Origin of the sequence: Hyphomonas beringensis, from assembly GCF_000682755.1 — a bacterium.
In the GTDB taxonomy this organism is placed as follows: domain Bacteria; phylum Pseudomonadota; class Alphaproteobacteria; order Caulobacterales; family Hyphomonadaceae; genus Hyphomonas; species Hyphomonas beringensis.
This window is the reverse complement of the sequence record NZ_AWFF01000109.1, coordinates 57672-114404: the sequence shown is the minus strand read 5'-3', so window position 1 is coordinate 114404 and position 56733 is coordinate 57672. Positions and strand designations below refer to the sequence as shown.

The 56733-nt window shown below is 60.0% G+C and carries 55 protein-coding genes and 1 tRNA gene (2 of these 56 running past the window's edge); 19 read left to right on the top strand and 37 right to left on the bottom strand.

What is annotated here, in order from left to right:
- From HY29_RS18010 to HY29_RS18000, 3 genes are all read right to left on the bottom strand, one after another.
- Positions 1–84: the beginning of a redoxin domain-containing protein gene (locus tag HY29_RS18010; protein ID WP_241765262.1), read on the bottom strand. The gene continues 558 nt to the left of window position 1, outside the view; 84 of the gene's 642 nt are visible here — the first part of the coding sequence; it begins with the start codon at positions 82–84; its stop codon lies off the left edge, out of view.
- A gap of 54 nt (positions 85–138) precedes the next feature.
- Positions 139–2238 carry a protein-disulfide reductase DsbD family protein gene (locus HY29_RS18005; RefSeq protein ID WP_034799870.1) on the bottom strand — a complete coding sequence of 700 codons (2100 nt, stop codon included), beginning with the start codon at positions 2236–2238 and terminating at the stop codon, positions 139–141.
- Between the two features lie 181 nt (positions 2239–2419).
- Positions 2420–3226, bottom strand: a complete 807-nt coding sequence (locus HY29_RS18000; protein ID WP_034799809.1) for a SapC family protein — start codon at positions 3224–3226, stop codon at positions 2420–2422.
- Between the two features lie 105 nt (positions 3227–3331).
- Between HY29_RS18000 and HY29_RS17995 the strand changes: the two genes are divergently transcribed.
- Positions 3332–5218 carry a DUF885 domain-containing protein gene (locus tag HY29_RS17995; protein WP_034799807.1) on the top strand — a complete coding sequence of 629 codons (1887 nt, stop codon included), beginning with the start codon at positions 3332–3334 and terminating at the stop codon, positions 5216–5218.
- A gap of 100 nt (positions 5219–5318) precedes the next feature.
- Positions 5319–7016: a vWA domain-containing protein gene (locus tag HY29_RS17990; protein ID WP_034799805.1), complete on the top strand. Its 1698-nt coding sequence runs from the start codon at positions 5319–5321 to the stop codon at positions 7014–7016.
- Between the two features lie 2 nt (positions 7017–7018).
- Here the strand turns inward: HY29_RS17990 and HY29_RS17985 are convergent, their stop codons facing one another.
- From HY29_RS17985 to HY29_RS17975, 3 genes are all read right to left on the bottom strand, one after another.
- Positions 7019–7366 (bottom strand): hypothetical protein, encoded by a 348-nt coding sequence (locus HY29_RS17985; protein ID WP_155838422.1) that lies wholly within the window; start codon positions 7364–7366, stop codon positions 7019–7021.
- Positions 7367–7462: 96 nt separating this feature from the next.
- Positions 7463–7798: a DUF2794 domain-containing protein gene (locus HY29_RS17980; protein WP_034799801.1), complete on the bottom strand. Its 336-nt coding sequence runs from the start codon at positions 7796–7798 to the stop codon at positions 7463–7465.
- Positions 7799–8048: 250 nt separating this feature from the next.
- On the bottom strand, positions 8049–8684 hold the full coding sequence (locus HY29_RS17975; RefSeq protein ID WP_051601790.1) for a COQ9 family protein: 636 nt from the start codon (positions 8682–8684) through the stop codon (positions 8049–8051).
- Positions 8685–8811: 127 nt separating this feature from the next.
- On the opposite strand from HY29_RS17975, the gene rpsU reads away from it, so the two are divergent.
- Positions 8812–9021 carry a 30S ribosomal protein S21 gene (rpsU, locus tag HY29_RS19105; protein WP_027836925.1) on the top strand — a complete coding sequence of 70 codons (210 nt, stop codon included), beginning with the start codon at positions 8812–8814 and terminating at the stop codon, positions 9019–9021.
- 25 nt (positions 9022–9046) lie between these two features.
- On the opposite strand, the gene HY29_RS19310 is transcribed toward rpsU, so the two are convergent.
- Entirely contained in the window at positions 9047–9184 is a 138-nt protein-coding gene (locus tag HY29_RS19310) for a hypothetical protein (RefSeq protein ID WP_155838421.1), read from the bottom strand.
- On the opposite strand from HY29_RS19310, the gene HY29_RS17965 reads away from it, so the two are divergent.
- Positions 9174–10049: a MaoC/PaaZ C-terminal domain-containing protein gene (locus tag HY29_RS17965; protein WP_034799798.1), complete on the top strand. Its 876-nt coding sequence runs from the start codon at positions 9174–9176 to the stop codon at positions 10047–10049. The two genes, HY29_RS19310 and HY29_RS17965, sit on opposite strands and share 11 nt — an antisense overlap.
- A gap of 33 nt (positions 10050–10082) precedes the next feature.
- Here HY29_RS17965 and HY29_RS17960 read toward each other — a convergent pair whose 3' ends face one another.
- The 6 genes from HY29_RS17960 to HY29_RS17935 form a co-directional block, all read right to left on the bottom strand.
- Positions 10083–11477 (bottom strand): ABC transporter permease, encoded by a 1395-nt coding sequence (locus HY29_RS17960; protein WP_034799796.1) that lies wholly within the window; start codon positions 11475–11477, stop codon positions 10083–10085.
- Positions 11477–12445 (bottom strand): ABC transporter ATP-binding protein, encoded by a 969-nt coding sequence (locus HY29_RS17955; RefSeq protein ID WP_034799794.1) that lies wholly within the window; start codon positions 12443–12445, stop codon positions 11477–11479. The genes HY29_RS17960 and HY29_RS17955 overlap by 1 nt, the downstream gene beginning before the upstream one ends.
- A 399-nt stretch (positions 12446–12844) precedes the next feature.
- A complete protein-coding gene (locus HY29_RS17950; RefSeq protein WP_034799792.1) occupies positions 12845–13147 on the bottom strand; it encodes an aa3-type cytochrome c oxidase subunit IV in 303 nt (100 codons plus the stop codon).
- Positions 13148–13229: 82 nt separating this feature from the next.
- The gene (locus HY29_RS17945; protein WP_034799790.1) at positions 13230–13673 is read right to left on the bottom strand and encodes a DUF1178 family protein; all 444 of its coding nucleotides are present in this window, start codon (positions 13671–13673) and stop codon (positions 13230–13232) included.
- A 12-nt stretch (positions 13674–13685) separates the two neighbouring features.
- Positions 13686–13943, bottom strand: a complete 258-nt coding sequence (gene grxC / locus HY29_RS17940) for a glutaredoxin 3 (protein ID WP_034799789.1) — start codon at positions 13941–13943, stop codon at positions 13686–13688.
- A gap of 34 nt (positions 13944–13977) precedes the next feature.
- Entirely contained in the window at positions 13978–14748 is a 771-nt protein-coding gene (locus HY29_RS17935) for a ComF family protein (RefSeq protein WP_051601788.1), read from the bottom strand.
- Between HY29_RS17935 and HY29_RS17930 the strand changes: the two genes are divergently transcribed.
- Positions 14747–15661, top strand: a complete 915-nt coding sequence (locus HY29_RS17930; RefSeq protein ID WP_034799788.1) for a methyltransferase domain-containing protein — start codon at positions 14747–14749, stop codon at positions 15659–15661. The two genes, HY29_RS17935 and HY29_RS17930, sit on opposite strands and share 2 nt — an antisense overlap.
- Positions 15662–15671: 10 nt before the next feature.
- Here HY29_RS17930 and HY29_RS19100 read toward each other — a convergent pair whose 3' ends face one another.
- From HY29_RS19100 to HY29_RS17915, 4 genes are read right to left on the bottom strand one after another with little or no spacing between them, the layout of a single operon-like run.
- A complete protein-coding gene (locus tag HY29_RS19100; RefSeq protein WP_081811501.1) occupies positions 15672–15845 on the bottom strand; it encodes a Flp family type IVb pilin in 174 nt (57 codons plus the stop codon).
- Between the two features lie 2 nt (positions 15846–15847).
- Positions 15848–16252, bottom strand: coding sequence for an 8-oxo-dGTP diphosphatase MutT (gene mutT / locus HY29_RS17925; RefSeq protein WP_241765261.1), 405 nt, complete (start codon positions 16250–16252; stop codon positions 15848–15850).
- Between the two features lie 8 nt (positions 16253–16260).
- Entirely contained in the window at positions 16261–17511 is a 1251-nt protein-coding gene (gene argJ, locus HY29_RS17920; RefSeq protein ID WP_034799786.1) for a bifunctional glutamate N-acetyltransferase/amino-acid acetyltransferase ArgJ, read from the bottom strand.
- The gene (locus tag HY29_RS17915; protein WP_162176763.1) at positions 17508–18464 is read right to left on the bottom strand and encodes a peptidylprolyl isomerase; all 957 of its coding nucleotides are present in this window, start codon (positions 18462–18464) and stop codon (positions 17508–17510) included. Before HY29_RS17915 ends, argJ begins: the two co-directional genes overlap by 4 nt.
- 186 nt (positions 18465–18650) lie before the next feature.
- On the opposite strand from HY29_RS17915, the gene secA reads away from it, so the two are divergent.
- The 4 genes from secA (at position 18651) to murB (ending at position 23236) form a co-directional block, all read left to right on the top strand.
- On the top strand, positions 18651–21419 hold the full coding sequence (gene secA / locus HY29_RS17910) for a preprotein translocase subunit SecA (protein ID WP_034799863.1): 2769 nt from the start codon (positions 18651–18653) through the stop codon (positions 21417–21419).
- Between the two features lie 7 nt (positions 21420–21426).
- A complete protein-coding gene (locus HY29_RS17905; RefSeq protein WP_034799785.1) occupies positions 21427–21939 on the top strand; it encodes a P-loop nucleotide/nucleoside kinase family protein in 513 nt (170 codons plus the stop codon).
- Positions 21940–22014: 75 nt separating this feature from the next.
- On the top strand, positions 22015–22239 hold the full coding sequence (locus tag HY29_RS17900; protein WP_034799784.1) for a hypothetical protein: 225 nt from the start codon (positions 22015–22017) through the stop codon (positions 22237–22239).
- Positions 22240–22297: 58 nt separating this feature from the next.
- On the top strand, positions 22298–23236 hold the full coding sequence (murB, locus tag HY29_RS17895) for a UDP-N-acetylmuramate dehydrogenase (protein WP_034799862.1): 939 nt from the start codon (positions 22298–22300) through the stop codon (positions 23234–23236).
- On the opposite strand, the gene HY29_RS17890 is transcribed toward murB, so the two are convergent.
- On the bottom strand, positions 23233–25263 hold the full coding sequence (locus HY29_RS17890) for a TonB-dependent receptor plug domain-containing protein (protein WP_162176762.1): 2031 nt from the start codon (positions 25261–25263) through the stop codon (positions 23233–23235). The two genes, murB and HY29_RS17890, sit on opposite strands and share 4 nt — an antisense overlap.
- Positions 25264–25533: 270 nt before the next feature.
- Here HY29_RS17890 and HY29_RS17885 point away from each other — a divergent pair, with 270 nt between their 5' ends.
- The 6 genes from HY29_RS17885 (at position 25534) to HY29_RS17860 (ending at position 32190) form a co-directional block, all read left to right on the top strand.
- Positions 25534–26442, top strand: coding sequence for a D-alanine--D-alanine ligase (locus HY29_RS17885; RefSeq protein WP_034799782.1), 909 nt, complete (start codon positions 25534–25536; stop codon positions 26440–26442).
- Positions 26430–27299, top strand: a complete 870-nt coding sequence (locus HY29_RS17880) for a cell division protein FtsQ/DivIB (protein WP_034799781.1) — start codon at positions 26430–26432, stop codon at positions 27297–27299. Before HY29_RS17885 ends, HY29_RS17880 begins: the two co-directional genes overlap by 13 nt.
- Positions 27299–28594 (top strand): cell division protein FtsA, encoded by a 1296-nt coding sequence (gene ftsA, locus HY29_RS17875; RefSeq protein ID WP_034799780.1) that lies wholly within the window; start codon positions 27299–27301, stop codon positions 28592–28594. The genes HY29_RS17880 and ftsA overlap by 1 nt, the downstream gene beginning before the upstream one ends.
- Positions 28595–28690: 96 nt before the next feature.
- A complete protein-coding gene (ftsZ, locus tag HY29_RS17870) occupies positions 28691–30142 on the top strand; it encodes a cell division protein FtsZ (protein WP_034799779.1) in 1452 nt (483 codons plus the stop codon).
- Positions 30143–30312: 170 nt separating this feature from the next.
- Complete coding sequence (lpxC, locus tag HY29_RS17865) at positions 30313–31236, top strand: UDP-3-O-acyl-N-acetylglucosamine deacetylase (protein ID WP_034799778.1); 924 nt, start codon at positions 30313–30315, stop codon at positions 31234–31236.
- Positions 31237–31350: 114 nt separating this feature from the next.
- Entirely contained in the window at positions 31351–32190 is an 840-nt protein-coding gene (locus HY29_RS17860; RefSeq protein ID WP_034799777.1) for an outer membrane protein assembly factor BamD, read from the top strand.
- A 26-nt stretch (positions 32191–32216) separates the two neighbouring features.
- Here HY29_RS17860 and ligA read toward each other — a convergent pair whose 3' ends face one another.
- The 3 genes from ligA to HY29_RS17845 form a co-directional block, all read right to left on the bottom strand.
- On the bottom strand, positions 32217–34325 hold the full coding sequence (gene ligA / locus HY29_RS17855; RefSeq protein ID WP_034799776.1) for an NAD-dependent DNA ligase LigA: 2109 nt from the start codon (positions 34323–34325) through the stop codon (positions 32217–32219).
- The gene (locus tag HY29_RS17850) at positions 34322–36013 is read right to left on the bottom strand and encodes a DNA repair protein RecN (RefSeq protein WP_034799775.1); all 1692 of its coding nucleotides are present in this window, start codon (positions 36011–36013) and stop codon (positions 34322–34324) included. The genes ligA and HY29_RS17850 overlap by 4 nt, the downstream gene beginning before the upstream one ends.
- 82 nt (positions 36014–36095) lie before the next feature.
- Positions 36096–37907: an aminopeptidase P family protein gene (locus tag HY29_RS17845; protein WP_034799860.1), complete on the bottom strand. Its 1812-nt coding sequence runs from the start codon at positions 37905–37907 to the stop codon at positions 36096–36098.
- Between the two features lie 177 nt (positions 37908–38084).
- Between HY29_RS17845 and HY29_RS17840 the strand changes: the two genes are divergently transcribed.
- On the top strand, positions 38085–38267 hold the full coding sequence (locus HY29_RS17840; protein WP_034799773.1) for a hypothetical protein: 183 nt from the start codon (positions 38085–38087) through the stop codon (positions 38265–38267).
- An 8-nt stretch (positions 38268–38275) separates the two neighbouring features.
- On the opposite strand, the gene HY29_RS17835 is transcribed toward HY29_RS17840, so the two are convergent.
- Positions 38276–39046: a 50S ribosomal protein L11 methyltransferase gene (locus tag HY29_RS17835; protein WP_241765260.1), complete on the bottom strand. Its 771-nt coding sequence runs from the start codon at positions 39044–39046 to the stop codon at positions 38276–38278.
- 140 nt (positions 39047–39186) lie between these two features.
- On the opposite strand from HY29_RS17835, the gene HY29_RS17830 reads away from it, so the two are divergent.
- The 3 genes from HY29_RS17830 (at position 39187) to HY29_RS17820 (ending at position 41916) form a co-directional block, all read left to right on the top strand.
- Positions 39187–40113 carry a peptidylprolyl isomerase gene (locus HY29_RS17830; protein WP_034799768.1) on the top strand — a complete coding sequence of 309 codons (927 nt, stop codon included), beginning with the start codon at positions 39187–39189 and terminating at the stop codon, positions 40111–40113.
- A 6-nt stretch (positions 40114–40119) separates the two neighbouring features.
- On the top strand, positions 40120–40890 hold the full coding sequence (pgeF, locus tag HY29_RS17825) for a peptidoglycan editing factor PgeF (protein WP_051601784.1): 771 nt from the start codon (positions 40120–40122) through the stop codon (positions 40888–40890).
- 90 nt (positions 40891–40980) lie between these two features.
- A complete protein-coding gene (locus HY29_RS17820) occupies positions 40981–41916 on the top strand; it encodes a ribose-phosphate pyrophosphokinase (protein ID WP_034799766.1) in 936 nt (311 codons plus the stop codon).
- On the opposite strand, the gene HY29_RS17815 is transcribed toward HY29_RS17820, so the two are convergent.
- From HY29_RS17815 to HY29_RS17745, 15 genes are all read right to left on the bottom strand, one after another.
- Positions 41913–42224: a hypothetical protein gene (locus tag HY29_RS17815; RefSeq protein WP_034799764.1), complete on the bottom strand. Its 312-nt coding sequence runs from the start codon at positions 42222–42224 to the stop codon at positions 41913–41915. The two genes, HY29_RS17820 and HY29_RS17815, sit on opposite strands and share 4 nt — an antisense overlap.
- The gene (locus HY29_RS18740; RefSeq protein ID WP_051601782.1) at positions 42221–44059 is read right to left on the bottom strand and encodes a peptidoglycan DD-metalloendopeptidase family protein; all 1839 of its coding nucleotides are present in this window, start codon (positions 44057–44059) and stop codon (positions 42221–42223) included. The genes HY29_RS17815 and HY29_RS18740 overlap by 4 nt, the downstream gene beginning before the upstream one ends.
- Entirely contained in the window at positions 44056–44448 is a 393-nt protein-coding gene (locus tag HY29_RS17805) for a BlaI/MecI/CopY family transcriptional regulator (RefSeq protein WP_034799762.1), read from the bottom strand. The genes HY29_RS18740 and HY29_RS17805 overlap by 4 nt, the downstream gene beginning before the upstream one ends.
- 119 nt (positions 44449–44567) lie before the next feature.
- Positions 44568–44846: a hypothetical protein gene (locus tag HY29_RS17800; protein ID WP_034799760.1), complete on the bottom strand. Its 279-nt coding sequence runs from the start codon at positions 44844–44846 to the stop codon at positions 44568–44570.
- 102 nt (positions 44847–44948) lie between these two features.
- Positions 44949–45656 (bottom strand): molecular chaperone DjiA, encoded by a 708-nt coding sequence (locus HY29_RS17795; RefSeq protein WP_081811500.1) that lies wholly within the window; start codon positions 45654–45656, stop codon positions 44949–44951.
- Positions 45657–45803: 147 nt separating this feature from the next.
- Positions 45804–46688 carry an ion transporter gene (locus tag HY29_RS17790; protein WP_034799756.1) on the bottom strand — a complete coding sequence of 295 codons (885 nt, stop codon included), beginning with the start codon at positions 46686–46688 and terminating at the stop codon, positions 45804–45806.
- Between the two features lie 103 nt (positions 46689–46791).
- Entirely contained in the window at positions 46792–47265 is a 474-nt protein-coding gene (locus tag HY29_RS17785) for a YybH family protein (RefSeq protein ID WP_034799754.1), read from the bottom strand.
- 70 nt (positions 47266–47335) lie between these two features.
- A complete protein-coding gene (locus HY29_RS17780; protein ID WP_034799752.1) occupies positions 47336–49081 on the bottom strand; it encodes an AmpG family muropeptide MFS transporter in 1746 nt (581 codons plus the stop codon).
- The gene (locus HY29_RS17775; protein WP_034799750.1) at positions 49078–50565 is read right to left on the bottom strand and encodes an ATP-binding protein; all 1488 of its coding nucleotides are present in this window, start codon (positions 50563–50565) and stop codon (positions 49078–49080) included. Before HY29_RS17775 ends, HY29_RS17780 begins: the two co-directional genes overlap by 4 nt.
- Before the next feature lie 37 nt (positions 50566–50602).
- Positions 50603–52171 (bottom strand): YifB family Mg chelatase-like AAA ATPase, encoded by a 1569-nt coding sequence (locus HY29_RS17770; protein ID WP_051601780.1) that lies wholly within the window; start codon positions 52169–52171, stop codon positions 50603–50605.
- 86 nt (positions 52172–52257) lie between these two features.
- Positions 52258–53238, bottom strand: coding sequence for a tRNA dihydrouridine(20/20a) synthase DusA (gene dusA / locus HY29_RS17765; protein WP_034799748.1), 981 nt, complete (start codon positions 53236–53238; stop codon positions 52258–52260).
- Positions 53239–53422: 184 nt separating this feature from the next.
- A tRNA-Leu gene (locus HY29_RS17760) sits at positions 53423–53509 on the bottom strand.
- A gap of 189 nt (positions 53510–53698) precedes the next feature.
- Positions 53699–54547, bottom strand: a complete 849-nt coding sequence (locus HY29_RS17755) for an SDR family NAD(P)-dependent oxidoreductase (RefSeq protein ID WP_034799746.1) — start codon at positions 54545–54547, stop codon at positions 53699–53701.
- Positions 54544–56046, bottom strand: a complete 1503-nt coding sequence (locus HY29_RS17750) for a flavin-containing monooxygenase (protein WP_034799744.1) — start codon at positions 56044–56046, stop codon at positions 54544–54546. The genes HY29_RS17755 and HY29_RS17750 overlap by 4 nt, the downstream gene beginning before the upstream one ends.
- Before the next feature lie 65 nt (positions 56047–56111).
- Positions 56112–56733, bottom strand: partial view of a TonB-dependent receptor plug domain-containing protein gene (locus tag HY29_RS17745; protein ID WP_034799742.1) — the final stretch only. Its footprint extends 2039 nt past the window's final position; the window shows 622 of its 2661 coding nt (coding positions 2040–2661); the start codon falls outside the window, past its right edge; the stop codon is at positions 56112–56114.

The window sequence follows — 56733 nt, the reverse complement described above, 5'->3', positions numbered from 1 at the left end:
CACAGTGGACGCGATCAGGGCGCCCGCCGTCAGCGCGACGGCTGCGGCCATGCCAGCAGCGATGGAGACATTGCGTCGGCTCATGAACATAGCGGATCTTCCTGTCACAATGGCGCGGCCAATGAGGGGCATCCTGCCCTAATCCTGGCTGACGAGTCCAATGACAAGACTTTTGGAGAGAATCTCCGGCAGGATCTGCGGCTCGGTGCTGCCCGCCGGATACCAGAGATACATCGGCACACCGGCGCGCTGGCGGCGCTTCAGCTCGTCTGCGATGACCGGGTCCTTGCGGGTAAAGTCCGCAACCAGAAAGGCCACGTCATGTTCCTGGAAGGCAGTCTGTACGGCCGACGTCTTCAGCGTCGTCATCTTGTTGAGCTGGCAAGTGGCGCACCATGTGGCCGTGAAGTCCACAAAGACGGGGCGGCCTTGTGCGGTCAGCTCAGCGACGCGCTCCGGGCTCCAGACTTCGGTTTCATATTTCTCCGCATAGAGACTTGAGCCGCCTGCAGCCTGCCCTGCCGTATCGGCGGCATGCACGGCCGGATAGACGAGGCCTGCAACCAGCGCCACCGCCGCGAGGCCCTTCAGCAGCGGACGCGTGCTGCGCTTGCCCAGCCAGATGCCGAACGCAATCAGAGTTGCGCCCGCCACCGCCCAAGCCACAGCGCCAGGGCCAGAGACCGCGCCCAGCGTCCAGAGCAGCAGCGCGGCGGTCAGGAACATCGGGAAGGCAAAGAATTGCTTCAGCGTCTCCATCCAGCGGCCGGGCTTTGGCAGCAGGCGCGAGAGGCCGGGCACGAAGCTGAGGATCAGGTAAGGCAATGCCAGGCCAAAGCCCATGGCAAGGAACACCGCCATCACCGCAATGGCAGGCTTGTCCAGTACAGCGCCAAGGGCCGCGCCGAGGAACGGACCGACACAAGGCGCGCCGACCACAGCGGCAAGCACGCCGGTAAAGAAGGCCCCCATCGCGCCGCTGCGCGAAGCAAGGCCGCTGCCGGTATTCTGGATGGAGCCGCCAAGTTCAAACATGCCGAGCAGCCATAGTCCGATCACGAACATGACCAAGGCCAGTACGGCCACGGTCGGCCCGTTCTGCAACTGGAAGCCCAGCGTGGCCGTGCCGGTGGCCTGACGGATCAGGATGATCGCGAGTGCCAGCGCGGCGAAAGAGACAAGTACACCGCCCGTATACCAGAGGCCATGGCTGCGCACTTCGCCCTCATGGCCGGACGCGACCGCATGCACCATGCCCATCGCCTTGATGGAGAGGACAGGCAGCACGCAGGGCATCAAATTCAAGATCAGGCCGCCAAGCAATGCCGCAAAGATGAGGCCGACAAGACCGGCTCCGCTGCCACCAGCAGCGCGCGAGCGCTTGGCCGGTGTGCCGGATGTGTTGGCAAAGGCCTCCCCCTGCTCTGCCGAAAACGCATAGCCGGTCCGCTCGCCATTCTCGGTTTCCACAACGATGACGCCATCCAGCGTGCCGTCCAGCGCGTCTGCATCCGGCACCAGTTCCAGCGTCGCGCCGTCACTGCCGAAGCTGAGAGGCTGGTCAGCCGGATGGCTGATCTCGTGACCGAAGGGATAGAAGCGAATATCGGAAGACGGATCAAATCCGGAAGTCGATTTCAGGCTGAGCTTCCAGGGCGCGGCAGAGGTATCGATGCGCGCCGCGCCGTCATATTCCAACGGCGCCTGGGCGACCCATTCGCCGATCAATGTACCGTTTTTCGTATCCGGCTCGCTGACGCCGACCGGCAGTGACAGGCTGACTTCTGCCGTTTCCGGCACGCAAATCTCTTCGCAGATCAGATAATCGGCCAGCAGATTGATGCGCACAGTACGTTCGGCATCAGCCGGTATGGTGACCGGGAATGGCAGGACAAGGCGTTCATCATAGCCATAATCCATGATCTCCCCTTCCACGACAGGCAGGAGGTGCGGGATCGGCCAGACGAAATCTCCGAGCGCACCATCGGGGATCGTGCTGCCTTCCAGAAGATCGATTCGCGGCGGCAGGCCGGCATCGCCCGCATTGCGCCAATAGACGTGCCAGCCATCCTCCAGATCCATTTTGAGGGCGACATAGAAGGTCTCGCCCGGCAGGACGGCATGGCGCTCTGAAATCAGTTCCACCATCGCATGCCCGCCATCGACCGGCTCGGCGCGGGCAGCAGGAAAAACAGACAGCAGGGCCAGCGTCAGGCTGGTCAGGAGGGCACGGAGCATGGAGCGTCCTTCGCGTGGAAACGGCGTTTCTTCAGATTTGACGACCATATGCCCGTTCTGGCCAGCATATTGAAGGGCCTCGCTTATTCGTGATCGCCGCAGGGGGCGCGTACAACCCGCATGAAAAAAGGGCGGCTCAACCGGGCCGCCCTCATCTCAGATCTGTTTATTTCAGGCCGGATCAGGCGTCAGCAGGGGCCGCTGCCGGCTGCGCACGCAGGGCACGCTGGATCACGGTCTGCCAGTTCAGCAGGCCCAGCAGGTGCGCATAGATCGCGCCAATCGCGCCATTATTGCGCAGTTCCAGGTACTTATCCTGCGGCAGGGCGTTCAGCTTCTCTTCGGAGATGGCCCAATAGTCAGCGATCTTCTGAGGGTCGCCCGAAGGATTGCCCTCTGCGTCGCGCGGCTGGAAGGAGATGGTCTTCTGCTCGAAAAGATCTGCGTTGCGGATCAGCTTCACGAACTCACCCGTTGCCTGACGCTGGCGCTCGAATTCCTTGCAGAATTCGATGGCATCATTGGTGAACTTGCTCGGCTGGCCGTTTTCGAAGAACGGAATTTCCGGCTGGTTGGTGACCATCGGGGCTTCGCGGTCAACGCAGAGCACCAGGCGGTCGGATTTTTCGTCTGACGCGAACACGAACGGATAGCGGCGCACGAAGGCCGGGACGTAATACTCGTCTGCGACCATGCCTTCATCCGTGACGAAGAGGTTCTGGCCCTGACGCACACCCATGACAGCCACCGGCGTGCGGTCATCACCTACGAAGATGATCGGGTACGACCCTGCAGCCATTCCGAATTCCGTAACGGTTATCGGCACAGCATGGGCTTCACGAAGGAAAGCGAAAGGCTGATCAATCTTTTTAATGCCAAGTCCGGCATGAGCTTCCGCATTCAGTGCTTGCGGCTGCTTGTAAAACATGACTTGACCCGCAAGCGGGCCTGTCCCGCCAGACTGCGGAGTTGCAGGTGTTGTGTTCACGGTTAAGACTCCCGAAATTGTTGGCAAACCGATACCGGAATTAGGCAGAGGCCACAACAGCCGATAGGTCCAGAACTGCAGTGAGGAAAAGGCGATATTTCAGACATGTTTGCATCCTTGATCAGTAAGTCCGGCAAAACCTTCCGTCCCCTGCTTGCCGGACTCACTGCCCTGCCCCTGCTGGTGATGTGCGCGCCGCCGGTCGATGATGCCGGTACGCCGCGGCGCATTGCCCGGCAGGTAGACCAGATGCTGACCTCTATCGCGCAGACCGAACTGGCCGGAGACCCGGAACTGGCCACGCGGCTCGGCCTGTCAAAAGACACGGCGGGCTATGAGTTCAACGCCTATCTGACTGACCGCTCGCAGGCGGCCTATGAACGGATGCGCGTCACCCGGCTGGAGACGCTGGAGGCCCTGCTGGCCGCGCCGCGCCCGGCCGCTGGCGGCGATCAGGCGCGGCATCTGGATACGGTGATCCATGCTTATGAGACCGCCGAGACATTGTTCGTCGCCGGTCACGGGCAAACCGGCCTCGGCCATGCCTATCCCTATGTCGCAGACCATATGCGCGGGGCCTATATCGATATTCCGGACCTGATGACCCGGTCCCATCCGGTCAATACGGCGCAGGAAGCGCGCGATTATGTGGCCCGGCTCAGCCAGATTGCGCCGACGCTGCAGGATGAACGCCGCCGGCTGGAGGCCGATGCGCGGTCTGGCATCGTCCCACCGGTCTTCATTCTGGAGCGCATGCAGACCCTGGCTGAAGAGGCCGGCGCAGGTCCGGCAGAGGAGCATGTCCTGGTCACCACGTTGGAAAACCTTATGGGCGGGCCGGAAGATCTGACCGAAGAAGAGCGCGACAGACTGTTGGAAATGGCCACCGGGCTGGTGCGCGATGAGGTTCTGCCAGCCTATTCGGATTACGGGACCGCGCTGGAAAAGATGAAGGAAAATGCCCCGCAGGAGCCTGGCGTGTGGCAGCTGCCGGATGGCGAAAGCTATTATGACGCCGCGCTGCAGGCTTACACCTATGAGGGCATGACGGCGGAAGCCCTGCACGCGCAGGGCATCGCCGAAGTCGAGCGGCTGAGCGGCGAACTGATGCAGGCGCTGGAGGCACAAGGCTATACAGAGGGAACATTGGCCGAGCGGCTGGCCGCGCTGACGGCGGAGGAAGGCCAGCTTTACGAGGACACACCGGAAGGCCGCGAAGCCCTGCTGGCCCGGCTGCGCCAGCATCTGGCAGAGGCGCAGGCGACGACCGGTGATGTGATGCCCTACATGCCGCGTACGGCGGTCATCGTGCGCGCGGTGCCGGACTTCCTGCAAAGCTCTGCCCCGTCAGCCTTCTACAGTGCCGCGCCGGCAAATGGCTCAGCGCCCGCCCAGTTCGAGATCAATCTGGGCGACATGACCGCCTGGCCGGACTTCACCCTGGCCACGCTGGTCTATCACGAGACCATTCCCGGCCATCATCTGGAAAGCGCGATCACGGCGGAACGCGCGAACCTGCCGCTGATCCGGCAAATGATCTGGAACGTCGCCTATGGCGAGGGCTGGGGCGTCTACAGCGAAGTGCTGGCCGATGATCTGGGCCTGTATGACGAAGACCCGCTGGGCCGGATCGGCTATCTACAATCCATGCTGTTCCGGGCCGCGCGCCTGGTGGCGGATACCGGCGTGCATGAGATGCGCTGGACCCGGCAGGATGCGATTGACTATCTAACAGAGACGACCGGCCTGCCGCGCGCGGCGATGGCCCAGGAAGTGGACCGCTATACGGTATGGCCGGGACAGGCCGCCGCCTATTGGGTCGGCGCGAAACGGATTCTGGATTTGCGCGAACGGGCAGAGCGCGTTCTGGGACCGGATTTCGACCTGAAAGCCTTCCACCAAATCGTGCTGAGCGGCGGCCCGCGGCCCCTGTCCATTCTGGAAGATGATGTGGAGCGCTGGTACATCGAAAAGCTGAACGCCAGCAAATAGACCCTCTTTGGCCGTCAAACCAACGTGCCCCTGCCCCAAAACCGCCATGACTGGATTACCATCCTGTCATCCACTGGACGCCTATTGGAGGGACACACACATGCACATCAAACGGATTATTCTGGGCAGCGTCGCCGCCGCCACCTTACTGGCCGCTTGCGAAACCGAGATGGCGCCAGGGGACAAGGCGGCCACGGAAACGGTCGAAGTCACAGCAAGCCGCATGGAAGATTATTCGGCGACACCGCCACCGCCTGCCCCGCCGCCGCCCGCAATGGCTGGCATGGCAAGCCAATCGAGAGCTATGGCCTCCCCCATGCCCGGCATGGCAGCGCCACAGCCCGAATTCCGCGACAAGTATGAGGATGTTGAGGCGAACCCGGTCAAACTGGTCAGTGAAGAGCCGGTCTCGACCTTTTCCATTGATGTGGACACGGCATCCTATGCCAATGTCCGCCGGTTCCTGGAAAGCGGCGTGCTGCCGCCCAAGGACGCCGTGCGCATCGAGGAAATGATCAATTATTTTGATTACACCTATCCCCAGCCCGGCGCGGAGGAGGCCCCCTTCTCCACCCAGGTGAACATCATGCCCTCTCCGTTCGCGGAGGGACGCGAATTGATGCAGATCGGCATTCAGGGCCGCGACATTGACCGCGAGGCCCGCCCGCCGGTCAATCTGACCCTGCTGATGGACGTCTCGGGGTCCATGTTCTCTGATGACAAGCTGCCACTGGCCAAACAGGCCATCAAGCTGATGCTGGAAGAAATGGAGCCGACGGACACGATTGCCATTGTTGTCTATGCCGGGGCCGCCGGTGAAGTGCTGGAGCCGACACCCGTCAGCGACAAGCGCAAGATTGTTGCCGCGCTGGAAAGTCTGCAGGCTGGCGGTTCGACTGCTGGCGGCGAAGGCCTGCGCCTGGCCTATTCCCTTGCCGAAATGGGCATGAAGGAAGATGCGGTGAACCGCGTGATGCTGCTGACCGATGGCGATTTCAATGTCGGCATTTCAGACCCCGAACAATTGGAGGATTTCGTTTCACGCAAGCGGGACACGGGCATTTACCTCTCCGTGATCGGATTTGGCCGCGGCAATTACAATGATGCGATGATGCAGAAGATCTCTCAGGTCGGGAACGGGACGGCGGCCTATGTCGACACGCTGAGCGAGGCCCGCAAGGTGCTGGCCGACGATCTGTCCGGCAACATGTTTCCGATTGCGGATGATGTGAAGATACAGGTCGAGTTCAACCCGGCCCGCGTCTCTGAGTATCGCCTGATCGGATACGAGACGCGCATGCTGGACCGCGAGGATTTCAACAATGACAAGGTGGATGCGGGCGATATTGGCGCCGGCACCAGCGTGACGGCGATCTATGACATCACGCCGGTCGGCTCATCCGCCGCGCAGATTGATCCGCTACGCTATGGCGACAAGACCAGGCCTGAGGGGGATCTGTCCGGCGAGTATGCCTTTGTGAAACTGCGCTATAAGGCGCCCGGCGCGGCAGACTCCATCCTGCTGGAGCGGCCTGTCACCGACGCAGACCGTGTGGACAGTCTGGACGCCGCCCCGCAATGGGCGCGCTTTGCCACAGCAGTGGCGGGCTTTGGCGAAATGCTGAAAGGGGGTGAGACCCTCAGCGCCGGTTTCGGGTGGGAGGCGATCCGAAATCTGGCATCCGGCGCCAAGGGCCCCGATGAGTTTGGCTATCGGGCAGAATTCATTGAGCTGACCCGGCTGGCAGAGACGGCTGAGGCACAAGCCGCCCTGAACAGACCAGGCCAGGAACAATAGGCTCAGGCGGCGATTGGCGCCGCGTCAGCCCGGTTGTGGCCTGAAAAGCAGACCGGGCTGAAGCCCTCTTCGATGTCGGCGGCCATTGTCTTGCGGGCGGCAGCATCAAATTCCAGCGCCACGAAGACGGCATTCGCGCCATAGCGCTCTGCATCTGCCAGGGCCCAGATCGGCTGAACGTCATTCGGCCGTCCGGACAGTTCAACAACGCGGATGATACGCCATCCATATGTGTCGGGGGCAGCGAAGATCGCCACACCGGCCGAGCGCGCCCAGGGCGCTTCTGTTGCAACACGCTGGAACTGCCAAGCTTTACCGGACTGTCCCCGAAATCTGACTTCGATACCCATGTTCATGCTCCGTTCTGGTAGGTATGTTCCTATAATGTTCCAGAACGTTCCGCAAGAAGTTTTTAGTTAACAGTGGGTTAACGGATTCGGTGAAATTTATTCGACTATCCGGAAGCGGCTGCGGTCGAAAACCCGTAATACCTGCGACAGATCACGGCCCCGGCGCAGCACCTGCCCGGCTTGTCCGTAGACGACGTACTGACCTTGCATGTTCGCGAGATGGGGTTGTTTTTCTATGCGCCAGGTGGGGTTTTCGGCATGGCGGCGGAAGATGGCAAAGATGGCATGGTCCTTGTGCATACCAATCGCGTAATCCCTTGCCTGGCCTGACATGACAAGTCGGCCATAGACATCGAGAATCGGCTGCATCTCTGTTTTGTGGAAAGCGATTCGCGGTTCCGGGGGCGTTATTTTGTGCGGTGTTTCGGCCATTTCTCCCTTTCTCGACTCTCCCGTCACGCGAAAACATGACGTTTAAGCTCGCCTAACGATGATTTAATGCGGATTCGGGGCAATTGGGGCAGATTTGCCATGTTTCCGCCTTGCGTGCGCCCCGCCGGGCAATCATCTTTGAATGGTCGGGCGGAGGTGTTTACCAGGCACCCCGGACCCATCAGCCCCCCCAGCCCCCTGGGGCGCTTGATCAGCTTCTGCCCGACACCTTATCCCTTCCATCCGATACTTATTTGTTTCCGGACCTATTGGGACGCGAGACGGACAAGGCGTCAAGAAGGGGTTTGGCAACACGACCCAGATTCCGGCCGATGCCGGATGCCTGGGCCAGTCGTCTGTCGATGAATGTTCCAAGTTCTTCATCAGAAGGATGGTCCAGCCATTTCATGACTATGGATGGCAGGGCAGCAGCCAGAAGGCCGCGCTTGGAGTATCGATTATAGTCTGTCGCGGTGTCGCCGGCTGCTTCCCACACCATGTCAGCGACCTTCCAGGTCCGCTGCAGGGCGGGCGCGGAGCTCCAGGGCAGCATGCCCTTGATGGCCGCGCGGCGGACAGCCTCCCTATGAGGCTCCAGCGCCTGCAGCCAGGCCAGAATGCCCGCACGCACCTTGCCGGGCACGTTGAGCTGGCTGATATCCTGCGCGGCAAGCGTTTCCCGCGCTGTGTCAGCAGCCTGGTCAAAGAAGGCATCGATCAGGTCTGTGACGCCATTTGGCGCCGCAAGAGCCTGCTGCCCAGGAGACAAACCAGCCGAATCGGCAGCTTTGGTCGCTGCCGCCTCGGTCCAGCCGTCAAAGGGCACTTCCGGAAGCAGGGAATCCAACCAGCGGAACCGAAGGGTTTGGGACGGCGTTGTAGACATAACTGAACCTCATGGCTTAAGGGGCTTGGCCAAAGCCCTACACCCGTGATATAGGCGCCGCTTCCCGGTCTGTCAGGCCGACACATAACCGCATCGGGGCGACGCCCCAAACGAATGGAGAAGAACAATCGTACAGATCGTCGTCCGCGATAACAATGTTGAGCAAGCCCTGCGCGCCCTTAAGAAAAAGATGCAGCGCGAAGGCCTGTTCCGGGAAATGAAGGCCCGTCAGTACTTCGAAAAACCTTCCGAGAAGAAAGCCCGCCAGCGCGCAGAAGCTGTTCGCCGCGCTCGCAAGCTTGCTCGTAAGCGCGCTCAGCGCGAAGGCCTGGTATAGGCCCCTTCCCGGTTATCCGGTTTTCTTAAAAGCCCTGCCAGCCCGCGCTGGCGGGGCTTTTTGCTTTTGGCCCTCCCCTTCCGTCAGCATTGCCGATCAGCAGATCCACGTGTTGAATGGAAAAAACAAAACTGGTGAGGAGATGCCAAATCATGCCGATCAATACTGACGCCGTAGGATCAAAGGGCACGCCGCGCAGCTGGGCGTGGACCTCAAAGGATGCGCTGCTCTATGCGCTTGGGGTTGGCGCGGGCGCGGCAGACCCGGTCGGGTCCGAGCTGGAATTCACGACAGAGAACACGATGGGGGTGGACCAGAAAGTGCTGCCGACATTCGGTGTGCTCGCTGGCTTCAATGCGACAGGCGGCAAGAGTGCCATGTCCAATGCCGGAACCTATGATCCGCGCATGCTGGTACATGGCGAACAGGGCATCCGCCTGCACCGCCCGATCCCGGTGGAGGGCGAGATCACGCTGGTGGACGAAATCACCGGCATTTATGACAAGGGCAAAGGCGCGGTGATCGCGACAAAAGCCGAGGCCACACTGGAAGCGGATGGCAAGCCGCTGTTCGAACTGACGTCTTCCGTCTTCATTGTGGGCGAAGGCGGCTTTGGCGGGGACCGCGGGCCGGCAGATGCCTCCAACAAGGCGCCAGAGCGCGAGCCGGATATCAGCGTCACCTATCAGACCCGCGAGGATCAGGCCCTGCTCTACCGGCTCAGCGGAGATCGCAATCCGCTGCATTCGGACAAGAAATTCTCGGATGTGGGCGGCTTTCCGAAACCCATCCTGCACGGCCTGTGCACCTATGGCTTTACGGGCCGGGCACTGCTCGCCTCTCTGTGCGGGAATGATCCGGCACGCTTCAAGGCAATGCAGGGCCGCTTCTCATCGCCCGTGCTGCCGGGCGAGGCGCTGACCATCAGGATCTGGACCGGCGAAGGCGCTGACGGCACCGCCATCTTCCAGACGGTTGGCGGCGATGGCCGGGTCGTGCTGAACCATGGCGGCTTTGAATTTAGCTGAGTCGGCTGCCAGCAGGCGCAGGGAGACGGCCCCTCAGGCCGCCTTCCTTTTCAGGCCGATCATGCGTTTCAGGGCGCTGCCCATGTCTCCAATGCCCGCGCCATGCACGGCGCCGGCGCGGTAGACCTTGGTGGCACCCCACAGGACCAGCGCGGTCGTGGCGGCCATGATGCCCATCTGCGCCAGGATTTCCCACATGGGCGGGTCCTGCGGCATGCGCAGGATCAGCAGGAACGGCGTGAAGAACGGAATCCATGACGCGATGTTGACGATGGGCGAGCCCGGATCCTGGAAGGCGATGAAGATGGCAAACATCGGCAGCATCAGCAGGATCATCATCGGGCTGAGCAGCGTCTGGGCTTCCTGGATCGTATCGCACAGGGAGCCGAGCGCCATGAAGATGACGCCATACATGACATAGCCCAGCAGGAAGCTGATCAGGCCCGGCACAATGATGGTCGGGTTTAGTAACGCTGACAGGAAGGGCGCGATGAGGCCGCCCGTGCCAGGCACCTGGGATGCAACCACGCTGGCCCCGACAAAGGCAAACAGGCCCCAGGAGATCATCATGGTGGAGGTGACCGCAAACACAGCCAGCAGCTTGCCCGCCAGCAATTGCGGCAGTTTCACAGAGGTCAGCAGCGTGTCGAAGATCTTGTTGGAGCGTTCCTCGATCGTGCCCATCAGCAGATACTGGATGATCGAGAACACCATCAGCCAGAGGAAATAGGCGAGCCCGCCCGCGACAAACATCGGCGCGCGGTCTGCCATCGTCACATCAGCGCCCTCTGCAGTCTGCTCTGCCTCAGGACGGATACGCTTGGCCGGAACCTTGAAAGCGGAATCGTCGACAGTCTGGAGGAAATCCTCTCCAAGGCCTGCATCCTTCAGGGCTTCGCGGCGCGCGAGGCGCAGCATGGCATCTTCGGTCAGATAGCGCAGCTGGGTGACGTTCACATCGTCACTCCAATATTCCAGCTCATTGTTCTCGGGAGACAGGACGAGCGCCGCAAAGAGCGGTTTCTCCCCTGCCGGCCCGGAAACGGTCTTCTCCCCCAGCAGATAGGGACGCAGGCCATCAATCGTATCGGCGGGCGCAGGCACGCGAATGAATTTCCGGTCTGCCGACGAGGTGGAAATCTGCGCGCTCGCCTCATCCGGCATGTCCATCTGGTCTGCCAACTCGCTGGCCGTATCGCGATCCGCTTGCTCCCGGCGCTGGAATTCGGCCTCGATGGCATCGGCATAGAGTGTCGTACCCGGCTCAACCACAGCGTAGTAGCGCACCGGGGAGGACTGCGCGGCAAAGCCTGCCAGGCTGCCGCCAATGATCATGAAAAAGGGCACGGCGGCCAGGCTGAGCCAGAAGCCCCATGCTTTCACATAGCCCAGATAGTCGCGGCGAAAGATCAGCAATATGTTGCGCATCAGGCGGCCTCCCCTTCTGCCGCTTCGGATGCGGCAAGTGCCTCGGCATCGGCTTCGCCCACCAGAGAGACGAAGACATCCCGCAGCCGGGCTTCATCCGGCGCAAAACCCCGGATCGGGGCACCTGCCTCCAGAGCCGCACGCAGGGCATCCTGCGCCTCACGCCCGCGTGGCAGTTCGATGCGCCAGGTGTCGCCCTGGGACTCATCGGCAACACGGCTGGCCTCAAAACCGGCATTGGCGAGCGCCGCCGCCATATCAAAGCCCGGCTCTACCGTGATGCGAGCGCCCTGCCCCAGTGTGGCGAAGGCCTCGGCCAGTGTGCCATCCAGCACTTTGCGGCCCCGCGCCATCATGATGATGCGATCACACAAGCGCTCGGCATGTTCCATCACATGGGTGGAAAACAGGATCGTCGCGCCGCGATCATGCTCGGCGCGAATCAGATCTTCCAGCGCCTGCTGGTTGACCGGATCGAGACCGGAGAAAGGTTCGTCCAGAATCAGGAAATCCGGCCGGTGGGCCAGCGTGGAGAGGATCTGGACCTTTTGCGCCATGCCCTTGGAGAGTTTCGAAATGCGCGCGCGGCTGAATTCATCCAGTCCGGTTGCCTGCAGCAGCTCATCGGCGCGGGCGCGGGCATCGCCTGCCGACAGGCCTTTCAGGCGCGCGAAATGGGTAATCGTGTCCCGGGCGGTCATCTTCTTGTACAGGCCGCGCTCTTCGGGAAGGAAGCCGACGCGCTTCAGGGCTTCGATGCCCGGCGCACTGCCAAACAGCTCTACATGGCCTTCATCCGGCGGCATCACGCCCAGCGCCATGCGCAGGCTGGTGGACTTGCCCGCCCCATTCGGCCCAAGAAAACCGATAATCTGCCCTTCCGGAACTTCCATGGACAAATTGTCGACGGCAGTGAAATGGCCGAAGCGTTTTGTCACCGAGGACAGGACCAAAGGGGAGACGGGCATATGGGTTCAGCCTTTCCCGTACATCACATGATGCACGCAGGTTTTCACTTAGGGTATAAAAGTCATTTGCCTGCAACGCCTTGCCAAGCCCTTAAAGGAGTCGCAGCATACCCGAAATGAAGCGAACTCGGCCCACCTTTCGCCCTTCGGGTTATCCTGTGGGAAGCCAGCCCACGGCCGACCCCGCAGATATTTCGCCTGAACAAAGGTCGCTGCGCAGCTATGCGCTGCAGCTGGCACGCATTGAGGCCGCCCTCGCCAGAATGGAGGCCGGCCAATACGGACGGTGCACGCAATGCAACGCGCCCATCCCGATCCGCCAATTGGAGGCAGACCCGGCCATGTCGGCCTGTTTGGATTGTGTAGAGCCTTCAGACCAGCCGGTCTGACGTGCAGGCGTCAGATCATCACTGCGAACAGCCAGATGAAGAATTGCACGATGAAGGCAAGACCGATCAGCATGACGACGGTGGCCATCCAGCGGCCGCCAAGGTTCAGCACGATGCCAGATCCAACGCCGACAAACGCCATCAGGGCAAGCGCGATGATCCAATGGAGGCCAATTGCAACGGCCAGTGTGGCATAGCCGACCATCATGATGATGATCAGACCGCCCCAAGTGCTTCCCTTGATGAAACCATCCCAGGTCGCCGTCTGATCGGTGATGTCCATTTCTCCGCGATGATATTCGCTGGCTGCCATGTGGGCACTCCCCGTGAAATACGTAACATTCCGGGTAATATATGAGGCGTCGCAGGGGTCAAGCGCGTCAAAGCGCTACAGGTCAGTTCAATTGCTCTTTCTGTCGCGGTTTTTTCGGCGCGAAAGCGGATGGAAGCGGCGCGGCGGGCACGCCCTCTTCCTTCAGAGCCTCTGATTCCTCTGGCGTGGTCTCGCCCCAGATCGGGCGGCTGTCCTGTTCGCCATAGTACATTGAGCGTGCCTCATCGGCGAAACTGTCGCCGACATAATCGAAATTCTCCGCCACATGATCGCGCGCCTTGCGGGCAAACTCGCGCATCATCTGCGCTTCATCCGATCCGGTCTTCGTTTTCGTTTCGGATGTGCGCACCGATGGCGCCATGATCTGCTTGGAGACATTGACGCCGCCGCAATCGATGCAGCTGACCAGCTTGCGGGCGGCCTGGTCGTCAAAGGCCGAGGACGAGGCAAACCATGCCTCGAACTCATGCTCGCAATCGCCACAGATGAGCGCGTATCTGATCATGGCTTTCCTGTCTTATGCCTCCAGCATGGCGTCCAGCTTGCCGGACTTTTCGAGGGCCATCATGTCGTCACAGCCGCCAATGTGCTGATCGCCGATGAAGATTTGCGGGAAGGTGCGGCCGCCATTGGCGCGCTCGACCATTTCGGCCTTCTTCTCGGCATCCATGCCGGCATCAATCTCCTCAAAGGCAACATTCTTCTCTTTCAGGAGAGCGACGGCGCGGCTGCAATAAGGGCAGAACTGGCGCGTATAGATCGTGACATCAGCCATGTTTGAAGCTCCAAATAGTGAAATATGACCCCTTCTATATGGTAACATCTGTTTCGCGCACAACGCGGGCAAGCACCAACACGTCCACTTGTTGCGCCCCTGCCTTCAGCAGGGCACGCGTGCACGCAGACAGGGTGGCCCCCGTCGTCAGCACGTCATCGATCAGGACGACGCGTTTACCCTTCACATGCCCGAGCGCGCGGGGCGAGACTGCAAACGCCCCTGCCACATTGCGGCGGCGCGCCCTGGCAGAGAGCCCGCCCTGCGTCGGCGTGCGCCGCTTGCGTTTCAGGGCGCTGACCCGGCATGGCACGCCGGTTCTCTTCGACAGGGCCATGGCAAGCCAGGCCGACTGGTTGAAGCCGCGCGAGACAAGCCGCGTATAGTGCAAGGGCACGGGAATGATCAGATCGGCCTCTGCCAACAGGGCTTGGCCGGCCTGCGCCATCCAGCCGCTCATCACCTGAATACCGTCGCGTCGGCCGGAGCGCTTGAGGTCCAGCACGATGCGGCGACTGGCCTGTTCATAGACCATGGCGGCGCGGGCACGGGCCCAGCGTGGAGGCCTGGCGATGCAGGGCGCACATTGCGCCCCTGGCCCCAGATCCATCTCCATCGGGCTGCCGCAGCTTTCGCAGACCGGACCGGAAATGAAGCCAATGGCCGCAAATTCGGAGGGCGCCAAAGGCCCCTTGCCCGCGCCCCTCTGGCCGCTGACCAGCGAGCGGGGTGGCCAGAGAAAATCAGCCAGCCCCCGCAAAAACTCCTTTGCCATACGTCCCTGCAGGTCCATATCGCCGCCCATGACCTCCCCGGTATCCCCGCCTGCTGCCCCGCCCCGCCTGTTTGATCGCGCCCGTGTGGCACGCAATCGCGACAGGGCCGCCGCAAACTATCCAGACTATGCGTTCCTGAAGGCGCGCGTGTCGAGAGACATCGCCGAGCGGCTGGAAGATACTTCGCATGAGTTCCCCCACGCGCTGGAGCTGGGCGCACATGATGGCCAGCTGAGCCGGATGCTGATGGAAACCGGCAAGATCGCGCAGATCGAGGCGGCAGATGTCTCCCCGAAAATGGTGGAGCGGATGAAGGCGAACGGCCTGACGGCACGTCAGATGGATGAGGAGATGCTGGAGGTAGAGCCCGCCAGCCTGGACCTGATCGTCTCTGCGCTGTCGCTTCATTGGGTAAACGATCTGCCCGGAACGCTGATCCAGATCCGCAAGGCGCTGAAGCCGGACGGCTTGTTTCTGGGCGCGCTGTTTGGCGCGGGGACCCTCGCGGAGCTGCGCGCCTGCCTGATGGAAGCGGAAACCGAGCTGAAAGGCGGCATTGCCCCGCGCATCTCTCCCCTGCCCGGCCTGCAGGATCTCGCCGCGCTGATGCAGCGCGCAGGCTTTACCCTGCCAGTTGTGGACCGCGAGACCGTGACTGTACGCTATGCCTCTCCGCTGAAGCTGTTGGAGGACCTGAAAGGCATGGGAGAGCGCGCAGCCTTCATGCCGGGCACCGGGCGGCCTCTGCCGCGTAGCGTGCTGATGCGCACGCTGGAGCTGTATCTGGAGACTTATCGCGACCTTGACGGAAAAGTCCGCGCCAGTTTCGAGATTGTGCACCTGTCAGGCTGGGCGCCTGCAGACTCTCAACCCAAGCCGTTGAGGCCCGGCAGCGCAAAAGCCAGCCTGGCGGACGCGGTACGAAAGCATGGAACAGCCTGAACCGGCTGTCTTAGCTCATCGTCGTTTCGACTTCGGCGAACGTGCCATTGATGGAGGTGGCGATGGCTGTGATACCACCGACAATCGCCAAGGCGATCAGACCGATCACCAGGCCATACTCCACGGCCGTGGCACCGGATTCCTGGCGAAAATACTGGCGCAGGGTGGCTTGCAGGTTTGACATGGTCACTCCGAGTCTGACGTTTTACCCGAAAGCACGTCAAACAGGGGAATGTCTGCCGCCGGTGCCGGATAGGTGTGCAGGTCCTGCGGACTGACCCAAGCGAAGCTTTGACCCTCTCTTGGATGCAAGTCGCCCTCCCAGCACTCACATCCGAAAAGTGGCATTAAAAGGTGAAAATCCGGATAACCAAAACTTGCAAAAGTGATTGGTTTCAATGAGTTTTCATCGACCCTGATGCCCAGCTCTTCTTCCAGCTCTCGCACAAGGGCCTGTTCCGGCGTTTCCCCCGCCTCAACCTTGCCGCCGGGAAATTCCCAGAGGCCGGCCATGGATTTCCCTTCGGGCCGCTGGGCCAAAAGCACCCGGCCCTGTTGATCATACAGCGCTGCCGCAACGACGAGCACCATTCGGCGCGTCATGTGCGATAGGCTCCATTGATGTCGACATAGCCATGCGTCAGGTCGCACGTCCAGACCGTGTGGGACTGATCCCCCACCCCGGCATCGACACGGATCGTGAATTCCGACTTGGCGAAGACGGCTGAAGCCTCCACTTCGGAGTAGTTTTCTGCGCGGCTGCCATGTTCGGCTACCTGCACATCATCGAACCAGATCGACAGCTCATCCATCTTGATCGGCTCCAGCGACTTGCCGACGGCCATCACGACCCGGCCCCAGTTTGCGTCGCCTGCCGCCATGGCCGTCTTGATCAGTGGGGAATTTGCAATCTCGCACGCCATGATCTTGGCGGACTGGCAGGAGACCGCGCCCTCGACCGTGATCGTGACAAACTTGCTGGCCCCTTCCCCATCCTTCACGATGAGCTGGGCCAGGTCGAGGCAGACCGTGTGGAGCGCCGTGGCAAAGGCCTCAAAGCGCGGGTCTTCTGCCGACATGATCGGCTCCATCCCGCTGGCACCGGTTGCGAACACCATCAGCGTGTCGGACGTCGACGTGTCGCCATCCACGGTGATGCTGTTGAAGGTCTCGTCGGTAATGTCTTCCAGCAGTTCCTGCAGAAGGGCCGGTGCGATGGCTGCATCGGTGAAGACATAGGAGAGCATGGTCGCCATGTTCGGCGCGATCATGCCGGAGCCCTTGGCGATACCGGCGATGTTCACGCCGCTGCCCTCAATCTCCAGCGACGTGCCCGCACCTTTCGGGAAGGTATCGGTGGTCATGAACGCCCTGGCGGCAGCTTCCCAATCGGGCGCGGCGAGCTTTGCGGCCAGGTCCGGCACGAAGGAACCGACATAGTTCGGGTCTGCGAGGGGTTCACCGATCACGCCCGTTGCGGCCAGGAAGCAGGCCTCCCTTGGCACGTCGAGTGTTTCCGTCAGCGCCTTGAGGGTCGCCTCATTCTTCAGCACGCCCTTCGGGCCGGTGAACGCGTTGGAATTGCCTGAATTGGCGATCAGCGCCCGCGCCGTGCCGCCGCCCGTTTCCAGCGCCTCACGGCACCAGAGCACATCGGCCGATGCCGTGTGCGATACAGTGTAGACCCCGGCGCAGCTGGTGCCTTCATCAAATGCGAAGAGGAACACATCATCACGCGTGATGCCGCGGCGCGCATAAAAGCCACGCGAGCCCGTTGCGGCCCGCACGCCTTTCACATCCGGCAGACCGGGAAAGCTGGCGGGCGCAAAGGGAGAGGGTTTCAGGTTCAAAGTTCGGGTCCTTCTGCATCGGTATCCGTTCCAAGCGTATCTTCGGAACGTTCGGCTTCTTCTGTAATAGAGAAGCCGGATTCCGGCACGACATGGCCGGATTTGCCGCCCTTCTCAATAGTCGCTTCCGTGCGCAGGCGACGCAGGATCTTGCTGACCTGGTTGAGCGTCAGGAAGGTGACGATTTCCGGCCGCATCTCTTCGCGGCTTTTCGGCGGACTTGTGCGGCGGTCCTTCACCTTGATGATGTGCCAGCCATCTGCGGACTGGAAGGGCTCGGAAACGCCGCCAACCTTGGTATTGGCAATTGCAACCGGAAACGGGTCCGGCAAATCATTCGGCGCGACATAGCCGAGATCACCGTTTTCCATCCGCGTGGATGTATCGAGCGAGTTCGCGACCACGAGGCTCTCAAAGGTTTTGCCGTCCTGTATCTCCTGATAGACGCGGCGGGCATCCTCTTCGGTATCAAGCAAGATGTGCGCAACGGAAACCTCGTCATTGTCCTGCTGCAGCAGGACCTGTTCCTTGTACATCGCCTCGATACTGTCGTCGGTCACGTCGGAGGCGACGAGGTTTTCAACGAGGAGATTGCCGAGAATGCGTTCGCGCGCCATTTCCAGCCGGCGCCTGGCCGCAGGCGTCTTGGCCAGGCCGCGCGCCATTGCCTCCTGCGCCATCAGCTTCTGATCGATCAGCTGATCGAGCACCAAATCGTAATTCTCATCGCCGGGGCCAAACTCCTCCCCCGGTGTGATCAGGCCGCGGGCAACTGCTTCCAGCTCGATATCGCTGACATAAATCGGATCATTATTCACCCTGACAGCCGTCACACCTTCGACCTGGATAGAGGGTTCTTCTTCCTCAGGAGACCCACAGCTACTGAGGGCAACAAGAGACAAGGCCGCCAAGAGGGACGGCAAGGATTTCAAAAAGGGCTTCTGTGGCAGCACGGTAAAGTCTCCTTTGGGCTGAGGGCGCTGCATTGACACCCCAATGCGGCGTTCTTAAGTCTGACCCGCGCGTTGGTCGAGAGGTTTCGGCCAACGGATGCGCGGTGGGAGAACCCGCAAAGATCCTGTCCGGCCTGCTGTCAGGATCAGAGTTTTGTCGCCCCAGATCAATTGGTGCTGCCTGATATGCTTTCTGTTGCCCGCAAGATTTTCGGTACGGTTAATGACCGCAAGCTGAAACCCCTACGAGCCCGCGTCAACCGGATTAACGCCCTGGAACCCATGATGGAGGCCCTCTCGGACGAGGCCCTTCAAGGCAAGACTGCCGAGTTCCGCAAGCGCCTCGCCGATGGCGCCTCCCTGGACAGCCTCTTGGAAGAGGCCTTCGCTGTTGTTCGCGAAGGCGCCAAGCGCTCTCTCGGGATGCGTCACTTCGATGTGCAGCTGATGGGCGGTATGGTCCTCCACTCCGGGAATATCGCAGAGATGCGCACCGGTGAGGGCAAGACGCTGGTTGCCACCCTGCCCGTCTATCTGAATGCCCTTGAGGGCAAGGGCGTTCACGTTATCACGGTGAACGATTACCTGGCCAAGCGTGACGCCGAATGGATGGCACAAGTCTATGGCTTCCTCGGCATGTCGACCGGCATCATCGTTCACGGCATCACGGATGAAGAACGCAAGCACGCCTATGCCTGTGACATCACCTATGGCACGAACAATGAGTTCGGCTTCGACTATCTACGCGACAACATGAAATACTCGCTGGAGCAGATGGCCCAGCGGGGACACCATTATGCGATCGTCGACGAGGTGGACTCCATCCTGATCGACGAAGCGCGGACGCCGCTGATCATCTCCGGCCCAACCGATGACCGCTCTGACCTCTATATCGCGCTCGACGCGCTGATGCCGCGCCTGACGGATGAGGATTATGAGCTCGACGAGAAACAGCGCTCGGTCACCTACACAGAAATCGGTACGGAGAAGCTGGAAAACTGGCTGACAGAATCCGGTACGCTGGAAGGCTCCATGTGGGAGCCGGCCAATATCTCCATCGTCCACCACGCGAACCAGGCCCTGCGCGCGCACAAGCTGTACGCCCGCGACAAGGATTATATCGTCAAGGACGGCCAGGTGATGCTGATTGACGAGTTCACCGGCCGCATGATGGAAGGCCGCCGGCTGTCCGAAGGCCTTCACCAGGCCATCGAGGCCAAGGAAAAGGTGGACATCAAGCCCGAGAACCAGACGCTGGCCTCAATCACCTTCCAGAACTATTTCCGCCTCTACAAGAAGCTGGCCGGCATGACCGGTACGGCGCTGACAGAGGCCGACGAATTTGCCGACATCTACAAGCTGGGCGTTGCCGACCTGCCGACCAACAAGCCGATCCAGCGGATCGACGAAGACGATATCGTCTACCGGACCGCCAAGGCGAAGTACGCAGAGATCGTCAAGGATGTGCGCGAGTGTCATGCCAAGGGTCAGCCGATCCTGCTGGGCACCGCCTCCATCGAGAAATCCGAAATCCTGTCCAATCTGCTGACGACTGCGAAGATTCCGCACAAGGTGCTGAATGCGCGCCACCACGAGCAGGAAGCCCATATCGTCGCGAATGCCGGTGTGCCCGGCGCGGTGACGGTCGCCACCAACATGGCTGGCCGCGGGACGGACATCCAGCTGGGTGGCAATTTCGACATGCGCCTCGAACAGGAAAAGGCCGAGCAGGAAGAGAAGCTGGGCCGGGAGCTGACCGAAGGCGAATTGTCCGTACTGATCAGCCAGATCAAGGCGGATATCGAGGTCAAGAAAAAGCAGGCACTGGATGCTGGTGGCCTGTACGTTCTGGGCACGGAACGCCACGAAAGCCGCCGGATCGATAACCAGCTGCGCGGCCGGACGGGCCGTCAGGGCGACCCGGGCAAATCGAAATTCTATATCTCCATCGAAGATGATTTGATGCGTATCTTCGCCGCCGAGCGCATGGACGCCGTGATGCGCCGCCTTGGCATCAAGGAAGATGAGGGGATCACCCACCCCTGGATGAACAAGGCGATGGAAACATCGCAGAAGAAAATCGAGCAGCGGAACTTCGATATCCGTAAAAACGTCCTCAAATATGATGACGTGATCAATGATCAGCGCAAAGCCATGTTCGAACAACGCATGGAGTTCATGCGGGCCGAGAACGTGACCGACACGATCCGCGACATGCGCGAAGACGTGATTGACGCGCTGGTAGCCCGCACGATGCCTGAAAAGGCGTATGCAGAGCAATGGGACATGGACGGCCTGTCCGAAGCCCTGCGCAATGACTTCGCCATCGACATGCCGGTCAAGGAATGGGCCGCCGAAGAAGGCGTCGCGAACAATGAAGTTGCCCAGCGCATCCGCGATGGCGTCGAGAAAGTCTACGAAGCCATCAGCCAGCAGGTTGGCCAGGAACAGATGCAGCGCATTGAGAAGCAGGTTCTGCTTCAGGTGCTGGACATGCGTTGGCGCGAACACCTTCAGATGATCGACCAGCTGCGCTCAGTCATCCACCTGCGCTCCTACGGGCAACGCGATCCGCTGAACGAGTTCAAGGAAGAAGCCTTCAACCTGTTCTACAATCTGCTGAACGAACTGCGCGCCACGGTGACCCGCTCGCTGATGCATATCCGTGTGCAGCCGCCCGCCCAGGAACAGCCGCGCCGCCCTGTGCCGCAGGCACCACAGCCTAAACCGCAGCAAGCACAACCAAAGCAGACGCCACCTATCCACGAAACCCACCTCGACCCGGATACCGGGATGAATGAGATGGACCCGGAAGACGACACGCCTCCTCCGGGACCGGAACTTCACCAGGCAGAGGAAAGCTGGGCCAATACGCCCCGTAACGCCGCCTGCCCGTGCGGCTCCGGCAAGAAGTTCAAGCACTGCCACGGCGCGCTGACCACACAAAAAGTGTAATTCTGATATGGCCCGGCTGATCATGCTGTCGGGCCTGCCGGGATCTGGAAAGTCGACCCTTGGCCAGGAATTGGCCAGGCGAACCGGCGCAATCCTTGTCAGGATTGACGTGCTTGAACAGGATTTGCGAAATAGGCATGACAGCCGTTTTGATGTTGGTACCGCAGGCTATAAGGCGGGATACAACCTCGCAGCCCGCCACCTGAGATCCGGTCATCAGGTTATCGCAGACGCGGTAAACGCCGTTGAGGCCGCCCGGAAAGGCTGGCGCAAGGCTGCCCATCAGTCAGGCGTGCCAGCTATCGAGATCGAGATTTTCTGCTCATCTCTTGAAGAGGCAGAAACTCGCCTGAAAACTCGAGATACGGGAATTGAGGGACTGCATCCTGTGAGTCTGGAAGACAGACAGCAAAGGCGATGGCAAGACAATCCGCAGGCCAATCTCCGGCTCGACACGGCTGGCCGCTCCATTGAGGCATGCACGGATGAAATCGAGCGCTTTCTGAACAGTCTGACCTAGTCCTGTCTATTCCCCCGGGAACCGTTTCCCTCTTGCCGCGTTAACCATGCCGAAGCCTCAACAAGGAGACTCTTCATGGGACGGACTTTGACGTTCATCATTGCCTTTATTTGCGTTGCATTCCTGCTGGTTCTCGGCTGGTTCTATTTTCAGGAAGGCTCATTTGAAGGTGCCGGTGAACGCATGGATACCGCCATCGAAAACCTTCCGGAAGAAGCCTCCGAAATGGCAGATGATGTATCTGATGCCGCCGATGAAGTGTCCCGGGAACTGGATGAACAGGCCCACGACCCGAATTGAGGCACACCCCTTCTGATTGCTTGACATCTGCTCCCCGGCGGGTGAACCGCTAGCCGTCATGATTGCAAGTCTTCCCCCCGTTCGCGGCAAGCTGATGCAGGATGCCAGCCTTGCTCCCTATACCTGGTTTCGCGTTGGCGGTCCGGCTGACTGGCTGTTCCTGCCTGCGGACGAAGAAGACCTTTCCAGTTTTCTGAAAACCCTGGACCCCGCCATTCCGGTCACCGTGCTGGGGGTAGGCTCCAATGTCATCGTGCGCGATGGCGGCATTGAAGGCGTCGTTATCCGCCTGATGGGAAAATACTGGGGCGCGGTAGAGCCTGAAGGTGGCCTCACCCTGTCCGCCCGCCCTGGCGCACTGGATCTGGCGGTGGCCAAGGCTGCCGCGCGCGCAGGCATTACGGGCCTGGAGTTCCTCTCCGGTATTCCGGGCTCCCTTGGCGGCGCAACCCGCACCAATGCCGGTTGCTATGGCCGGGAGCTGCGCGATGTGCTGGTCAATCTGGAAGGCTATCTGCGCGACGGCACCCATGTTTCCTATCGCGGGCCAGGCCGCGAAGGCTCAGCGCCAGAAGCTGGCTTTTCGTATCGGCACACAGACTTGCCGGACGATCTGATCGTGACGAAGCTAACCCTAGAAGGAACAGGCACAGGCGCGCCCGACAAGATTTTGGAAGAGATTGAAGGCCTGCAATCACGCCGGGCCGAGACCCAGCCTATCAAGGAAAAAACCTCCGGCTCAACCTTCGCCAATCCGGACCCGCCCGGCACGCCGGATCAGCGCTCAGCATGGAAACTGATTGATGCGGCGGGTTGCCGGGGCCTTAAGGTGGGCGGCGCGCAGGTTTCTCCCAAGCATTGCAACTTCCTGATCAATACGGGCGATGCCACAGCCGCAGATCTGGAAGCACTGGGCGAACTGGTGCGGGCCCGCGTTCTGGAAACGCAGGGGGTTCAGCTACGCTGGGAAGTACGCCGCATCGGACGCACAGCCTAAAACGTGCCTTCGAGCCTCAGGGTGAGAATCTGACCAAAATCGCGTTCACGTGTTTCCCGGATCAAAACATCGCCCAGCCGGCTGCCATCATAGATCTCCCGCCAGAAATTGTCGTTCTGGTTGGTAATATTGCCAATCGTGATCCGGCCGGTCGCCCCGAAAATATCCTTGTCCTCAATGTAGACATACCCGAAGCCGGGGGGATGAGCCTCCAGGCTGACCTCTGACAGGCGATAGAAGCGGTTACTCTTCGACCTCTCAAACCCGATGCCCCAGGCCCAATTAGTCTTCGGGATATCCTGGCGCAATTCCGAGAACAGATAATAGATCGTATTCCCATTAATCGGACGCGTCTCACCCGTTAGCGGGTCAGTCACTTCAGAGTCATACCATTCACCATTGAAGCTGATCTCTGCGCCCGGCACACCTAGCGGATCGAGCTTGAACGTAGCATCCACCTCTGCGCCGATCTGCCAGGCTGTATCAAGATTACCCGGGCCGTCGCCATCACCGATGGGAACCCTGTCAACAATGTCCTCAATGCTGGAACCGAACACTTTCACTGTCGCAGCGCCCCAGGCTCCGAAATCCTTTTCCGTCTGCAGACTAAGCGTCCAAATCTGCTCCGGAACGATTTCCGAATTGCCCGTCTGGCCATTCCCGGCATTCAGGTTCACAGAGGAAATGAAATCAAAAAAGTCCAGTTGCCCGACTTCGCGTTCCAGCCGTGTGATCAGTTTCAGGGACTCATCTGCTTGCCAGGACAGGCTGGCATACCCTTTAGGCCGCGTGAATGTGCGCACATTGGAGACATCTCCGGATTGAGAGAGTTCGGAGACTTCCATTCCGACAGAAAGCTGCGCGCTGAGGCTGGGCAATATCTGGCGGCCATGCGTGACGGATATCTCGCCACGCTGCTCTTCAACGCGGGAATTGGCATTCGACAGATCAACCGCCTGCAAGGGGCCAATACCCTCTGCCTCGCGCAAGCTGGAGGTCGCCTCCAGATAGTTGAATGCCCCTTCTGCAGCGATCTGCCAGTCTCTGCCCGCAAATTTTCCAAAGGCATATTCACTGCGCAGAATATATTCGCCTTCATCAATGGTCTGCTGGAAGAGTGATCTCGACAGATCACTTCCGTCAATATTGGCACGCAGGAATTCATCCGTGATTGGACTGTATTCGCGCCGCACCAGACCAATCGTCTTCAGACGCCCCGGCCCGATACCGAATTCATAGTCTGCCCCTAGTTCGGCATTCCACTCATCCTCAGATCCCTTGAACAGGCGCCGTCCCTCCGGGCCACCGACCGGATAGGTCTTTGAGACTTCCTTGTTGTCCGGTTCGTAAATGCTGGCACGCGCATTGATGTTTCCAACCGCGCCACCTGCAGGCTTCCACGCAAGCGATCCGGCCACAGAGGCATATTCTGCAGCGTGGGTGAAGTCTTCAAGACGTTTCTCAAGAAGGTTTCCCTGTCCATCCGTGATGTATTCCGGGCCATTGTTTGCGCCGCGCTCTGGCGAGCTATCCAGCTCAAACGTCCATCCCAGCGCGCCCTTCCCGCCGGACAGGGCAATATTGAACTCATTATAGTAGGGAGGCAGATTATCCCGGAAGCGGGAAGCCCATTTCCATGTGCCGGATGTCTTGTCCAATCCATTGGTGACCACATTCACCACCTGGCCGGACAGACCCGGAATATCAAACTGGCTACCATCCACGAGTTCGATGCGTACAACATTCTGCGCCACGATACGGCCAAGCGCTTCGACCGCGCCATTGGACTTTCCTGAAACTCGCTGGCCATTGATCAGAACATTGCCCTGTGCCTGACCAAAGCCGCGCTGATTGTTATTGTCGCCCTGGATGGCAAAGCCCGGAATCCGCTCCACCATATCCAACGCGGTTCTGGGGCTGTATTGGAGGAAGTCTTCCAGCGTGAAGGCTGCGACCTCAGAAATTGGCTCTTCGGTCTCTGCTGAGTACGCCCATGGCGCGACCGCCAGGCTGCTCGTTGCAGTCAAAAATAGGCTGAAGCAGACTCGCGCCGTGATGTTCACGCCGATGTTCCTCCCTGAATTTTATGGCTGTCACCAGATGCCGCTCGGGATCTGATTTTCATATTCTATAGAGACCGACTACACACGTAGTCATGCCATGACAAGCACACGGAGCATGTATTTTTCGTAATTCAGGCCATGAATTGCTTTCACGCTGCCATGCTAAGGCCGTTTTAACCCTGCAAACGCGATGACTAGACGTAATGCCGCTGGGCCAATTTGCAGGAAGACAAGATGAAACGTGTTGCCGTGATCTATGGAGGCTGGTCGTCCGAACGGGAGGTCTCATTGTCGTCTGGCCAGCAGATGGCAGAGGCTGCGCGCAAAAGCGGCTATGATGTGGTCGAGATTGATGCCGGACGGAACCTGGCAGAGCAGCTGACCAAAGCAAGGCCAGACGCAGTGCTGAATGGTCTGCATGGGCCCTGGGGCGAAGATGGCTGCGTGCAGGGCGTGATGGAAGTGCTGGACCTGCCCTACTCTCATTCCGGCGTACTCGCGTCTGCCCTGGCGATGGACAAGCTGAAGTCCAAGGCCGTCTACCAGCAGGCCGGCATTCCGGTGGCCCAGGACAAACGCGTCACCCGGGAAGAAGCGGCTGCTGCGCATCCGCTGGCCCCGCCCTATGTCATCAAGCCGGTCGCTGAAGGCTCTAGCTTCGGCGTGCTGATCGTTCGTGAAGGAGCGAATGCCCCTGCCCTGGAACTGACCAGCAGCAATTGGCGCTATGGCGACAATTTGATGGCCGAGGAGTTCATTCCCGGACGCGAACTGACCGTCGCCGTTCTGGGCGACCGCGCGCTAGCTGTCACAGAGATAACGACCTTAAGAGACTATTACGATTTTGATGCAAAATATGAAGCTGGAGGATCGCAACATGTGATCCCGGCAGAATTGCCGGCTGATGTGACACACGCCGCGATGGATTACGCGCTGAGGGCACATCAGGCACTAGGATGCCGGGGAGCAACGCGATCCGATTTTCGCTATGACGACAAGAGAGACCGGCTCGTGATTCTGGAAACAAATACACAACCCGGCATGACGCCCACCTCGCTTGTCCCCGAACAGGCCGCTTTCGTTGGCATGTCCTTCGAAGAGCTGGTCGCCTGGATGATCGAGGATGCTTCATGCCAAAGGTAAGCCGCAACCAGACTGTCCCCAAGAAGTCGTCGCGCAAGCCCGCCGTCATCGTGGATGAGGTGACGGGCGAGGAAGTGCGCGTCTCTTCCGTAATTTTCGGGTTCGTTATGCTGGTCGCCATCGTGGTCGCCACGGCAGCCTGGATGGGCGGGTCCATGTCACAGATCGAAAGCCGCTTTGCCGGCTTCATGGATGACACGGCCCGCGTGATGGGCATTTCCGTCAATGATGTCTCAGTGATCGGCCTGGAGCAGGACCCTGCCCTGGCGCAGGACATCCGCGCCGCCGCCATGATCGAGCCGGGCGAGAACATGTTCCGCGCGGACCCGCATCTCATTCGACGCCGCGTTGAAGGCACCCGCAAGGTGCTGAATGTGCGCGTGCATCGCCTGTGGCCGGATCAGGTCGTCATCCTGGCGGATGCCGCAGAGCCTGTCGCGCTGTGGCATGACAGCAAGAAATGGACAGTTGTGGATGGCCTTGGCCGCATCATTCCGGATGCCCGCCCTGAAGACCACAAAGGCCTCGTGCGTCTGGCGGGCCGTGGCGCGCCGCAAGCTGCACCGGCTCTGGCCGCCGCATTGAAAGCCGAACCCGACGTCGCGCCGGGCATCGCCATCGCAACGCGCATCAATGACCGCCGCTGGGATATGCGCCTGATCAATGGTGCCACCGTGCGCATGCCGGAAGATGACGGCCTGACGACTGCGCTTGACCGTCTCTCGACACTGCAGGTCCGTACCGCGCTGATGCAACGCCCGCTGGAAACCATCGATCTGCGCAATCAGGGCCGCGTCTATCTGACACCAATCGATGCGCCTGACTTTGCCGCCCGTGAAGAGGCGCCCCGCAGCTAATGGCAAACCTACAGTCCCGCCGCATGGCCCTTGGGGGCCACCGCACGACCGGCCCGGTCGCGGCGCTGGATATTGGCTGTTCCAAAATCACCTGCCTGATTGGCCGCAATGATGGGACGGGCCCGCGCCACTTCCAGATTCTCGGCTCTGGCCGCCAGCAATCGCGCGGCTTCAGCGGCGGCACGATCACCGACATGGAAGGCCTGGAACGCTCTATCCGCCTGGCTGTTGAAGATGCCGAGCGCGAAGCTGGAGAACAGATCAATCAGGTAATGCTGGGCATTACCGGCGCGCGCGTGATGTGCAGCCTGGTCACCGCCACGATCGAGATTGGCGGACGCGAGATCAACGCCAAGGATGTACGCCGCCTGCAAGCAGCTGCCATGGCCGATGTGTCGACCAAGGGTGTTGAAGTGCTGGCCGCCTGGCCGGTCGCCTATCGCGTAGACCAGCAGGAAGGCGTGCGAGAGCCGGCCGGAATGTATTGCGACACGCTGGGCCTGTTCCTGTCCGTCGTCACCGCACCCAAAGCGATGGTACGCAATCTGGTGGAGTGCGTCGGCCGCGCGCATCTCAGCGTCAATGCGCTGATCCCCTCCTCTATCGCCAGCGGGGCGGGCACGCTGATTGACGACGAAATCGAGAATGGCGCGATCTGTATCGACATGGGCGCCGGCGTCACGGCGGTGTCAGTCTATCTCAATGGGTCTCCGGCCTGGGTTGGCCTCGTGCCTGCCGGCGGAACGCATGTCACCTCAGACATCGCGCAAGGGATCGGAACGACCTTTGCCGCAGCCGAGCGCCTGAAGAGCATCTATGGCACAGCCAATCTGGAAGGTCCGGGCCTGGCAGAACGGATCGAGGCCCCGCGCCTTGGCGATGATGGCCGCCTGCAGGCCACACGCATGGAACGCGGCAAGCTGGCCGAAATCATCGCGCCGCGCATCGAGGAAACCTTCGAACTGATCCAGAAAACCCTGGAATCCAGTGGTGTACGCAAAGTACTGCCTCGGCGAGTCGTCCTGACGGGCGGCGCGAGCCAGCTGCCAGGCGTGCGAGATGTCGCCACACGCATTCTGGAAGCCCCTGTCCGGCTCGGTCGCCCGACAATTGCTGAATTCCTGGGCGAAACACTGGGAACACCAGCTTTTTCTACAGCCTCAGGTCTGCTACTGTATCAGGAGTTGGGGTTTGCTGACGCTGTGCGGGCTGGCATTGCGTCGAAGGAGTACGGTTCGGAAGTCCGAGGCGGTGCTGTGAACAAGGCGTTCCATTGGCTGAAAGAAAATTTCTGACGCCAATCGCCCTCACTTAACTGCTTCTTAGCGGCAAGGCGTCATTTTAAACGATGAGCGAAGCTTTCTCAGAGACCGGTAGAGTGAGGGATACGTATGACACATGAACTGAAGCCCAGGATCCTGGTCTTTGGCGTAGGCGGTGCCGGAGGCAACGCTGTCGACAATATGATCGAGGCCAACCTGCAAGGCGTTGAGTTCATCGTAGCCAATACGGATGCGCAGGCCCTTTCCCGATCCAAGACGGAAAACCGCATCCAGCTGGGCCCGGAAACGACTTCCGGCCTTGGCGCAGGCGCGCGGCCCGACATCGGCGCGAAAGCCGCCGAGGAATCCATCGAGGATATTCGCGAGAAACTGCAAGACGCTCACATGGTCTTCATTGCTGCCGGCATGGGTGGCGGAACCGGTACTGGCGCAGCCCCGGTCATTGCGCGCGTTGCCCGCGAAATGGGCATGTTGACGGTCGCCGTTGTGACCAAGCCTTTCAGCTTTGAAGGCACCCGCCGCATGTCCTTCGCCGAGGACGGTCTGGCCGAGATTCAGAAACATGTCGACACGATGATCGTCGTGCCGAACCAGAACCTCTTCCGCATCGCCAATGATCGCACGACCTTTGCCGAAGCCTTCCGCATGGCAGACGATGTGCTCTATTCCGGCGTGCGCGGCATTACGGACCTGATGGTCATGCCAGGCCTGATCAATCTCGACTTTGCCGATGTCAGCTCCATCATGCGCGGCATGGGCACGGCCATGATGGGCATGGGCGAAGGCGAAGGTGAAAACCGCGCGCTGGAAGCTGCCCGCCAGGCCATCGACAATCCGCTGCTGGACGACATCTCGATGAAAGGCGCCAAGGGCGTCCTCATCAATATCACCGGCGGCTATGACATGACCCTGTTCGAACTCGACGAGGCCGCCAATGAGGTGCGCCGCGAGGTCGATCCGGATGCCAACATCATTCTCGGGTCCGCCTTTGACAGCGAACTGGAAGGCAAGATCCGCGTCTCTGTCGTTGCAGCCGGAATCGATGGCGCGATGATGGGCGTTCCTGCGGCCGAGCCTGTTGCAGAAACTGTGCGTCAGCCCATCGCGGAGCCGATTGAGGAAGAGCCTGCAGCTGAGGCCGAGGCCCCTGCCGAGACGGAGACCGTCGCTGAAGAGGTGGATGAAGACCGTCCGCGCGTCATCAAGCATACGTCCACGGCCCTGCGCTCTGACGAAAGCGATCCGCGCGAGGATTTTGAAAGCCGGTCCCTGCCCGCCGAACATTATGAAGGCGCAGAAGGCGAGGACCAGATCAGCGCCGACACTGTGTTCACCAAAAGCACAGAGACGCCTGCAGAAGAAGAACAGCGCAGCCCGTCCGGCTTTTCCAACCTGTTCGGATGGCGCCGTGGCAATTCCCAGGGCGAAAATGATGACACTCCGGCAGCCAAGACGCCGACACAAATCGTCTCGTCTCCGGAAGACCATCCGGAGCCTGCGCCTTTCGATGATGCCGACCTTGAAATCCCGGCATTTCTGCGCCGGTCTGCCAATCACTGAAATTGCAGTTGAAAATCAGATTTCAGCGCTGGTTTGTTACACATAATTCTCAATGGTTACAGGGCCGAAGGTAACGCTTCGGCCCTTTTTGTAACACGCCGAAACAAGCCGTGTTTTGTATCTTCAGGCCATAGAAGCCATTCTGATATGCGAAACTGGAGGCGTGTAGTTTGTCCCGTAGCGTAGAATTTCAGCAGACGATTGAGCGCCCCGCCGTATGCGCGGGCATTGGTGTGCACAGCGGGGAGAAAGCCCGACTGGTGCTGAAACCTGCGCCTGCTGGTACCGGCGTCTCTTTCCGCCGCACAGATATTTCCGGGCCGGACACGCTGATCCCTGCCTCTGCCGAATATGTCTCCGACACCCAGCTTGGCACTACGCTGACCAATGAAGCCGGCGTTTCCGTGGCGGTTGTGGAGCATTTGATGGCTGCGCTGGCAGGCGTCGGCATCGACAATCTGCTGATCGAGATCGACGGCCCTGAAGTGCCGATCATGGATGGCTCTTCTGCAGTGTATTGCGAATTGCTGATGCAGGCTGGCCTGCGCCGCCAGTCAGCACCGCGTCGCCGCATCCGCATTCTTGAAAAGATCGAGATCGAGGATGGCCCCAAACGCGCCAGCCTCTCCCCTTCTGAAGACAATCTGCTGACGCTGCGCGCGCGGATCGAGTATGACGACACGCTGATCGGCGTGCAGCAAATGGCCCTGCGTCTTGCCCCAGGCATGTTTGCACGTGATCTGGCCTTTGCCCGCACCTATGGCTTTGCCCGCGATGTGGACATGCTGCGCACGATGGGCCTCGCCCGTGGCGGCTCGCTGGAAAATGCTGTTGTCGTCGACGATGGCAAAGTGATGAATCCGGAAGGCCTGCGCTCTGAAGACGAGTTTGTGCGCCACAAGATGCTGGACGCCGTGGGCGATCTGATGCTGGCGGGCGCACCGATTGCCGGGCGCTATGACGCTGTCCAGCCGGGCCACTCCATCAACAATCTGCTTGTCCGCAAACTGCTCGACACCCCATCGGCGTGGTGCTGGGAAAGCGACGAGATGGATGAGAGCCTTGTCGTGTCACGCACAAGCGCCGCCATCTGAACGGGATTTAACCCATCCAACAGGGTGAATGCCTGAGAAACCTTCTTGGAAAACTGGCAGGGTTCGCGCTAAGCAGTCTGTCTGACACTCACAGCTGAAAGCGTCCGCCCTGCCATGCGTTTCACCAAAGCCTATCCGATTGTTCTGGTTGCAACCGCAGCAATTGCCCTGACAGCCTGCCAATCACGCCGCGACCGCCAGCAGGAGCTGGCTTATGTGGAACGGCCTGTTGAGCAATTGTACAATCAGGCTTCGGCTGAGCTGGACAAGCGCTCCTATGACAGAGCCGTGCTTCTGTTCAATGAAGTCGAGCGCCAGCACCCCTATTCCGAATGGGCCCGCCGCGCGATGGTGATGACGGCCTTCGCCCATTATGAAGCCCGCAATTATGACGAAGCCATCGATGGCGCACGCCGCTATCTGTCGCTTCACCCGGGCGGCTCTGAAGCGGACTATGCCTACTATCTGATCGCGGTCAGCTATTTCGACCAGATCACCGATGTGGGCCGTGACCAAGCCATCACGGAACAGGCGCGCGACGCGCTGATGGATGTGGTCCGCCGCTATCCTGACAGCCAGTATGCCCGCGATGCCAGCGTAAAGCTGGACATGGTTCGCGACCAGCTGGCCGGCAAGGACATGGAAGTGGGCCGCTGGTATCTGCGCAACAACCAGACGCTGGCCGCCATCAAACGCTTCAGCACCGTGGTCAAGAAATACGACACCACGTCCCACACGCCGGAAGCCCTGCATCGTCTTGTGGAAGCCTATCTGACGGTTGGCCTGCGCGATCAGGCGCTCGCCGTCGGCTCAACGCTTGGATACAACTATCCCAATAGCGATTGGTACAAGATGAGCTATCGCCTTCTGACGGAAGAAGGTGTGGATCCCGAAGCCGTAGATGACAAAACCCGCCGAACCTGGCTGCAGCGCATTCTGCCCGGCGGTAAGTAAGACGAACTTTCAGGGCCGATTGCAGATCAGCCCTGCCCTTCTATCAGCTCAAACCACTCATCTTCGGTCAGGGTTCTGACACCGAGGCTTTCCGCCTTTTTGAGTTTTGAGCCTGCGCCCGGCCCTGCCACCAGAATATCCGTTTTTGCCGACACAGAGCCGGAGACCTTCGCACCAAGCGTGCTGGCACGGGCCTTGGCCTCATCGCGCGTCATGCGCTCCAGCGTGCCAGTGAAGACGATGGTCTTGCCAGCGACAGGACTGTCTGTGGCGGCCGCCTCTTCTTCCTGAACGCTCACCTCTTCGAGCAAGGCGCCAAGCATCTCGCGATTGTGCGGTTCGGATTCAAAATCCACAAGCGCGCCCGCGGCGGCCTTGCCCACCCCATCAATGCCGGTCAGTTCTGCAAAGGCCTCCCCTTCGAGCCCTTCTGCTTCGGCGCGAATCACCGCGCTCCAGAAGGCATCCCAGGTCAGGAAGTGGCGGGCATAAAGCTGGGAGGTGGTCTGGCCGACATGGCGAATGCCCAACCCGTTCAGGAAGCGCGCAAAGGGCACGCTGCGGCGCGCATCAATCGCATCGAGCAGTTTCTTCGCAGACGCCTTGCCGAAACCATCCCACTCTTCAAGCGGTGGCAGACCGGCCGCCTCTATCTGCTCTGGCAAGCGGAAGATATCCTGAGGAGCGGCAACGACGCCTTTCTCGTAAAACAGCTGCACCTGCTTCGCGCCAAGGCCGTCAATGTCCAGCGCCTTGCGCGAGACGAAATGCTTCAGACGCTCCACCGCCTGCGCCGGGCAGACGAGCCCGCCCGTACAGCGGCGGCGCACATCGGCCTCGCCCTTGTCATCAATCTCTCGCACGGCGGCAGAGCCACAGACCGGGCACGTCTCCGGCATGTGCCAGGGTTCGCCCTCACCGGGCGAGACAACGCGCAACACTTGCGGAATGACATCCCCTGCCCGCTGGATCTCCACCGTGTCGCCTGGCTTCACGCCAAGACGGGCAATCTCGTCCTCATTATGAAGCGTGGCGTTGGAAACCACGACGCCGCCCACCGTGACGGGCGTCAGGCGCGCGACCGGTGTCAGAGAGCCTGTTCGGCCCACCTGAATGTCGATCGCCTCCAGAACAGTTGTTGCCTTCTCGGCGGGGAATTTGTGCGCGATGGCCCAGCGCGGCGCGCGGCTGACAAAGCCAAGCCTCTGCTGCCAGTCCAGCCGGTCCACCTTGTAGACAACGCCATCAATATCGTAGCCGAGGGTTGCACGCTGTTCTTCAATGTCGCGATAAACCGCAATCAGGTCGTCCACATTTGACGCGGATTTCATCAGGGAATTGGTATCGAACCCCCAGGTCTTGAAGGCCTCGACCGCTGCCGATTGTGTCTCTGCAAAGGGCGCGCTTTCCGCCGCCCAGGCATAGGCGAAGAATTTCAGTGGGCGTGATTTGGTGATCTCGATGTCGAGCTGACGCAGACTGCCGGCGGCGGCGTTGCGCGGATTGGCAAAAATCTTGCGGCCAGCAGCCTCTTCACGCGCATTCAGCGCAGCAAAGTCGGCATGGCTCATATAGACCTCGCCCCGGATCTCTATGAAGTCCGGCCAGCCCTTGCCTTTAAGGGAGACCGGAATGTCCTCCAGCGTGCGGGCATTGGCGGTCACATCCTCGCCCACCTGGCCATTGCCGCGCGTTGCGGCGCGGACCAGCTTTCCCTTTTCATAGGTCAGGCTGAGGGAGAGACCATCAATCTTGGGCTCAGCCGTGAGGATCAATTCCTCCTCTTCGCTGAGGCCCAGAAAGCGCCGGATGCGCGCGGCAAACTCCGCCACATCCTCATCCGAAAATGCATTGTCGAGCGACAGCATAGGCGCCGCATGGGCCGCCTTGCTGAAGCCCTCATGGGCAACAGCACCGACACGGTCTGACGGGCTGTCATCGCGTTTCAGATCCGGAAAGCGAGCTTCGATGGCAAGGTTGCGCTGGCGCGCGGCGTCATAATCCGCATCGGTCAGAACCGGCGCATCTTCCTGATAATAGGCCGCATCTGCCTCGGCCATCAGGACCGCCAGGCGTTCAAGCTCAACCGCGGCCTCTTCAGGCGTCAGATCCTCAACCGCGGTTGCCTCGCTCATGCATCCTCCAACAGCCTCCCTGCTGCAGCGCGGGCCTCGGCAGTCACCTCGGCACCAGACAGCATTCGGGCAATTTCTTCCTGCCTGCTGCTGTCATCTAGCCCGCGAATCTGAGTCCCGCCAGTCTTTCCGGCACCCTTCTCCACAAGCCATTGAGCCGCCGCAGACGCCGCAACCTGCGGGCTGTGTGTAATGGCAAAGACCTGTCGGTCCTGGCCAAGGGAAACAAGCCGCTCACCGATGGCGGCTGCCACGGCGCCGCCGACGCCCTGATCGGCCTCATCAAAGATCAGGGTCATGGCAGAACCGGCCTCAGCCAGCGCGCATTTGAGGGCAAGCGACACCCGTGCCAATTCCCCGCCTGAGGCAATCTTGCGGAGCGGACCAAAGCCTGCGCCGGGATTGGTTTCGGCTTCGAATTCGATCCGGTCGATTCCGGATGCTCCGCCCTCGCCTTCCGGCAAAGGATGGACCCGCGCCTTGATCACCGCGCGGCCGAGTTTCAAGGGGCCGAGTTCCTTCGCGATGGCCTTGTCGAGCTGGCCAGCCGCCGCCTTGCGGGCATCGCTGAGCTTGCCAGCAGCCTGATGCCATTTAGCGCGCGCATCGGCCTCAGCCTTGCGAGCCGTGATGAGCGCATCCTCCCCGGCTTCGACAAGATCGAGGCGCTCTTGCAAACTATCCCGCATATCCTGCAGCATGTCCGGATCGCAATTATGCTTCCGGCCCGCCGCGCGCAGGGCAAACAGGCGGGCCTCTGACGCTTCCAGTTCGCTGGTGTCATGATCCACCAGGCTTTCCAGCTGTGCGATAGAGCCCATGACTTCCTTGATCTCGATCAGCGCACGCTCGACCGCTTCAGCCGCCGCGCGCGCCGCAACAGGCAGCGCCTCGTCCGAACCTTCAAACCCCGGAAGGTGACAAATCCGACCTGTGGCACGTGCCGCCCGGGCGAGTGCCTCCTCAATGCCGGTCCCATCCAGCACTTTTTCCGCCTCACTGACCGCTTCGGTCACACGCTCTGACTGCATCAGAAGGGTTCGCCGTTCTGTCAGGACGGTTGCCTCCCCTTCTTGCGGGGCAAGACGGGTGAGGTCTTCGACGGCCTCCATCAGCCAGTCGCGTTGCTCAATGGCTTCGGCATGAGCGGCTTCCAGTGCTTCACGCTTCTCCGCAGCCTCTTCCATACGCGCATGCGTCCTGGCGCATGCCTCCAAAAGACTTTCATTGCGCGCAAAGAGATCCAGCAGATACCGGTGCGTGGACGGCCTCATCAGGGAAGATGCCGCATGCTGTCCATGGATCTCCACCAGCAACTCCCCGAGATCGGAAAGTAGCGCCGCACTTACTGGCTGGTCATTGATGAAAGCGCGGGCGGGCCCATTCTTGCGGATGATGCGTTTGAAGGTAACCGTCTCATCCGGCGTGGCCTCAATGCCCGCCTCCGTCAAAGCCTTCCAAAGAGGGTGACGCACGGGCGGAGAGAACTCCACCGCCACGCTTGCCTGATCCTGCCCGGCCCGGATCATGGACCGGTCGGCAGGCTGCCCAAGCGCTTGTGACAAGGCATCCAGAATGATGGATTTCCCCGCCCCGGTTTCACCCGTGAGCGCGGTAAAGCCCGCGCCCGGTTCAATATCCAGGCGGTTAATCAGAACGAAATCACGTATCGACAATGACAGGATCATGGCCAGTCTCCCGAAGAGTTACTGGCCATGATTTATCACCGGAACAAAAAGAGAACAAGCGTGATTCTTCACGCGTCTCTATTTAGAGGGGCATACAAGCGGCGCGCAGCCAGTCCTTAACGTCCCCGTCCAGCCCGTCTGCCAGATGCTCGTAGACCTGCGCATGATAGGCATCGACCCATGCGCGTTCCTCTTCTGTCAGCAAGGTCAGATCGATCAGATCCCGCGCAAGTGGCGCAAAGGTCAGGCATTCGAAGCCATACATGTCCAGCTCGCCGCCCTCGATCTGGCTGGCAGGGGTCACATATTGCAGATTTTCGATGCGTATGCCGTATTGGCCAGCGCGATAATAGCCCGGCTCATTCGAAACAATCATCCCCTCGACCAGCGGAATGGCGTTCCACGCCTTGGCGATGCGCTGCGGCCCTTCATGAACGCCGAGATACACGCCGACGCCATGACCGGTGCCGTGCTGATAGTCCAGCCCAGCCTGCCAGAGTGCATGACGCGCCAGCACGTCCAGATGCGTCCCGGTCGTGCCATGCGGGAAACGAACCGCGGCCAGCGCGATATGCCCTTTCAGGACCAGCGTGTAGTGCCGGCGCATGTCCGCACTCGGATCACCAATCGGGACCGTGCGGGTCACATCCGTCGTGCCGTCCAGATATTGGCCACCACTGTCGACAAGATACAGGCTGCCACGCTCCAGCTTGCGATTGGAGGCAGTTGACACACGATAGTGCGGGAGTGCGCCATTTGGTCCGGCCCCGGAGATTGTCGGGAAGGACAAATCATCCAGCCCGCCCAGGCTTTCGCGGAACTCTTCCAGCTTGATCGCGGCGTCAATTTCCGTCACGTCGCCGTTTTGGGCCTCTGTATCCAACCAGTGCAGGAAACGTGTCAGGGCAATGCCATCGCGAATGTGCGCGGCAGATGTGCCAGCCAGCTCGGCTTCATTCTTGCAGGCTTTTGGCAAGGCCACCGGGTCACGCTGGCGAACCGCCCTAGCGCCAACCTGTTCAAGCTTGTCAAAGAACCAGGCAGAGGCAACATCCGGATCAACGCTGACGGACTTTCCCTTCAACCCCGCCAGTCCCTCTTCAAGATCCGACAGCGGACGAAGTGTCACGCTGTTGCCCAGATGCTGGCGCAGCGCATCAGAGACTTTCACTTCATCAAGGTAAAGCTCAGCAGAGCCATCAGCGAACAGGATCGCCCGGCCCAGCGGCAGCGGCGTACAGCTGACATCACCGCCGCGAATGTTGAACGCCCAGGCGATGGACGCAGGCGACGTAATGATCGCCGCATCCAGCTTCTCGGCCTTCAAATCCTTGCCGATCTGCTGGCGCTTTTCATCATGGGCGACGCCGGCATATTTGACGTCATGCACGACGACTTGCGCGGAAGGCTGCTCCGGGCGGTCTTCCCAGGCGAGATCTATCGGATTGTCTGATACGGCGACCAGCTCAGCACCTGCCATTTTCGCGGCGCTCTCCATGGCGGAAACGTCGTTCGGACTCATCAGTTTCGGGTCATAGCCGATCTTCTTGCCGGACATGTCCTGGGACTTCAGCCAGCCAAAGGGGCCAGGTTCAGGCACATTCTGAATCTCCCAGAGGTCCGGATCAGTCTGATCGGCAACCTGGATCGTGTAACGGCCATCGGCAAAGATCACAGCGCGATCCGTGAACACGAAAGCGGAGCCAAAGGACCCTGTGAAGCCGCTGACCCAGGCCAGGCGCTCATTGGCGTCCGGCAAATATTCGTTCTGATATTCATCTTCATGAGGCACGTAGAGGCCATCGAGGCCTTGAGCCTTGAGTTGGTCGCGAACCGGCGGAAGGTGGGCGCGCCCATCTTGCGGGCCCCCTTTGATATCAAATGTCTGTCTCATGCGCCTTATGTAGTGCGGATGAAGCGTTTTGGCCATTGGAAGCCGCATCATAGCTATGCATTTTTGAGACGATATTTCTGCATATCTATGCTTTTTTATTCACACATTTCCCTTACATAGCGCGCTCGTAAAAGATTTGTGCAGTGCACAATAAAATTTCCAAAGGGAAACAGTATAATGAAACCTCACATCAACATGGCTGCATCCGACAATGCCGTGATGCACAGCGACCTGCGCATGCCGATGGTCAACGAACTGACCGCGCCTGCCGCAAGCGATCTTCTGAAAAAGGCCGAGATTTCTCGTCCGCACATTCTGGAACGCCGCACCACCCGTTGGGCACGCCGTTCGACTTACTGATCCTCAGATCAGCCAGCCGGTTTCCGGAGGACCAGCGTAGACCAGCCGTCTTCGCGAATACGCTTCTGGAAATCGAGCCCTCGCGCCACAAAGGCATTCCGCACAGGCGGAGCCTGATGGTGCAACAGGCCTGACAGAATAATCGTGCCCCCCGGCGCCGTTAGAGCGGCAATATCCGGGGCCAGACCGATCAGGGGCCGCATCAGAATGTTCGCAAAAACCGTGTCATAGGGAGCCGACCGCCGGATACGCGGCGTGTTCGCCCCTGTGACATGCATTGCTGTGAACCCGGTCACATTATTCTTTTCCGCGTTCTCATTCGCCACCAGCACACTGTCGAGATCGATATCTGTCCCGATTGCTGAGGTCGCGCCTGCCTTCATCGCGGCGATGGCCAGCACACCTGACCCCGTCCCCAGATCCAGCACTTTGCCGATCGGGCGATTGCGGCGCAGTTCATCCAAAGCAATGAGACAGCCAAGCGTCGTGCCATGATGGCCAGTCCCGAAAGCCGGGCCAGCCTCGATCAGAACGGCGATCCGGCCGGGGGACTGACGCGTCAGGGCATGACTTCCCGCCACGATGAACGGCCCGGCCTCAACCGGCGGCAGACCTTCGAGCGACAGCGTCACCCAGTCACGGTCAATCACTTCCTCGATCCGCGCCGTCAGCTCGGGCGCGACATCTTCAATGATGGCGACGCAAGCCTCGGCCTCTTCCTGGGTTTCCGCAAAAGCATCGAGACGCCAGACGCTGCGGCCGTCCTCCTTGGCATCCACGGCACCCGCAGGGGATGGATCCGCCCAAGCGAGCGCATCCCACGCAGTTTCTACTGGCGCCCGCGCGCCCCTTGCACTTATCTGATACATGCCGCGGCGATTAGCAGGCCCGCGCAGACTTGGGAAGAAGGATAAAGATCATGCGCACCGCCTTGATAGTCACCGCCGCCAGTCTGTTGACCTTGTCGGCCTGCCAGACACCCGTTGCCGCACCTGCCCCGCCGACTGCTTCAACGCCTCAAGCATCCTGGCGGCCCGTGACACCGGAAAATCTCGTCATCCTCAAAACCAGAACCGGCGAAGTCATCATCGAACTGGCCGAGGACGCCGCGCCGGAACATGTCCAGCAGTTTCGCGAAGCCATCAGGGCCAATCTCTATAATGGTGAATATTTCTACCGCGTGATTGATGGCCATGTCGCTCAGGCGGGTCTTGAGTTTGAAGATCGTCTGAAAGACTGGCCACTCTTACCTCTGGAAGCCGAACGCGAAGTCAACGCCCGGGGCTTTGATGCGTTCGGCAATGCAGACCTGTTTGCCGATCCGGTGGGGCATCGTGAAGGCTTTGCCACTGGACGCGAGGGCGATCAGGAATGGCTGCTCAATTGCCCAGGCACGCTTGGCATGGCGCGGGATGATGATCCCGGCACGGGTTCAACCGAGTTTTTCATACCGCTGGCCCCCCGGCGCTATCTGGACCGGAATTACACGGTCTTCGGGCGGGTCATCTCTGGCATGGAACATATCAACCGCCTGAAGCGCGTTGACCCGGTGAGCGAAGAGGATGCGCCATCTTTTGTCGACCCGGCAACGGCGCCACAAAAGATGGCCGACCGGGCGCAGCGCCTGAGCGGAAATGAAATCATCTCCATCGGCCTTGCCGCCGATATGCCAGAGGCCCTTCGCCCGCAGTGGGAAGTGATGGCCACTCCAAGCCCGGACTGGGAAGCGCTGAAAGACGAAAAACGCAATTACGGGATCTATGACGCCTTTGTCGTGAAACCGCCCAAACTTGTCGATATCTGTACGCTTCCTGTACCCGCCCGCCCCATTGCGCAAGGAAACTGACCCGGCATGACCCCTCCGCCGCCCCATGTGGAAGCCCCCAATCTCTCCCCCCTGCCCGGCATCCGCCATGGCTTTTTCGGACGGCAAGGCGGCGTGTCCACCGGCATCTATACCAGTTTGAATGTCGGTATCGGCTCAGACGATGCGCCAGAGAATATTGCTGCAAATCGCGAGCGCTTGCGTGTAGCCATGCAGGCGGACGCGTTGCTCTCCTGCTACCAGATCCATTCTGCTGATGTGGTTCATGTCACCGAGGCATGGGATGCACGCCCGAAAGCCGATGCCATGGTGACGACGGAAAAGGGCATGGGCCTGTGCATTCTGACGGCCGACTGCACGCCCGTTCTGTTCGCAGATATTGAAGCCGGGATCATCGGCGCGGCTCATGCAGGCTGGAAAGGCGCGATTGGCGGCGTGCTGGACGCCACGGTCTCAGCTATGACGGATCTCGGCGCCAAGGCTGATCGCATCACAGCCGCCATCGGGCCAACCATCCAACAGGCAAGCTATGAGGTCGGCCCCGAATTCCGGGAGACCTTCCTTGCCCAGTCGCCCGAGAGCGCAGCCCTGTTCACGCAAGGGAGTAGCGACCGCTACCATTTTGATCTGCCCGGCTATTGTCATCAGCGGCTGAAAAAGCTTGGCCTGCAGGATATTCACAATACGGGCCTAGACACCTGCGCCCTGGAAGACAGCTACTTCTCTAACCGGCGCCGCAACCATCGCAGAGAGCCGGATTACGGCCGAAATGCCTCTGTGATCCTGCTCGAAGTGTAATTTTCTTAAAAACACGACAGAGTCCGGTTGCGACTCGCGCCCAGCTGTTACAAAAGCGACACCAATCCGGGCAGCACGGGCACTCCAAATATGAAACTGCTTTCTTGCAACGCAAATCGGCCCTTGGCGGAAGCCATTGCCGACTATCTGGACACGCGCCTGACGCGCTCAGAGGTCAAGACGTTCTCCGACCAGGAAATTTTCGTCCGCATCGACGAGAATGTCCGTGGCGAAGATGTCTTCGTGATCCAGTCCACTTCCTATCCCGCCAATGACAATCTGATGCAGCTTCTGATCTGCATGGATGCTTTGAAACGGGCCTCCGCACGCCGCATCACCGCCGTGATCCCCTATTTCGGATATGCCCGGCAGGATCGCAAAACGGATGGCCGCACACCGATCTCCGCAAAACTGGTGGCGAACCTGATCCACTCTGCCGGCGCTGACCGTGTTCTGACCGTCGATCTGCACGCAGGCCAGATCCAGGGCTTTTTTGATATTCCAACAGACAATCTGTTCGGCAGCCCGGTCATGGTGGATGACATCAAGGAACGTTATGGCAAGGCCGACCTGATCGTCGTCTCTCCCGATGTTGGCGGCGTGGTGCGGGCCCGCTCCCTCGCCAAGCGGCTGGAAGCAGACCTTGCCATTGTCGATAAGCGGCGCCCTGAAGCCGGCAAGTCCGAAGTCATGAACATCATCGGCGATGTGAACGGCAAACGCTGCATCATGCTGGATGACATGTGTGACTCCGGCGGCACGCTGGCCAACGCGGCTGCGGCCCTGAAAGAGCAAGGCGCAAAATCTGTCTCCGCCTATGTGACGCATGGCGTGCTTTCCAACAATGCCGTTCAGCGCATCGAGAAATCGGTGCTCGACGAGTTGGTAATGACGGATTCGATCCAACCCTCACAGGATGCGATCAAGTCCAAATCAATCCGTATCCTGCCGATCTCCCCCCTTCTGGGCGAAGCCATCCGCCGCATCGCCAATGAAGAAAGCGTCTCAAAACTGTTCGAACGCTAGCCGTCGCCGATTTTTCGGCAGGTGAGTATGATCGACACATCCGCTTCCGCGGTGCTGTCGGCCGGGTTGGCATATGTCACCCACCAGACGCCGGGTTCAGCCGGCCGGCTTTCTGTAATGATGAAGGCATCGCCTGCCTCTGTCCGGGCGGACACGGGCATCTGGCCCGGCGGGCAATCGACCCGCAATGTGGCTTCACCCCCCGGCTGCAACAGCAGGGCCTGCGAGCGCACCACATCCCCCGCCCCCACGGGAGAGGCGGCGCAGCCTGTCAGCAGCGCCGCCAGACAGAGGACAGCGCCCCTCACCCCTCAATGCAGTATTCAATTGGATAGGCCAGCCCCTTCACTTCGACAGGCTTGCCGTCCGGGCCCTTGATGGGCTCAAAGCGCGCACCTTTCATCTCCGCAGCCGAGGCTTCGAAAACAGGGTCGGAGCAGGCCGCCTGCATGTTCTTCGGCAGGCCATCTGTGCCAAGGTCAAACATGACGAGGCAGGCGCCACTCAGCATCTCCGTCGCCGCGGGGACCGGATAGGACGGCGAAGGGTGGGACACAGTCTCAGGCTGCCAGTCCTTCCCGATCGCCAGCCCGGCCGCCGCATTGGCCGAGCTCGCCTGCGCCTTGCGCGCCACCCAGGCCACATCCGTCACCGGCGCAGAAAGAAAATCGTCGACCTGACTGCATGCCTCTGTCATGGCGGACGGGTCTGTTGATTCAGAAGCTCCTGCCTCCTTCTCAAGACCTGCAGGAACAAATAGGTCGCTCGCCAAAGTCAGGCCCTCCTCCGTCTGCGGATCAACAGCAACACCACCGCGCCAGACTTCAAAGTGCAAATGTGGCCCTGTGGCTTGGCCAGACTGACCGAGCGTTCCGATCACATCTCCTGCTTTGACAGTATCACCTGCTTTGACCGCCATGCTTTGCAGCTGACCAAAACGCAGAGATGTCTGCTCGCTCGCCTGCAGCAGGACCAGATTGCCATAGGCCCCCTTCTCCGCTGCCAAGGTGATAACACCACTGGCCGGTGCGTAGACCGGCACGCCTTCAGCCTCTGCCAGATCTACACCATCATGCTGTTTCATCTTGCCACTGATTGGGTGCTTTCGATTGCCGAAAGGGCTCGTAAGGCGCGCCTTGTCCAACACCGCATGGCTGTAGGCGATGTCTGCTCCCGGCGTCGCCGCGGTGCCCTTGATCAGTACACCTTGGGCAATGGCGAGGGGGGCAGCGCAGGCCAGCGCCGCGGCCACGACGAGGCCCATACGGCGCGGGCGGGGTTTCTCAATAAGGAGTTCGGTGAGACGCATCTTCAGGTTTCCTTTCTTCTGCAAGATGAATGCTGCCACAGGCAGCACCGCCTCATCGCGCGAGATGCGCGCAGCAGATGTCAGGGCTTTTGCATAAGCAATCCGGTCTCCGGTCAGCTCGACCGTTTTCTGGTCAACCACAGCCTCTCGCCAGAAATCGAGTTGACCTCGTATCAACCAGGCAAAGGGAGAGAACCAGAAAAGGTCCGCGATGAACCGCTCCAATGGGCGGGCCAGAAGGTCTCCGCGCTTCAGATGGACCAGTTCGTGAACAATTACCTGCTGGGCCCCTTCCCTGCGGATCAGGGCTGCAGGAACATACACTCTGCGCTCAGTGATCCCCGCCAGGAAGGGCGCGCCACGCGGTATGACATGCACCGCAGGCGTGCGGGAAAGTCCCAGAGCCTCGGCCCAATGCGAGATGGGGCGGTTCACGGGCCGGGCCCAGGATTTCAGGCGCTGGAGACGGACCTGGCTGACAGCCCAGAGCAGAGCCCGGACACCCCAGCCGAGCGCCAGGATCATGATTGTCAGTGCACCGGCATCAGGCATGCGAAATGCAGGCCCTTGAGCGACTGCCTCTCCCGTCCCTTCCGGCATGACAGCGAGAGGCTCAAGCATGGGCAGCTCTGCCAGAGGCGCATCCATAAGAGCAGGCAAGGCCGGCACAAAGACCGAAGCCGCGAAAGGGGCGATCAACAGAAAGGCTGCGCCACGCCATATCGCCTGAGCAATGGTCGGGGATGGTCGCATACGGCAGATCAGATAAGCACCTGCGCAGACCACACCGCTCCAGGCGAGCGCCAAAAGTACAAGACTCAGCGGGCTCATCATACGCCCCCTTTCTTGTCCGATGCCTCGTCCTCTGCCGCGTTGATGATCGCGTCCAACTCGTCCAGCTCTGCATCTGACAGATGAGGACTTTCAGCAAACAAGGCTGCCGGAATGGGACCATCTATATCCAGCACCTGACGGGCCAGATGCCGAACAAGGCCGCCCAGCGTAGCCGTGCGGTCCAGCTTGGCCGTGAAAACCGCCATGCCGTGAATATCCTGGCGCGTCACCCAGCCCTTGTCTTCCATGCGCGCTATGACAGTACGGGTCGTCGAGGGCTTCCAGCCCTGCTGAGCGCCGATGGCATCATGCACCTCACGCGCACTTTGCGCGCCGCTGGACCAGAGGTGTTTCAGAACGGCAAGTTCGGATGGATTGGGTTGTGACATGGCGACCTCACTATCATCGTCACCGATACGCTACATATGTAGCGCACTCACGTCAAGTGAAACCAGCCGCAATTTCTTCCGGCGAATTTTTATTTCAAGAAAGCCAGGAGTGGTGGGATCTATTCGACCGTCCAGCCGCGCGGGGTGCGGCGGGCTTCAAGCGTCATAGGGTCAGACTCGCCCGACGGCGTGATGGGAGATGCGCTGCGACGATTGGCAAAGCGCATGACCAGAGCGGCAGATGCCAGAAGCACACCCGCGATCGCCGTCATGACGGCCAGCAGGCCTGCAAAAAGAACGAGGAGCACGCCAATGCCAAGCTGAGCGAATAAGCCAATTACACCTGACAGGGCATCTGACAGGTTCATGCGAGCCGTTTGGGAAGCTGTGCGGGTCATCTGATCCTCTTGTTCCCCCAAAAGATGGCGTCATCAGGGCCTCACGTCAATGTAAAGCCACCTCAAATCCTTGTAAGAAAGGCAGGATGCCCGGTGAAAAGCCTAATCCGGCCGCACAATAAGGCCGCGTTCAGTGCGAATCTGGGCATACGCGGCCGTAATCGCCGCTGCCTTGGCATGGGCCGCATCCTCAAACTCTCTCGGAGCGCCCATCTGAACCACACGGTCCGGGTGATTATCTGCCATCAAACGGCGATAGGCGGCTCGGATATCGTCGAACGCCGCATCATGCTGCACCCCAAGAATGAAGTACGGGTCTTCCTTGTCCGGCCCCAGATGGCTAGCGCGGATCCGCCGGAAAGTCGCCTCGTCAAAGCCAAAGGCTTGCGACACGGTCTCCAGATACTCCATTTCCTCAGTGGTCACGACGCCATCTGCCCCGGCGATCTGGAACAGGCCGTCCAACACGCCTTCCAGCAGGCATGGGCGGTCATGATACTTCCGGCCGATCTTGCGGGCATAGCCCTGATAGCCGCGCACAGTCTGCCGCGCGATGTTGAACACGCGGCGAACACTGTCAGCATCCTCCGGTGCAGCGCGGAAAACGCGCGAGAACACCATGATTTCCTTGTCGGAGACATTGCCATCAGCCGCAGCCAGTTTCGCCCCGAGCCCGACAACAGCGGCGGTAAAGCCGACATCGTTCGGGTCTGGCGCACACGCAAACTCCCCACTGGCGTCTTCGCCAGAGGTGGCATCAGGGTCGAACAAGCGCCGTCCGCCCTCAAGAAGTCTTGCCCAGAGAGACATGTCTATTCTCCATATACCCGATTTTCAGAAATATGGGAGCGCGTCATGCTGACAGTTTCGTGAAGCCTTGCTCACACGCGGATGCATGAAATTCTTTTGAAATTCAATGTATAGACATTCCCGGTAGAAGGGACTGGCAGAATACGGCTAATCTCTGGACTGTCTTTCGACCACAGACCTCAGGTCTGCAAGTTCCGCCCGCATCTCCTGAATGGCCGTCAGGATGGCCGAGCGCCCGAGTTCCGCAGTCTCCAGCTCTTCCTCCAGATCATCCTCAATGTCTTCAAGCCCCTCTTCCAGAATGGCCTGCTGCTCCGCCGCCAGCGAATCCACGACCAGCGCTATGAACAAGTTGAGGATGGCGAAACTGGCGATGAAGATGAAAATCAGGAAGAACACCCAGGCATAGGGGTGGCCGTCATCGATCACCTTCTGGACAACTTCAAATCGCCAACCATCCATCGTCATGACCTGGAACAACGAATAGGCCGAGCTCGGCAGATCACCGAACAGAAGTGCCACTTCCTCATTGTCCGTATTGCCGTACATGTTCGTGGCCATGACGGCAGCCACATAGGTAACCAGTGCCAACACCGCAAAGATGGCCCCCATGCCCGGCAGGGCCTTCATCAGCGCCTCTGTAATCCGGCGCATCATCGGCACGACATGCAGAAGACGCAGCACCCGGAGCACACGCAACGCCCGAAGCACGCTGAACGCAGTGCCGCCCGGCACAAGCGACACCCCGACGACAATGAAATCAAACCAGTTCCAGGCCGACTTAAAGAAGTGCAACCTGTAGACTACGAGCTTCAACAGAATCTCGGCAGCGAAGACCCAGGTGATGCCGTGGTCGAGAAGCTCCAGCAGGTGAACGAGTTCAGGCGACAAGCTGGCGTGATAAGTAAGCACACCCAGAATGACCGCATTCAGGATAATCAGAGAAATGATTGTCCGCAGGAACCACGGTCTTTCAATTGCCCGTTCCAGGCCAGAATTATGCGTTTCCGTATCGAGTGTCGCGCGTCCCATTGGTCGTCCCGTCCCTGCGTCCCAAAGTCAAAGCCTTGCGGTTTTGCCCGCTTCGGTTGCCTCTGCCAAGTCAGAGACGGGAGGATAATGGCGGCGCCGGGCCTCAGTCCGCAGAGGTGGTCGTATCGGATGTGATGCGCCACTGCCCCGCGATTTTGCGCAGCACGAGCGTGTAGAGCCCGGATGGCTCGGCCCCGTTCATGTCCAGCTTCCAGCGGCCATGCACAACGGCCGCGTCAGAAGAGAGCAGAACGATCTCATTGTCATATGTCGTCAGATGGCCCATCGTGTCAGCTGATCCGTACCGCGCCACATAGCGGTCGAGTGTCGCCTGCCATCCCCGTACAATGTTGCCGCCGGAGGCGAAACGCAAATCGGGGGACTTCCAGTACCCCGCCATGAACCCCGGAATATCTCCGCGGTTCCAAGCCTCATCCTGCGCCTCCAGCAGTGCAGTGATCGCAGCCATGTCTTCGGCCTGCTGAGCCTCGGAAAGGCTCGCATCAGGCATGGGAGGCTGAGATACGCAAGCTATGGGCAAAAGCGCCAAAGCCGCAGCGGCAATCAAAATACGCATGGCGATCTCCTGTTCAGCAGTCCGTGTTTAAGCAAGGACGCCATCAAGGCACCAGCCGAAACCGCATTTGTCAGGCGTCAATTGATGTTGCTGCCTCATCCTGTTTCGGCAACCTGGCCTGGCGAACCCATTCAATGGCGCTGAGCACAACGGCAACGCCGCCCAGCCAGAACGTGATGATGAAGACGTCGTAGAAGCCATTCTTCTCGATCATTTCTCCGAGCCACGGGCGACCAAGCGTGCCGATCAGCATTGTCAGGGAGGCAAGCAAGGCATACTGGACCGCAGCAAAGCGCGGATTGACCACAGATGTCAGGTAAGCGGTGATGGCCACAAGCGCGAGACCGCCTGCGATATTCTCCGCAAAAATGGTCACCATAAGGCGCGCCATCCGCTGGCCATGATCAGCCTCTGCCGTGCTGACCGACAGCGTGGAGCCCCAATCCGCCAGAGCGATGAGAGGCGCATCGAGATGCGTAAAGGCGAGAAAGGAATCGACCGCCACAGCGCCTGCGGCAAGGTCTGCGTAGAGCAGATTCGTGACGGCTGCGACAACGCCGCCAAGGAAGAAAACTGGCATCCTGCCGATCACACCTATCAGGACCGCGCCCATCAGGGAGCCCAGAATGGTCGCAATGACCCCGAAGAGCTTTGAGGCAATGGCGACATCTGCCAGAGAATGTCCGAGCGCGCCAAAATTCTCGCCCAGATAAAACGGATAGGCAAACGAACCCCAGACGGCATCTGTGAAGCGATAGGTCAGTGCCAGCAGCAGCACGAGCAGCGCGCCCCATCGCAAGCGGAAGATCAGATCCATCATCGGATCAAAGATTGAGCGGAACAGTATACGTTGGGCTGCCTGAAGCTTCGTTTCCTCGTCAACCAGTATGGCAACAGTCTGAGGATGAGCCCTGTTACGGTAGATCAGAAAGGCCGAAACCAGCGCAGGCAGGACGACCGTAAACGCAACAATCCAGGGCCCCTCATTCCGCACAAAGGCAGAGCCCGACGCCCCTTCCGGACCGAAGGCCTGAATCACGAACACCACAATCATTCCAAACGCGATCAACCAGCCGAGCGCGACGATCACGATGGCTGGCAGGGTAACCTTGTGTGGCAAGCTTTTGTAAAAAGTCTCGCGTGTTTCGCTGCGGACGCGGGAGGATTCCGGTTCTGGCGCGATCAATGTGCCGACAACGGACATCAGCATGAAGCCAGCGACCATAAGGAACACAATGACCCAGCCATAATGTTCGGCAATCAGCAAAGCAAAGAAGCCGGTAACAAAGCCCGCAGACTTGTAGCCAAGCTGGTACAGCGCCGACATCATGTCCTTGTCGACATCAGATCTTGCCACTTCGATGCGCCAGGCATCCAGCAGCAAATCATGCGTGGGCGACAGCAATGTGATAAGGAATGCGCCGAAGGCGACGAGCCCCATATTCTTTGTAGGATCGGAGAAAGCAAACAGCGCCAGCAACGCCGCGAGGGCTATTTGCAACACCAAGAGCCACGACCGCCTCGCGCCAAGGCGCCCCAGAAATGGAAACGGGCGCGGGTCCTGAAACAGGGGGGCCCACAGATATTTGAACGCATAGCCCAGCGTAACAAGAGAGAGCACACCAATCGTGGCTGGCGTGATGCCGACCTCCGTCAGCCATGCATTCAGCAGACCGAGCGTGGCGCCCATGGGCAGGCCGGCCGCAAAAGCCAGCAGGATCATCGCCACCATGCGGCGATCCTTCATCGCCCTCAGGGCACGCACAGCACGGGGTGGCTGTTTGATGGGCGGCTGCGTCGCAGGTGTATCGCTCATGCAGCGCCTTCATGCGACTGAGCGCGCGTCCAGTTCAGAGCCAGTGTACGAAGCGCTTCGGCATCCAACGGCTTGGCAGCCACAGCGTTTGCCCCCGATGCAAGGGCCTGACGCTCAATATCGGGATTGATTTCGGCAGAAACGGCAATCATAGGCACGTCTGACCCTGTCTCACGAATGCGGCGCATGGCTTCAAAGCCATCCATGATGGGCATCCTTAAATCCATCAAGATCAACACGGGATTCATACTGGTGGCGCTCTCCACGGCTTCGCTTCCGGTCGAAGCGACTGTGACGGCAAAACCAGCCGATTCCAAGGCACGTCGTGCGATCAGCGCGTTGACCGGATTATCATCTGCGATCAGCACAAGACCTGCGCCGGTTTCCGCTTCCGGTTCATCAATGGCCTGTTCCCCCGATTTCACAACATAGATACGCTCTGCAACGGAAGAGGCGCGCAAGGGACGAACCAGCCAGCCCGAACAGCCAAGGCTTCGGAAGCGAGCGATCGCGCCTCTGTCCTCAGGGCGTAATACGACCAGGGATGGCTTTTGCCGCGCGAAGGATTTAACCAGGGCCTCGCGGACATCTGCGCCGATCAGCAGAATATCTATATCCGCAGGCACCCGTCCGCAGGCAGGGTCCACCAGAACGACCCGTGCAGACGCAGCCGCCAGAGAGACGGAAGCCGACAAAGTGGTCGCCGGAGGCAATCCAATCAACCCGACCGTCACGCCCAATTCCGGCAAATCATGGGTCGGTGGCATGTCAGCACGCGCGAGCGGCAAGAACACGGAAAAAGCCGTGCCCAAACCCAGTTGGCCCGTGACATCCACCCGGCCACCGAGCAATTCGGTCAACCGCTTCACAATGGCCAGGCCGAGCCCGACACCGCCATCCTTATAGGCATCTTTCGCACTCGACTGGTGGAAGGCATCAAACAAACGCTGGCGATCCGCCTCGGCAATCCCCGGCCCAGTATCGATGACGCGGAACTCCAGCCCGTCATCCAACGCCTTGATGTCCAGGAGCACCCCGCCTTGCCGCGTAAATTTCAGCGCATTGCCGACAAGATTGAACAGGATCTGACGAATCCGCCCCGTATCGCCAATATAGGTCGGCATGGGCGTCGGCAGGATACGCGCCGCAAGGTCCAGCCCGGCGGCATGCGCCCGGGGGCTCAACAGCTCAATGACTTCCCGGCCGAGGCGGGCCGGGCAAAAACTCTCAGGCTCCATCTCGACCGCAGACGCATCAAGGCGCGCATAGTCGAGCACATTGTTCAATAATTCCAGCAGACGCGCTCCGCTCAACCGAATGGCCTCGGCATATTCACGCTGGGCTGGTGCGAGATCTGTCTCAAGAAGAAGGGAAACCGTCCCGAGGATGCCATTCAGGGGCGTGCGGATCTCATGGCTGGCTGTCGCCAGAAATGTATCTTCCGGCTTGGAGGCGGATGGAGGGGAATCTGGCGCATCTGTCATATCGACAAGGGCCTATCCCAAAGCCTTTAGCATTCATTTAACCGGAATGGCTGGCTGACGCCGTCTGAGACACGGCGCTCATGGAGGCTTCGGGCATGCCAGGCGGCCTGTGCCGATAGGATAATGCCTCTGCCACATGAAGCCTGCGCACAGATGTTGCCCCTTCCAGGTCCGCAATCGTTCTGGCGACTTTCAGAACCCGGCTATACCCCCGGGCCGTTAGGCTCAGACGCTCGGCTGCCTGCCGCAGCAAGGCCGCGCCAGCCTCATCCGGAGCGGCATGCTTCTCCAGTTCCGGCAAAGGCGCATCGGCATTTACGGGCCGGCACGTATCGCTAACCACCTCACTGAACCGTTCAGACTGAATTTCACGAGCCCGGCTGACCCTTTTGCGCACCTCTTCCGTTCCTTCAGCCGGTGTCGGCAAGGTCAGGTCCACAGCCGTAACCGGCGGCGTGTCATAATAAATGTCGATCCGGTCAAGAAACGGACCCGACAAACGCGCCTGATATTGCTGCGCACAGCGCGGCCCGCGACGACATGCAGCCGCGCCCGGCCCTCCCCCGCATCGGCAGGGATTCATTGCAGCGACCAGCTGGAACCGGGCGGGATAGCGCACATGGCGATTTGCCCGCGCCACAACAGCCTCCCCTGCCTCAAGCGGTTGCCGAAGACTGTCGAGAACCGTTGCCGAAAACTCCGGCAACTCATCCAGAAACAAAATGCCATGGTGTGCCAGCGAGACCTCTCCCGGTTTCGCCTTGATGCCGCCGCCCACCAGAGCAGCCATGGACGCAGAGTGGTGCGGCGCGCGGAAAGGCCGCTTCCGGGACAGGCGTCCGCGCTGAAGCAATCCGGCAACGGATTGTATCTGCGAAACCTCCAGCAACTCCCGCGCGGAGAGAGGCGGCAACAAACCCGGCAGACGCTGCGCCAGCATGGATTTGCCAGACCCGGGCGGACCACAGAAAAGCAGATTGTGCCCACCGGCTGCCGCGATCTCAAGTGCCCTCTTTGCGCCCTCTTGCCCTTTCACATCTCGCAAATCAGGTCCGCTTGATTCCTCCGCAAGCTCCCCCGGCTTGGGCGGGGCAATCACAGACCGGCCTGTAAAGTGGTTGATCAAAGCAATCAGGCCGTGAGCCGCAATCACCCCTCCTCCGGCCCAGGCGGCCTCTGCCCCGCAGATCTGTGGACAAATCAATTGCAGATCCATAGCCTCAGCCGCCATGGCCGCCGGCAACACGCCCAGCGTTTCCCCCAATGTCCCATCCAGCGAAAGTTCACCAATCGCCGCATATCCTTCAAGCTGGTCCCCGGGCACTACGCCCATCATCGCCAGAATAGCCAACGCAATGGCAAGGTCGTAATGGCTGCCCTCCTTGGGCAGGTCAGCTGGTGCGAGATTCACGATGATACGCTTGGGAGGCATGGCAAGTCCGAGAGATGCGAAGGCCGCGCGCACCCTTTCCCGGCTTTCCCCCACCGCCTTGTCTGGCAAGCCAACAACATGGAAGGCCGGATTGCCGCTGGTCATCTGCACCTGCACATCGACAGGCTGGGCGTCCACGCCCTCAAATGCAAATGTCGTAACCCGGCAAACCATCGCAACCCCCAGTTCGTCTAAACCAGAGGTTAACAATTAAACTCGAACAAATAAAGAACAAAAATTAATGAAAATCGAAACAGGACTTATGCGCGCTGAAGGGATACCGCTTCCAACGCCTTGTCCAGAACATCCAGACCCGCCCCAGCCCTTGGCGCCAGCTCAGACAAGGTGCGGCGCCAGAGCCGCGCGCCAGGCCGGCCATTGAAAAGGCCCAGCATGTGCCGGGTCATTGCATGCAATCCCACGCCTTCCTGCAAACGCGCCGCCATATAAGGCTTGTAGGCTTCGATGGCATCAAAAGGCGAAACGGGCGCGCCATCCGCATAAAGAGCGGCGTCGACCTCGCCCAGGATCGCCGGCGTCTGATAGGCTGCGCGCCCGAGCATGACACCATCAAATTCCTCCAGATGCTGCTGGCAGGCTTCGATTGTCGGAATGCCACCATTCAGCAGGATGGTCAGGTCCGGACGCGCGCTCTTCAACTTTGAGACGAGGCCATAATCCAGAGGTGGCACCTCCCGGTTTTCCTTTGGGCTCAGCCCCTTCAGCCAAGCCTTACGCGCATGCACGGTGAACACATCGCAGCCCGCTGCACTGACTTTTTCAACAAAGCTGAACAGGGTTTCTTCTGCCGGCAGATCATCAATCGCGATGCGGCACTTGACCGTCACCGGAATGGCCACGCTCGCCTGCATCGCACTGACACATTCCGCCACCGTATCCGGCTGGGCCATCAGGCACGCGCCAAACGCTCCGGACTGGACGCGGTCCGACGGACAACCGCAATTGATGTTTATCTCATCATAGCCAAAGGCTTCGGCGATGCTGGCTGCTTCGGCCATCTTGGCCGGCTCGTTTCCGCCGAGCTGCAGCACCAGAGGGTGCTCTGCCTCTGAGAACCCGATCAGACGTTCGCGGTCTCCATGGATAACCGCATCGGCGGTGACCATCTCCGTCCACAACAGCGCGCGTTTGGACAGGCACCTGTGAAACGACCGGCAATGCCGGTCGGTCCAGTCCATCATGGGCGCGACGGAGAACCTGTAAACCTGATCGTGTTTCATGTTTCCCCGGGCATTTCAGGACTCAAGCATAAAATTGCGCCATTGCCAGAGCGCTTCGCAGGCGCTTTTAGCGGATTTGCCTCACCTGTGTACATGACGGGCTCACCTCTCGGCTCAGTAAGCGAAAGCATAAGAACCTGAATGCTCGAAGAAGCGCTCTCAAACCATACTGGCGAGAAATCCCTGGTGCCCAGAAGAGGACTCGAACCTCCACTCCCTTGCGAGAACTACGACCTGAACGTAGCGCGTCTACCAATTCCGCCATCTGGGCACGGGATCGGAAGGCGCCGATGTATAGGCTGATCCCGGTGGCGTCAACGGGGAATTCCAGCAATTTCGAATGAAGATGCCAGTTTCAGGACCCAGGGAAACCACGGCACCACGCGTCTTGCATTCGCAGAGGACTTCTATCTGCATCGATCGATCTTTCCCGGGTACAAATCCAGGAAGGGCTACGCTCTCAACTAAACATCTTTTTCATCTGGCGTACGACGATTTTGACGTAGCCTTCGGGCAGGAGGCGCACGAGACGGTCGAGGTTCTTTGCTTTGCTGGTCAGCACGATGCGGCGCTTGCCACGCTCCATGCCCGAGAGGACTTCACGGGCGGCAGTTTCGGCAGGCATTGTCAGAAGCTTTTCCTGATAGACCTTGAAACGCTCGCGCGCAGCCTCCCGTTTTTCAGGTGGAAGCTTTTCGATTTCGGCCGCCCTGTTCGAGGCAATCTGGGTGGCGACGCCCCCTGGCAGGACGACGGTGACCTCTACAGGCAGGTTCTCGTGCAGCATCTCCATCCGCAGGCATTCGGAAAACCCCCGCACGGCGAACTTGCTGGTCACATAGGGCGACATGTGCGGCTGCGCCATAAAGCCGTTGAGGCTGGAAATATTGACCACATGCCCGTCGCCACTGGCGATGATATGCGGCAGGAAGAGCCGCGTGCCGGTCAGCACGCCGTCCAGATTGATGGCCATGATCCGGTCGAACACATCTGCGGGGGTGTTCTGGAAGGTGGTATTCGGCGGGGCAACGCCGGCATTGTTGAAGAGCTGGTTCACACCGCCAAAACGCTCAAGGACCGCATCGGCATATCTGGCGAAAGCGGCGCGGTCGGAAACGTCGAGGACCGCATGATCGACCTCGGCGCCGACATTGGCGACCATATCGGCGGTCTCGGCGACACCGGTGCCGTTAATATCACTCAGGGCGAGGCGTGCGCCGCGGCGGGCCAGTTCTATCGCCAGTGCCCGGCCGATGCCACTCCCTGCCCCTGTGACGACAGCGACCCGCGATTTGAAGATGCCGCTCATAATTTATCCTCCATCGCTTCAGGCTGAGGGAGAGGTGAGAGGCGCAGTTCCGGCTCTACAACGCGGCCCTTGCGCATCATCTTCTTGTCCTCGTCATAGTCGAAGGTCATCTGCCACGGAAAGGCATCGCCTTGCCGCGGAAGTTTATCGACCGAGCGCTGGACATATCCGGCCTTGAAATCGAGAAGCGGGCGCAGCTCCATGTCTTTGTCAGGGCGCAGAGGGACGCAGATGCCCATCCCTCGCTGGTCCATCTCTGAAAGCAGTCGGCAAAAATACTGGCAGATGAGGCCAACTTTCAGCGTCCAGGACGAGTTGGTGTAGCCCATCGCCATGACGAAGTTCGGGATGCCGTCCAGCATCATGCCCTTGAAGACGAGGTGGTCTGCCCAGTCGACAAGCCTTCCGTCCACGCGGTATTCGACCCCGCCCATAAGTTTGAGGTTCAGCCCGGTTGCGGTCACGATGATGTCGGCCTCGACGCGTGTACCATCTTCCATCTCTATGCCGGTCTCGGCAAAAGTCTGGATCTGGCCCGTCACAATGGAGCAGCGGCCAGCGCGCAGACATCGGAAAAGATCCCCGTCCGGAACGGCGCAAAGCCGCTGGTCCCAAGGGTCATAGGGCGGATTGAAATGCCGGTCGACGGCATAGTCTTCGGGCAGGCGTTTCAAATTGGCCTTGCGGATGAAGCCGCGCATCATCTTCGGGTATCGCTGGCACAGCGTGAAGAAGATGTGCTGACGGATGATATTCTTTCGGCGAAGAATGGCGTGCCGCCAGTTCTTCGGCAGCCACGGCCGCAGGAATTTCGCGAGCGGATCCTGCTTCGGCACCGGGACGACATAGGTCGGCGTGCGCTGGATCTGCACAACGTGCGCGGCATCTGCGGCAAGCGAAGGCAGCAGCGTCACAGCGGTCGCGCCCGATCCGATGACCGCGATTGTTTTGCCGGAATGATCGAGAGTTTCGGGCCAGTCCTGGGGATGGATAATTGGGCCCTGGAAACGTTCTTCGCCTGGAAAGTCCGGCCTGTAGCCTTGCGCATAATCATAATAGCCGGTCGCGGAGAATATCCAGCGCGCGCGCCATGTTTCCCGGCCGCTTCCGTCGGTCGCATCGGTCTTGATGGTCCATAAGCCCTCATCCGAAGACCAATCGCAGGAGACCACTTTCCGGTCGAAGTGGATCTTGTCCTGAATGCCATAGTCCGCCGCTGTTTCGGCGATGTAGGCCTTGATCTCCGGACCGTCCGCTATGGAGTTGTCACTCATCCAGGGTTTGAAATCATAGGCAAAGGTGTGGAGGTCTGAATCAGACCGGATGCCGGGATAGCGGAAGAGATCCCACGTGCCTCCAAGGTCATCTCGCATCTCCAGGATACGCCAGGTCTTGACGGGTAGCTCCCGGCTCAGATAGGCGGCGCAGCCGATCCCCGACAGACCAGCCCCAAGGATGAGCACATCGAGAACATCCTCATGCGTACGATCAAATGGCATGCTGCTTTCCTCCTTCCGCTTGTGCAAAAGACTGCGGGGCCCCCGCATGGGCGCCCCGCACCTGATCAGAATGTCTGCTTGAGACCGAGATAGATAACCCTTCCAAGGGTCGACCCATTCGCGTAACCGTCGATGTCGTCGAAGTATGGCGGCTCTTCATCAAGAAGATTGTCGACGCCGAGGCTGAGCACGGTATCGCCGCGCCAGCTGTCATTGCCGGGCAAGGTCCAACGTCCGGTCAGATCGACCGTCGTGAAGCTGCCGACATCGCCGGTTTCCGATGCGTCAAAGCCTGCGCTGTGGTTCGCCCGAAGAGAGGCTTCGAAGTCGCCCATTGACCAGCCGAGGTCTGCGACCAGCTGCAGTCTGCTGACGCCGAATTCGAGCGCATCGACGCTCGCGGTTCCTGGCGCAGCCTGTATGTCGCGGCTTAGCGTATATGTGCCCCAGACGCCGCCATGAAGTTCGCCAATATTGGTGTCTTTCGTGTAGCTGACACCAAAATCGAGCCCGTCGGTCTTGACTGAGCCCAGATTTCTGCGCCGTACATCGACGAGCAGATAGGGCGATGTCGCAAAGAACAGGGCCTCAAGGCTCGGAGCGTTTTCAACACGAAGCCCTTCTCCCACAGCGAGCGCATCGGCCAGTGTCGGATTGATCGTGTAGAAAGGCTCATAGGCCGCGATC

What these genes read in the sequence shown, in the direction of transcription:
- HY29_RS18005 (WP_034799870.1), bottom strand. Translation starts at nt 2,238, where the DNA reads ATGCTCCGTGCCCTCCTGACCAGCCTGACGCTGGCCCTGCTGTCTGTT.
- HY29_RS17995 (WP_034799807.1), top strand. Translation starts at nt 3,332, where the DNA reads ATGTTTGCATCCTTGATCAGTAAGTCCGGCAAAACCTTCCGTCCCCTG.
- HY29_RS17990 (WP_034799805.1), top strand. Translation starts at nt 5,319, where the DNA reads ATGCACATCAAACGGATTATTCTGGGCAGCGTCGCCGCCGCCACCTTA.
- HY29_RS17985 (WP_155838422.1), bottom strand. Translation starts at nt 7,366, where the DNA reads ATGGGTATCGAAGTCAGATTTCGGGGACAGTCCGGTAAAGCTTGGCAG.
- HY29_RS17980 (WP_034799801.1), bottom strand. Translation starts at nt 7,798, where the DNA reads ATGGCCGAAACACCGCACAAAATAACGCCCCCGGAACCGCGAATCGCT.
- HY29_RS17975 (WP_051601790.1), bottom strand. Translation starts at nt 8,684, where the DNA reads ATGTCTACAACGCCGTCCCAAACCCTTCGGTTCCGCTGGTTGGATTCC.
- HY29_RS17965 (WP_034799798.1), top strand. Translation starts at nt 9,174, where the DNA reads ATGCCGATCAATACTGACGCCGTAGGATCAAAGGGCACGCCGCGCAGC.
- HY29_RS17960 (WP_034799796.1), bottom strand. Translation starts at nt 11,477, where the DNA reads ATGCGCAACATATTGCTGATCTTTCGCCGCGACTATCTGGGCTATGTG.
- HY29_RS17955 (WP_034799794.1), bottom strand. Translation starts at nt 12,445, where the DNA reads ATGCCCGTCTCCCCTTTGGTCCTGTCCTCGGTGACAAAACGCTTCGGC.
- HY29_RS17950 (WP_034799792.1), bottom strand. Translation starts at nt 13,147, where the DNA reads ATGGCAGCCAGCGAATATCATCGCGGAGAAATGGACATCACCGATCAG.
- HY29_RS17945 (WP_034799790.1), bottom strand. Translation starts at nt 13,673, where the DNA reads ATGATCAGATACGCGCTCATCTGTGGCGATTGCGAGCATGAGTTCGAG.
- grxC (WP_034799789.1), bottom strand. Translation starts at nt 13,943, where the DNA reads ATGGCTGATGTCACGATCTATACGCGCCAGTTCTGCCCTTATTGCAGC.
- HY29_RS17930 (WP_034799788.1), top strand. Translation starts at nt 14,747, where the DNA reads ATGACCTCCCCGGTATCCCCGCCTGCTGCCCCGCCCCGCCTGTTTGAT.
- HY29_RS17935 (WP_051601788.1), bottom strand. Translation starts at nt 14,748, where the DNA reads ATGGGCGGCGATATGGACCTGCAGGGACGTATGGCAAAGGAGTTTTTG.
- HY29_RS19100 (WP_081811501.1), bottom strand. Translation starts at nt 15,845, where the DNA reads ATGTCAAACCTGCAAGCCACCCTGCGCCAGTATTTTCGCCAGGAATCC.
- mutT (WP_241765261.1), bottom strand. Translation starts at nt 16,252, where the DNA reads ATGGTGCTCGTCGTTGCGGCAGCGCTGTATGATCAACAGGGCCGGGTG.
- secA (WP_034799863.1), top strand. Translation starts at nt 18,651, where the DNA reads ATGCTTTCTGTTGCCCGCAAGATTTTCGGTACGGTTAATGACCGCAAG.
- HY29_RS17905 (WP_034799785.1), top strand. Translation starts at nt 21,427, where the DNA reads ATGGCCCGGCTGATCATGCTGTCGGGCCTGCCGGGATCTGGAAAGTCG.
- HY29_RS17900 (WP_034799784.1), top strand. Translation starts at nt 22,015, where the DNA reads ATGGGACGGACTTTGACGTTCATCATTGCCTTTATTTGCGTTGCATTC.
- murB (WP_034799862.1), top strand. Translation starts at nt 22,298, where the DNA reads ATGATTGCAAGTCTTCCCCCCGTTCGCGGCAAGCTGATGCAGGATGCC.
- HY29_RS17885 (WP_034799782.1), top strand. Translation starts at nt 25,534, where the DNA reads ATGAAACGTGTTGCCGTGATCTATGGAGGCTGGTCGTCCGAACGGGAG.
- HY29_RS17880 (WP_034799781.1), top strand. Translation starts at nt 26,430, where the DNA reads ATGCCAAAGGTAAGCCGCAACCAGACTGTCCCCAAGAAGTCGTCGCGC.
- ftsA (WP_034799780.1), top strand. Translation starts at nt 27,299, where the DNA reads ATGGCAAACCTACAGTCCCGCCGCATGGCCCTTGGGGGCCACCGCACG.
- ftsZ (WP_034799779.1), top strand. Translation starts at nt 28,691, where the DNA reads ATGACACATGAACTGAAGCCCAGGATCCTGGTCTTTGGCGTAGGCGGT.
- HY29_RS17860 (WP_034799777.1), top strand. Translation starts at nt 31,351, where the DNA reads ATGCGTTTCACCAAAGCCTATCCGATTGTTCTGGTTGCAACCGCAGCA.
- ligA (WP_034799776.1), bottom strand. Translation starts at nt 34,325, where the DNA reads ATGAGCGAGGCAACCGCGGTTGAGGATCTGACGCCTGAAGAGGCCGCG.
- HY29_RS17850 (WP_034799775.1), bottom strand. Translation starts at nt 36,013, where the DNA reads ATGATCCTGTCATTGTCGATACGTGATTTCGTTCTGATTAACCGCCTG.
- HY29_RS17845 (WP_034799860.1), bottom strand. Translation starts at nt 37,907, where the DNA reads ATGAGACAGACATTTGATATCAAAGGGGGCCCGCAAGATGGGCGCGCC.
- HY29_RS17840 (WP_034799773.1), top strand. Translation starts at nt 38,085, where the DNA reads ATGAAACCTCACATCAACATGGCTGCATCCGACAATGCCGTGATGCAC.
- HY29_RS17830 (WP_034799768.1), top strand. Translation starts at nt 39,187, where the DNA reads ATGCGCACCGCCTTGATAGTCACCGCCGCCAGTCTGTTGACCTTGTCG.
- pgeF (WP_051601784.1), top strand. Translation starts at nt 40,120, where the DNA reads ATGACCCCTCCGCCGCCCCATGTGGAAGCCCCCAATCTCTCCCCCCTG.
- HY29_RS17820 (WP_034799766.1), top strand. Translation starts at nt 40,981, where the DNA reads ATGAAACTGCTTTCTTGCAACGCAAATCGGCCCTTGGCGGAAGCCATT.
- HY29_RS18740 (WP_051601782.1), bottom strand. Translation starts at nt 44,059, where the DNA reads ATGATGAGCCCGCTGAGTCTTGTACTTTTGGCGCTCGCCTGGAGCGGT.
- HY29_RS17805 (WP_034799762.1), bottom strand. Translation starts at nt 44,448, where the DNA reads ATGTCACAACCCAATCCATCCGAACTTGCCGTTCTGAAACACCTCTGG.
- HY29_RS17800 (WP_034799760.1), bottom strand. Translation starts at nt 44,846, where the DNA reads ATGACCCGCACAGCTTCCCAAACGGCTCGCATGAACCTGTCAGATGCC.
- HY29_RS17795 (WP_081811500.1), bottom strand. Translation starts at nt 45,656, where the DNA reads ATGTCTCTCTGGGCAAGACTTCTTGAGGGCGGACGGCGCTTGTTCGAC.
- HY29_RS17790 (WP_034799756.1), bottom strand. Translation starts at nt 46,688, where the DNA reads ATGGGACGCGCGACACTCGATACGGAAACGCATAATTCTGGCCTGGAA.
- HY29_RS17785 (WP_034799754.1), bottom strand. Translation starts at nt 47,265, where the DNA reads ATGCGTATTTTGATTGCCGCTGCGGCTTTGGCGCTTTTGCCCATAGCT.
- HY29_RS17780 (WP_034799752.1), bottom strand. Translation starts at nt 49,081, where the DNA reads ATGAGCGATACACCTGCGACGCAGCCGCCCATCAAACAGCCACCCCGT.
- HY29_RS17775 (WP_034799750.1), bottom strand. Translation starts at nt 50,565, where the DNA reads ATGACAGATGCGCCAGATTCCCCTCCATCCGCCTCCAAGCCGGAAGAT.
- HY29_RS17770 (WP_051601780.1), bottom strand. Translation starts at nt 52,171, where the DNA reads ATGGTTTGCCGGGTTACGACATTTGCATTTGAGGGCGTGGACGCCCAG.
- dusA (WP_034799748.1), bottom strand. Translation starts at nt 53,238, where the DNA reads ATGAAACACGATCAGGTTTACAGGTTCTCCGTCGCGCCCATGATGGAC.
- HY29_RS17755 (WP_034799746.1), bottom strand. Translation starts at nt 54,547, where the DNA reads ATGAGCGGCATCTTCAAATCGCGGGTCGCTGTCGTCACAGGGGCAGGG.
- HY29_RS17750 (WP_034799744.1), bottom strand. Translation starts at nt 56,046, where the DNA reads ATGCCATTTGATCGTACGCATGAGGATGTTCTCGATGTGCTCATCCTT.